The sequence below is a fragment of the Yersinia intermedia genome (genome assembly GCF_900635455.1).
Lineage (GTDB): Bacteria > Pseudomonadota > Gammaproteobacteria > Enterobacterales > Enterobacteriaceae > Yersinia > Yersinia intermedia.
Map to the genome: position 1 here is coordinate 1 of NZ_LR134116.1, position 57671 is coordinate 57671.

Below are 57671 nucleotides of genomic sequence, written 5' to 3' on the forward strand. Positions count from 1 at the left end.
AGATGAATAAAACAGAAGGCTACCCTGATGGGTAGCCTTTTTGTATTTATAGTTCTGGTTGACCCGTTTTGAGCCATCTACAAATAACTCAACGATCTGATTTGGTTGATTAATGTCTAATTGCGCTATTACAGTATCCATCGGCTCGTCACTTGCCAAAGCGATAACGTATTCATCGATCAAATCAGCGAAAGGCTTACCTACCGCCGCCCTATAAAGAGCAATTTTGCTGATTTTTTCATGCTTAAAACCCTCAACTAAAATCAAATCGATAGTTGATGTATCTAATCGGCTAGCCAGATAATGAAGATCCAACGGTGGTTGCTCAGGTGTTTCCGTCATTAATGCCCAGCGGCAATCACTAGCAACCAATGTTTGATGGGCTCCAGCTTTACGCAATTCATAGCTGTCTTTGCCCGGCGTATCAATTTCCATATTGTGATGAGTATGTTTGATTAAACCGACTCGGATTTGGCGCTGTTGGAGTAAGGGATCAGGTGTTTTAGTAAGGTTGTTTTTCCTGTACCACTGTATGCGGCTATACCGAGTAATGGGGGGATATTTCGATTCATAATGGGCCTCTTTTACCTTGTTCCCATAACTCGCAATCTGCAGGAGTATTTAGGTTGCTGAATTGATGGGGTTGCCCATTGAATACCACTCTTTTTGCATTGATACTCGCCATAAATATCATTAACTTACGCTCCCCTTTTGCCAGATATGCTTCTAGGTCGGTTTAAGGACTAACATGCATTAAAGCTAATGTTGGATGCTCACGCTCACTATCACTGACATAAGCTGCAAGAACCTGCCCTTTTGATTGCCAGAGCTGGGAAACCAGATTTAAGTGGCAGCATAGGAACGTCGCAGGGTGCAAATACAACCCATTCGGTAGCTGAATGACTTAGCCCTGCATGCATGCCAGCCAGTGGGCCCTCACAAAAGCCGGTAATGATATCGTTGATAACGGGAATGCCACTTTTCTTGGTAGAAAGCTTGGTTGCGATTAGCATTAATCAATAAATCCTCAACCTGGGGCCTTAATCTGTCAATCACATGTTGGTACAGTGGCTTTCCATTAAGGGAAATTAATCCTTTATCGTTTCCGCCCATTCTGGACGAACGGCCTCCTGCAAGAATAACGCCTGTAATATTAGGCCGCATTTCTATCACTCCACTGTATTAAACTGACTCTGGGATTGTATCTTCAAATAGGTGAACAGGTCAGGATTTACTTTTATTGACAATAGGCTCTCTTTCCCTATGTGAATATCCCTGCTACTTTGTCAGCATATTTTTGAATAGGATAACTTCGCTATGAAAATGTCATCGTGTTAATGAACTGATTGAGCTTTTTACACCCAGCCTGGCAGCAAGAACCTGATTTAAATCTGGTGCAGTTTTTACAAAAATTGTCCGAGGAAGCCGGTTTTACAGGTAATTTTGCAGATTTTGACTGACGATGTTCTTATTTATCATCTGAAAATGCGCGGTTCGGCATCAACGGAAGTGATTCCAGGTCTGAAAAAGGATTATGAAGAGGATTTTTAAAACAGCACTATTGCGAGCCCGTGGCATCATTAAAGATTAGTCACACTCCTGTCTGCGTAGGTGGGGGCTTTAATGATACTATTTCTTATTCTCAGCGCGCCGCTGCCACTAATACAGACTGAATGTTGTTATGAACAACTCTGCTTTTAATTTTCAGACTTTGTCTCCAGACCTGATTATGGACGCCCTTGAGGCTGTCGGGTTGCGGGTGGATTCAGGGTTAACTGCGCTTAATAGTTATGAGAACCGCGTCTACCAGTTTATGGATGAAGATCGTAAACGGTATGTGGTGAAATTTTATCGTCCCGAGCGTTGGAGCCGTGAGCAAATTACTGAGGAACACCGTTTTTCGCTTGATTTGGCAGAATCGGAGATCCCGGTTATCGCCCCATTGCAGTTAAACGGCGAAACTTTGCATACTTATGGTGGTTTTTTCTTTGCTGTGTTCCCAAGTGTCGGTGGGCGGCAGTATGAAATAGACAACCTTGACCAACTGGAATGGGTTGGGCGTTTTCTCGGCAGAATTCATCAGGTGGGTAGCGATGGGCTTTTTGTTGCTAGACCAACGATGGGTATTGAAGAGTATCTCACCGAGCCGCGTCAGTTACTGGCCCAGCACTGTGTTAGTGCCAGCCAAACAGAAAGACAAGTTTCTGGCTGCAACCGACTTGTTGATCGCCACTATTAAGCAATACTGGCATACCGATTGGCAGCCATTACGACTACACGGTGATTGCCATCCTGGAAATATTTTGTGGCGTGATGGGCCAATGTTTGTCGATTTGGATGATGCCAGAAATGGTCCGGCGGTTCAGGACTTGTGGATGTTATTACACGGCGAGCGCAGAGAGCAATTAATCCAGTTGGATATACTGCTGGAAGCTTATGGTGAGTTTGCTGATTTTGATCAGCGTGAACTCGCATTAATTGAACCTTTACGCGCGATGCGGATGGTTTATTACCTTGCATGGGTAGCCAGGCGTTGGCAGGACCCTGCATTTCCGAAAAGTTTTCCGTGGATGGCGGAGTCTGATTTTTGGTTACAGCAGACTGCATCATTTACAGAGCAGGTTAAGCTGTTGCAGGTACCCCCTTTGCAGCTGATGCCAATGTACTAAAGCTAAGATAATGGAGATTGTTATAGTATGAAAAAAGTATGGTTAGCTCTCGTTGGCATGGTGATGGCATTCAGTGCATCTGCCGCACAGTTTACGGATGGAACCCAGTACCAGACGTTAAATAGACCAGTAACGGGTGAGCCTCAGGTCTTAGAGTTTTTCTCTTTCTATTGCCCGCACTGCTATCAGTTTGAAGAGGTTTACCATGTTCCTCAGGCAGTAAAAAAAGCCTTGCCAGAAGGGACTAAAATGACCCGTTACCATGTTGATTTCCTTGGGGCCATTAGGTAAGCAACTAACTCAGGCATGGGCTGTTGCCATGGCATTGGGTGTTGAAGAAAAAATAACACCACTGATGTTTGAAGGTGTACAGAAAACACAAACTGTTCAAACTCCTGATGATATCCGTAATGTCTTCATTAAAGCGGGTGTGAGTGGCGAAGATTATGACGCAGCATTAAACAGCTTTGTCGTTAAATCACTGGTTGCTCAACAACAAAAAGCGGCTGAAGATTTACAATTACGTGGTGTGCCAGCGATGTTTGTTAATGGCAAATATATGATTAAGAACGATGGCATGGATACCAGTTCAATGGATATCTATGTTAAACAGTATGCGGATGTCGTTAAGTTCCTACTGACCCAAAAGTAATTTTGTAAAAGGAGGAGCTGGTTTTTGTCAGCTCCTCTTTCACTTATCAATACCCAGATTGTGCTCAGTACTTCAATTCTGTATCTACCTCTGACGTGGAAATCATCATGTTTACTAATGTGACGATAATACGACTAAATACTGATTTTATATTTTTCGCAGCATTATTTTAGATGGATTCATCTATTTCAGTGATGGATAAATGCCGATATTAGCGATGTTAAAAGATAAAATGAGGCGATGATGAGTAATAAAATAGATAGTGCGATAAATTATCCATAAGTGAAATTTATTTACCTTAAGTCTGTAACTGAATAAGTAATATCCACAATTTAGATAAAGGAAAAATGACAGTGAAATTAAAAAACAATCAATGTAACTGAATGATTATTCTGGTTTTAAATATTACCCCTAGGAAATAAGCCACATAGTTATAATCTGCACATGTTTTTACTCACAAAGTTATCCACAGATTAGATCATCAGGATCATTGAGTGAAAATGCTCTCTTTCGCACAAGAATGGACGCTAAAATTCGTCTCTTGTCGTCAGCTATGGCATTCTTAGTGTTAGACCTTGCTGAATAAAGATGAAGAAACCTTATGGCCCAGATTGCAGAAAACCCATTGATCCTCGTTGACGGTTCCTCTTACCTCTATCGCGCTTACCATGCGTTCCCACCACTGACCAACGGCAGTGGCGAACCAACGGGTGCGATGTACGGCGTGTTGAACATGTTGCGCAGTCTGTTGCTGCAATATCGTCCTAGCCATGTCGCGGTAGTATTCGATGCTAAAGGTAAAACATTCCGTGATGAGCTTTTCGCTGAATATAAATCCCACCGCCCCACCCATGCCTGATGATTTGCGGGCTCAAATTGAGCCATTGCACCAAATGGTGAAAGCTATGGGGCTGCCTTTATTGGTTGTTTCTGGTGTGGAGGCCGACGATGTTATTGGTACTTTAGCGCAAGAAGCTGAGAAAGCAGATCATGCCGTATTAATCAGTACTGGTGATAAGGATATGGCGCAATTAGTTACGCCAAATATCACTTTAATCAATACAATGAATAACGCTATTTTGGGACCGCAGGAAGTATGCGAAAAATACGGCGTTCCTCCTGAATTGATTATTGATTTTCTGGCTCTAATGGGGGACTCCTCAGACAATATTCCAGGTGTTCCTGGTGTTGGTGAAAAGACCGCACAAGCTTTATTACAAGGTTTGGGTGGGCTGGATGCGCTGTTCAGTAATTTGGATAAAATATCCACACTGACATTCCGTGGTGCTAAAACCATGTCCGCCAAGTTAGAGCAGAATAAAGATGTTGCTTACCTCTCCTATAAATTAGCCACCATAAAAACAGACGTTGAATTAGATGTGACCTGTGATGAGCTAAAAGTTTCGGCCCCTGATGATGATCAATTACATCAGTTATTCAGCCGTTATGAATTTAAGCGTTGGTTGGTTGATGTAGAAGCAGGCAAATGGCTAGATGGTAAAAAAGATCGGCCAACGGCACAAACAAGTAATAGAGCTTTTGCGGTAGCAGAGCCAGTTGAGGCAGTTGAAGTCACCGCAGTATTGTCACAAGAGAACTATCAGACCATTTTGGATGAGAAATCTTTAGCTGACTGGATTGAGCGCCTTAAAAAAGCAGAAGTTTTCGCTTTTGATACTGAAACTGACGGTCTGGATACGCTTAGCAGCAATTTAATCGGTATATCTTTCGCCGTTGCACCGGGTGAGGCCGCTTATTTGCCCTTGGCGCATGATTATCTGGATTCTCCTGCCCAGCTCGACCGGGATTGGGTATTGGCCACGCTAAAACCACTACTGGAAGACGATAAAGCCCTTAAAGTTGGCCAGAATCTCAAGTTTGACCAAAGCATGCTGGCACGTTATGGCATTGAGCTGCGCGGTATCGCTTTCGATACCATGCTAGAATCTTACGTTTTAGACAGTGTTGCTGGTCGCCACGATATGGATAGTCTGGCAGAGCGTTATCTCAACCATAAAACTATTACTTTTGAAGAGATTGCCGGCAAGGGTAAAAACCAACTGACCTTTAATCAAATTGCGTTGGAACAAGCTGGGCCTTATGCCGCAGAAGATGCCGACGTTACGCTACAGTTGCATTTGGTGCTGTGGCCAAAACTGCAACAAAGTGAAGGGCTAAAGCGGGTATTCCAGGAAATTGAGATGCCGTTATTGCCGATTCTGTCCCGTATAGAGCGTACAGGTGTCTTGATTGACCAGAATATCTTGGCCGCACATTCAAAAGAGCTGACTATCCGCCTCGATGAGTTGGAAAAACAGGCCCACGAATTGGCTGAAGAACCGTTCAACCTGGCATCGCCTAAACAGCTTCAGGCCATTTTGTATGAAAAACAAAAACTGCCCATTTTGAAGAAAACCCCTGGTGGTGCCGCTTCAACCAATGAAGAAGTGTTGGCTGAGCTAGCGTTAGATTACCCTCTGCCGAAGGTGATCCTAGAGTATCGTGGTCTGGCTAAGCTAAAAAGTACTTATACCGATAAGCTGCCGCTGATGATTAACCCAGTTTCAGGCCGCGTCCATACGTCTTATCATCAGGCGGTGACAGCGACAGGGCGTTTGTCCTCACGGGATCCTAACCTACAAAACATTCCAGTGAGGAATGAAGAAGGCCGTCGTATACGGCAGGCTTTTATTGCGCCCAAAGGTTATCGCATCATGGCGGCTGACTACTCACAGATTGAGCTGCGTATTATGGCGCACTTGTCGCAGGATAAAGGGCTATTAGCTGCGTTTGCTGCTGGAAAGGATATCCACCGTGCGACAGCAGCGGAAGTCTTTGGTACGCCACTGGAAAAGGTCACAACTGAACAACGCCGAAGTGCCAAGGCAATTAACTTTGGGCTTATTTATGGGATGAGTGCTTTTGGTCTGGCGCGGCAGCTAAGTATTCCTCGTGGGGAAGCACAGCGCTATATGGACCTCTATTTTGAGCGCTATCCCGGCGTGTTGGAATACATGGAGCGCACACGTAAGCAAGCTGCTGATCAAGGTTATGTTACCACTCTGGATGGTCGTCGCCTCTATTTGCCAGATATTCATTCACGTAATGCAACTCGCCGTAAGGCTGCTGAACGTGAAGCGATCAATGCGCCAATGCAAGGTACCGCCGCTGATATTATCAAACGGGCAATGATTGCCGTTGATGCCTGGTTACAGCAGGAACCAGAACCATTGGTACGGGTAATCATGCAGGTACACGATGAATTGGTGTTTGAAGTGCATGAAAGTGTATTGGAAAGCGCTGAACAAAAAATTCGTGAACTGATGGAGCAGAGTATGCAACTGGCGGTGCCATTGAAGGTGGATGTCGGTGTTGGTGATAACTGGGATCAGGCTCACTAGCTTTGTGGGTAAGTGGCGATAAATAAAGCATTTTATGTAATTAAGCTACATTTATCCGCTGTTATACGGAGAAGATGTGCGCTGAATCGTGCCAATTTGTGTAACTATACAACAAAAAATTCTTTTGCCCTGCGAAAAAATGATGTAGAGTTACAGACGTAGGGTACAGAGGTAAGATGTTCTATCTTTCAGACCTTTTACTTCACGTAATCGGATTTGGCTGTATATTAGCCGCCCCAGTTATTTATGACTGGGGCGTTTTTTATTGGGATTTATGGGGGCTTTTCGCGAACCAATAGGGGAAACAGCAGACCGCCGCAGTGAAAATACGGTTTGATGATTTTTATTCAAGGGGGAGTAATATTGCCGGGTATTAATTTAGGGCGATATCAATATCACCCTTGGGGATAACAGCCCTTGCGGGCTGCTTGTTAGCACTTACTCACCTTCATCGTCATAATCATCAATCATAACTTCTGGTGGGATCTCGCTAAACCAGGTATCCAGTTTTTCCCGCAGTTTTTCGACGCCAATCTTTTTCAAAGAAGAGAATGCTTCAACCTGAATATCACCCATAAATGGAATAATCGCTTCTCGCACCATGTTCAGTTGGGCCTTGCGGGCACCAGAAGCTAGCTTATCCGCTTTGGTCAGCAATAAAAGAACCGGTGTACCAACGGCAACGGCCCAGGTGATCATCTGCTGATCTAAATCTTTCAATGGATGGCGAATATCCATCAACACAACTAATCCTTTCAGGCAGTTACGCTTCTGCAAGTATTCACCCAGCGCACGTTGCCACTTGAGTTTCATCTCTTCCGGGACTTCCGCATAACCATAGCCCGGTAAGTCAACCAGGCGAATGCCGTCAACAACTTCAAACAGGTTAATTAGTTGAGTACGGCCGGGGGTTTTACTGGTTCTGGCCAGACTTTTCTGGTTAGTTAATGTATTGAGTGCACTTGATTTACCGGCATTTGAGCGGCCAGCAAATGCCACCTCAATACCTTCATCACGTGGCAGATGGCGGATATCCGGAGCGCTGATGACGAAGTGAGTCATGTGATAGTTATAGTTTCTGATAGTCAAAATTTGTCGTCTCCGTGAGAGATAGCTTACATGCAGCGATTATAACTGCATCAGGCAAAAAAAAGGGGGTTTATCTTTTATACCCTCCAAGTAACAGGGTTCAGGTATACTGGCAGACGCGCTGGTTGAGTTGCCTTGAGGGCCGCAGATATGGCAAGGATGGCGCATTGCAGGAGGGAGATACCCGGTTGTTATGTCAGTGCAGGGAGTGTGCTGTCAGGATATCCTTCTGCAGAAGATGCGAAAAAGGGCGACAGGTTAATCTGCCGCCTTTTTTCTTTCTCTTCTTTCTGCTAGATTCCGGCCCAATCCTATACTAAATCCGATCCCATACTTATTTACCCATTTAAGAGCACAGGTTATGAAGCAGCCAAACAAAGCACCACGCGCGAATATTGCGGCCCCGAAAGGCACCGCCACGCCTAAGCGTATTAGAAAGACCCGTGTAGAGCTTGATATTGAAGCCCGCGAGCGTAAACGTCAGAAGAAACACAGTGGTAATCGCTCAGGGGCGAGAACTAACGTAGAAGGCAGCAACAAGAAGGGCCAGTCTGAGACTCAAGAGAAAGATCCACGCATCGGCAGCAAAGTACCTGTGCCTCTGGTGGTTGAGAGCAAGGTTAAAGCTAAGCCAACCACTAAGCCGGTGGCTAAAGTTGCAGCTAAGCCACGTCTGACGCCGGAAGAAGAGCTGTCTAAGCTGGAAAACGACGAGCGTCTGGATGCATTGCTGGATCGTCTGGATAATGATGAAGTATTGAGCAAAGAAGATCAGGCTTATGTTGATCTGACGTTGGATCGTATTGATGCCCTAATGGAACAATTGGGTATTGAATTGGGCGACGACGAAGATGACGAAGCGCCAGAAGAAAAGCAGGAAGACATTCTGCAATTACTGAAACGTGGTAATCCAAAAGATACATTTTAAACCATGAATTGGGTGATCCCGATAATAGCCCTATTACTTACATGTTATCTATTGTGGTTATTGGGTAAACTATGGCGACTGTCGCAACGGAGAAAGCGGTTGCGCAGTGCTACTGCGGCCAGACAACGAAAACATCTGCCCTCTAACCGGCCTGGTAGGCGTAAATATCGGAAGGAATGAACATGTCTGAGCAGGCTATAGTTTGGGATCTGTCCCTGATTCAAAAATATAATTATTCAGGGCCGCGTTATACGTCGTACCCCACGGCACTTGAGTTCAGTGAAGATTATAATGAATCTGCTTTTCAGCAGGCAGTGAAGCGTTACCCACAACGGCCTTTGTCGCTGTATGTGCATATCCCGTTTTGCCATAAACTTTGTTATTTCTGCGGCTGTAATAAGCTGGTAACGCGGCAACAGCATAAGGCTGATGAGTATCTGGCGGTCTTGGAAAAAGAGATCTGCCAACGTGCGACGTTCTTTGCCGGGCGTCAGGTTAGCCAGATGCACTGGGGGGGCGGTACACCTACTTATCTGAATAAAAAACAGATTACCCACCTGATGAATCTGCTGCGTGATAACTTCGATTTCCTGCCCGGTGCTGAGCAGTCAATAGAAGTAGACCCACGAGAAATTGAGCTGGATGTGCTTGATCACCTGCGTGCTGAGGGGTTTAACCGCCTGAGCATGGGAGTCCAGGATTTTAATAAAGAGGTTCAACGGCTGGTTAATCGTGAGCAGGATGAAGATTTTATCTTTGCCCTGATCGCCCGCGCTAAAGCCCTTGGCTTTAACTCAACTAATATTGATTTGATTTATGGTTTGCCAAAACAGACCCCGGAGAGTTTTGCTTTTACCCTCAAACGGGTAGCCGAACTGAATCCTGATCGCCTGAGCGTTTTCAATTACGCACATTTACCGAGTCTGTTTGCCGCTCAACGTAAAATTAAAGATGCCGATCTGCCGAGCGCCGAACAGCGGCTGGATATTTTGCAGCACACCATCAGTTTCTTAACTGAGTCCGGCTATCAATTTATTGGTATGGATCATTTTGCCCGGCCAGATGATGAGTTAGCCATTGCGCAGCGCGAAGGTAAATTACACCGTAATTTTCAAGGCTATACCACCCAAGGCGACAGTGATTTACTCGGTTTGGGGGTTTCTGCTATCAGCATGTTGGGCGACAGCTATGCGCAGAACGAAAAAGATTTGAAGACTTACTATGCCTGCGTGGAACAGCGTGGCAATGCGCTGTGGCGTGGTTTGGCGATGACTGAAGATGATTGCTTGCGCCGCGATGTGATTAAAACGCTGATTTGTAATTTCCAAATCAGTTATCAGCCGATTGAGCAGCAGTATGGTATTCGTTTTGCTGATTATTTTGCCGAAGATTTTGAGCTATTAGCACCTTTCGAGCAAGATGGGCTGGTGGAGCGTGATGACAAAGGCATTCGGGTAACTCCGCGCGGGCGCTTACTCATTCGCAATATTTGTATGTGTTTCGATATCTATTTACGGAAACAGGCGCGTAAGCAGCAGTTTTCACGCGTGATCTGATGATGTCCCCCCCCAATGGTCAACATGACTTTGAGGGGGCGTCTTCGTAGGGATTAGTCTCTTTCGTTCAACTACTCCATTCCCAGCTCTTTTAACTTGCGCGTTAAAGTATTGCGGCCCCAGCCCAGCAAACGTGCTGCTTCCTGCTTATGACCTTGAGTATGGCGTAATGCTGTGGTTAACAGCGTGCGTTCCATTTCCGGCTGTGCCTCAGATAACAGGTCCTGATGACCGGAACGTAAAGCGCGTTCAGCCCATTGTGCCAGTAAGGTTGCCCAGTTGTCTGGCGTCCGCTGACCTGAAGCATCTGGCGTACTGGTTTCAAACAGTTCAGAAGGTAAATCCTGAGTCAGTACTTCCTGCCCGGCAGCCATCACCGTCAGCCAGCGACAGGTGTTTTCCAGTTGGCGCACGTTACCTTGCCAAGGCAAACGGGTCAGTGCCACTTCAGTCTCAGGGTGCAGATTTTTAGCTTCCACACCTAATTCTTTAGCCGCCACTTGCAAGAAGTAACGAGCCAAACGCGGAATGTCTTCACGGCGTTCACGCAGCGGCGGCAGATGTACCCGAATCACATTCAGGCGATGGAATAAATCCTCACGGAATTTACCTTCCTGAACGCGCAGCTCCAGATTTTGGTGAGTGGCAGCGATAATACGCACATCTACTTTGACCGGTGCGTAACCCCCGACGCGATAAAACTGACCATCAGCCAGCACACGCAGCAGGCGGGTTTGTACATCCAATGGCATATCACCGATTTCATCTAAAAACAGTGTGCCGCCATCGGCTTGTTCAAAACGGCCCTGGCGCACTTGATTCGCGCCAGTAAAGGCGCCTTTCTCGTGGCCGAATAATTCAGACTCAATTAAGTCTTTCGGGATCGCCGCCATATTCAGCGCGATAAAGGGCGCTTTAGCCCGAGGGCTATGGCGATGTAACGCATGGGCCACCAACTCTTTACCGGTACCAGACTCACCATTAATCAGCACACTAATAGAGGAGCGAGATAAGCGGCCGATGATACGGAAAACGTCTTGCATCGCCGGTGCTTCGCCAATGATATCAGCGGTTGGTCCGCTGGCGGGTTGGCTGCGTGCCGGTTGCTGCTGCTCCTGATAATGGCTGATAGCCCGATCAACCAGCGCAACGGCTTCGTCAATATCAAAAGGTTTAGGCAGGTAATCAAAAGCCCCTTGCTGATAGGCACTAACCGCAGCATCCAAATCGGAATGTGCTGTCATTATGATGACCGGGAGCATCGGGTGGCGCTGCTTAATCTGTTTCAGCAGGGCTAATCCGTCCATGCCTGGCATGCGAATATCCGATAACAACACATCCGGGGTTTGTGTCGCGAGTGCATCCAACACCTGGTTACCGGTATCGAAGGTTGCACAGTTCAGGCCCGCTCCAGTCAGTGCACGTTCAAGCACCCAGCGGATGGAGCTATCGTCATCGACGATCCAGACTATCCCTCGTTGCATAGAAACCTCACTGGCGAATAGGCAGGTAAACCGAGAATTCGGTATGTCCCGGCCAACTGTTGAATTCAATTTTACCCGAATGTTGATCGATAAGATTACGGGCGATAGACAAACCAAGGCCAGTCCCCCCCTCGCGACCACTCACCATCGGGTAAAACACGGTATCTTGTAATTGCGTTGGAACGCCTGGGCCGTCATCTTCAATATCAATGCGAGCGCTCAAACGATAGCGCACACCATGCAGTGTTATCTGAAAAGCAGTACGGGTGCGCAGCGTAATGGTGCCGCCAGCGCCCCCCAAAGCCTGTAATGCATTGCGAGTGATATTCAGCAGCACTTGTTCAATTTGGTCTGGATCATGGGCCAGTTCAGGTAAACTTGGGTCATAGTCACGGACTAATGTCACATTATCTGGTTTTTCTAGTGAGACTAACTGACAAACCCGTTCAGCAACCTGATGGATACTTTGTGTGACGTGTTGACCGGGGCGTTGTGGCCCTAATAAACGATCAACCAGATTACGCAAGCGGTCTGCCTGCTCAATGATCACTTTGGTATATTCCAATAATGCCGGATCAGGTAACGCTTTAGACAATAATTGTGCCGCACCACGTAAGCCACCCAACGGGTTCTTAATCTCATGAGCTAGCCCACGCACCAGATCACGGGCTGCGACTTGCTGTGCATGCTGTAATTGCTCTTGGCTTAACCGACGCTGATTATCCATCGGTGCCATTTCCAGCAATATAAAACCTTCCGGCAGTGACTGTGCTGTCAGCGATAAAATATGCGCACGGCCATCAACCACTACGGTCACTTCGTTATCGGTAAAACCTTGACCAGCAATCAGACTTTCCCGCATCAAGTCGATATTAAGCGAGAAATAGCCTAATAAATCGGGCAGCGGTGTACCAAAAAGTTTACGGGAGCTTTGCGCCAGAAGTTGCTGCGCAGCGGGATTGGCATAATGGATAGCCAAATCATCATCTAATAGCAGAATACTATTAATGAGAGAATTAAGGATCTGCCCAGCATCGGGCAGCGTGCCTGTTGCCATTACGCAGACTCCTGCACACTTTTGGTGCATCTATATTTGTGAATACATCCTAATCGGTTCAGTCACGACTGAGCCAGAGGAATTATGACGAAAACGAAAAGTGGAGAAAAAAGCCCATCCGGAGATGGGCCAAAAGTTTCCACGGCAACAACCCTTCATCTTTCAAGTTGTAGGTGTGTTGGCTGCTCTCACTCACCCGAATCACTTAACTGGTGTAAGCTCATCGGGATTCTCTCGCTTGCCGCCTTCCTACACCTTGAAATCTATTGGGTAAACTAAAACTAAAACTAAACGCTGTAATACAGTTCGAACTCAACTGGGTGCGGAGTCATACGAACGCGGTCCATCTCTTCTTTACGCAGTTCGATGTAAGCATCGATAGCGTCGTCAGTGAACACGCCACCACGGGTCAGGAACTCGCGGTCTTCGTTCAGTGCAGCCATTGCTTCGTCCAGTGAACCTGCAACTTTTGGAATTTCTGCTTCTTCTTCCGGTGGCAAGTCATACAGGTTTTTGTCCATCGCATCACCAGGGTGAATTTTGTTGATGATGCCATCAAGGCCAGCCATCAGCAGTGCTGCGAAGCACAGGTATGGGTTAGCGGCTGGATCCGGGAAGCGTGCTTCAATACGACGCGCTTTCGGGCTGGCAACCACTGGGATACGGATAGACGCTGAACGGTTACGAGCGGAGTATGCCAACATGACCGGTGCTTCGTAGCCTGGGACCAAACGCTTGTAAGAGTTAGTCGTTGGGTTAGCCAAGGCGTTAATTGCTTTTGCGTGCTTGATGATACCGCCGATATAGAACAGCGCCATTTCAGACAGACCAGCATATTTGTCACCCGCGAACAGGTTATTCCCGTTCTTGGACAAAGACATATGGCAGTGCATGCCTGAACCGTTATCACCAAACATAGGTTTTGGCATAAAGGTCGCAGTTTTGCCGAATGCGTGTGCCACGTTGTGCACTACATATTTATAGATCTGAATTTCATCGGCTTTCTTGGTCATGGTATTGAAGCGGGTAGCCACTTCATTCTGACCAGCGGTAGCCACTTCATGGTGATGCGCTTCTACCACCAGGCCCATTTCTTCCATGGTCAGACACATGGTAGAACGCAGATCCTGTGAAGAATCGACTGGAGGAACTGGGAAGTAACCGCCTTTCACTGCTGGACGGTGGCCTTTGTTACCGCCTTCGTATTTAGTGCTGGAGTTCCATGCGCCTTCGATGTCATCAATAGACACATGAGAACCACGGATGCTGCTGCCGAAACGAACATCGTCAAACAGGAAGAATTCTGGTTCTGGCCCGAACAGCACGGTATCTGCGATACCTGAAGATTTTAGGAACTCTTCTGCGCGTTTTGAGATTGAACGTGGGTCGCGATCATAACCTTGCAGGGTGCCTGGCTCAAGGATGTCACAACGGATAATCAGTGTGGAATCTTCGAAGAACGGATCCATAACAGCGGTGCTGGCGTCTGGCATCAGTACCATGTCGGATTCATTAATGCCTTTCCAGCCACCAATCGAGGAGCCATCAAACATTTTGCCTTCTTCGAAGAAGTCAGCGTTGACCTGATGAGCCGGAATAGTGATGTGTTGTTCTTTCCCTTTGGTATCGGTGAAGCGCAAATCAACAAATTTCACTTCGTGCTCATTCAGCATCGTCAAAACATGTTCAGCGGACATACTTATATCTCCTGGATTTGTCATAGTCGTCGTGGAACGATTACCGTTTTATCCCCTTCGAACTTGAAGTTGCAGGGTTGTTAGCTGCATTCACTCACCTAAATCACTTACCTAAGTAAGCTCATTGGGATTCATTCATTTGCTGCCTACCTGCAACACCAATTTCTTTGGGTATATATAATAGTGTTCAGTTATTCATGCTAAACTGCGTCATAAAATCTATTGCGAAATCTATGCCAACTTTCCAAACGCCCCGTTTATGCCATATCATAGGGGTCTGCTGATATTCAGTATGCACCAGGATAGTTATATTGCACTATTTTGGTGCTTCATTTGCGCCGTTGGGCACTGTATTGGTGCAAAAGTGGGCCGAGAGGCTATTTTTGCACCGTGAAAGGGATCACAAACTAACTGCCGTTAGGTTGTTTATAAGAGAAGTTTGTGATCTTGTTTAGTCCCTCGCTTAATACGTGTACAATAGCGCGCTATTTCTAAATGCCTGAGGCAAAAAAGCTGTGATCGAGAATCTGCGTAACATCGCCATTATTGCGCACGTTGACCATGGGAAAACTACCCTGGTTGATAAGTTGCTACAACAATCTGGTACGTTCGGTGAACGTGCTGAAGCAACTGAACGTGTAATGGACTCCAACGATTTGGAGAAAGAGCGTGGGATAACCATCCTCGCGAAAAATACCGCCATTAACTGGAAAGACTACCGCATCAACATCGTGGATACCCCAGGACACGCCGATTTCGGCGGTGAGGTTGAGCGTGTAATGTCTATGGTTGACTCTGTGCTGCTGGTCGTCGACGCAATGGATGGCCCGATGCCGCAGACCCGTTTCGTGACTAAAAAAGCCTTTGCTCATGGTCTGAAACCAATCGTGGTTATCAACAAAGTTGACCGTCCGGGCGCGCGTCCTGATTGGGTTGTAGATCAGGTGTTTGACCTGTTTGTAAACCTGGATGCTACCGACGAACAACTGGACTTCCCTATCATTTACGCATCTGCATTGATGGGTATTGCTGGCGAAGACCACAATGATATGTCGGCAGATATGACCCCGCTGTATCAAGCAATCATCGACCATGTGCCTGCGCCAGACGTAGACAGCACCGGTCCATTGCAGATGCAAATCTCTCAGTTAGACTACAACAACTACGTAGGTGTTATCGGCATTGGCCGTATCAAACGTGGTGTTGTTAAGCCTAACCAACAAGTGACTGTTATCGATAGCGAAGGTAAGACCCGCAACGGTAAAATCGCTAAAGTACTGGGCCATATGGGTCTGGAACGTATCGAAGCGAGTATGGCTGAAGCTGGCGATATCGTTGCTATCACCGGTCTGGGCGAGTTGAACATCTCTGACACTATCTGTGACGTGAATGCTGTTGAAGCTTTACCAGCACTGTCTGTAGATGAACCAACCGTTACCATGTATTTCTGCGTTAACACCTCTCCGTTCTGTGGTAAAGAAGGCAAGTACGTGACTTCACGTCAGATCCTTGACCGCCTGAACAAAGAGTTGATCCATAACGTAGCATTGCGTGTTGAAGAAACTGAAGATGCTGATGCATTCCGCGTATCTGGCCGTGGTGAGCTTCACCTGTCGGTTCTGATCGAAAACATGCGTCGCGAAGGTTTCGAACTGGCTGTTTCTCGTCCTAAAGTTATCAACCGTGTTATCGACGGCCGTAATCAAGAACCATTTGAAAGCGTAACTCTGGATATCGAAGAACAGCACCAGGGCGCAGTTATGCAAGCCATGGGTGAGCGTAAAGGTGACGTGAAGGACATGGTTCCAGACGGCAAAGGTCGTATTCGTCTGGATTATATGATCCCAAGCCGTGGCTTGATTGGCTTCCGTACTGAATTCATGACTATGACTTCTGGTACTGGTCTGCTGTACTCCACATTCAGTCACTACGATGATGTGCGTCCAGGCGAGATTGGCCAACGTCAAAACGGCGTACTGATCTCTAATGGTCAGGGTAAAGCTGTAGCATTCGCACTGTACAAACTGCAAGACCGCGGCAAGCTGTTCATTGGTCACGCGACTGAAGTGTATGAAGGCCAGATCATCGGTATTCACTCACGTTCTAACGACCTGACTGTAAACTGCCTGACCGGTAAGCAACTGACCAACATGCGTGCATCCGGTACTGACGAAGCAACCACTCTGGTTCCTTTCTTGAAGAAAACTCTTGAACAGGCTCTGGAATTCATCGATGACGATGAATTGGTAGAAGTTACCCCGCAATCAATTCGTATCCGTAAGCGTCACCTGACGGAAAACGATCGTAAGCGTGCAGGTCGTGGTCCTAAAGAAGGTTAATTCTTCTTGGTACTGCTGATACTTAGGGCGCTAGCTGCGCCCTGAGTTCTATTCTCCGCACCCTTGAAGTTGCAACTCCACGGTTTTTGAGGATACATCCTATTTTTTTGCCATTGTTATAAAAATATTATTTTTCCTGACTGGCCCCTCCTTTTTCTTCCTCTCCCTGTTCAGTTTTCTCTTTTCCCGTTACAGTAAAACTCACCATCTAATTGGGAGAGCGCTATGCTGTATATCTTTGATCTAGGGAATGTGATTGTTGATATCGACTTCAAACGCGTATTGGGTGTTTGGAGCAAATTAAGCAGTGTCCCGCTGGCGACATTGAGCGAGCGATTTACTATGGGCGAGGTCTTCCAGCAGCATGAGCGCGGTGAAGTTAGCGACGAGGAATTTGCTCATCAGCTCAGTGATGAAATGGGGCTGTCTCTGAGCTTTGAACAGTTTGCCGAAGGCTGGCAGGCGGTATTTGTCGCTTTGCGCCCGGAAGTGATCACTATTATGCAAAAACTGCGTGAGGAAGGGCACCGGGTGGTGGTGCTATCCAATACTAACCGGCTGCATTGTAATCACTGGCCACAACACTACCCTGAAGTTGCCGCTGCCGCTGACCATATGTATCTGTCCCAGGATTTGGGCATGCGCAAACCGGAAGCGAGAATTTATCAGCATGTTCTGAATGCGGAAAATATCCCGGCGGATCAGGCGGTGTTCTTTGATGATGTTGAAGCAAATATTGTTGCCGCCAGAATTGTGGGTATCACTGCAATTCATGTCACCGACCGAAAGGTTATCCCTGCTTATTTTTCCTGATAATTTCTTACTCCATATCCAATAGATTTCAAGATGCAGGAAGGCGGCAAAAGAGAGACCCGATGAGCTTACTGAAGTAAGTGATTCGGGTAACACATCTGCAACTTGAAAGAGAACGGGTATAATCATTAATGGGTTAGCTTTAGGGCTAACGCTGGCCCAAAATCGTGCCTAACCGTGTTGACTGAGAGACGAACATGGCGAGTTTCCTATCTAGACACTTAAAACCCTGTGTCACTTTTGGGCATATGCTGTATGCCCGAATTGATAAAGACGGTTTAACGATGCTCGCTGGGCATTTGGCCTATGTATCATTATTGTCTCTGGTGCCATTGGTTACGGTGATTTTTGCACTGTTTGCAGCTTTCCCCATGTTTGCCGATATCAGCATAAAATTGAAAGCCTTCATCTTCGCCAATTTTATGCCCGCTACTGGCGACATCATCCAAAATTATCTTGAGCAGTTTGTCGCCAATTCAAATCGTATGACTGTCGTGGGTACCTGTGGTTTGATTGTCACTGCGTTACTGCTGATTTACTCAGTAGATAGCGTGCTTAACATTATCTGGCGCAGTAAAACCCAGCGTTCGCTGGTGTTTTCTTTTGCGGTGTATTGGATGGTACTGACGCTGGGGCCGATATTGGTGGGGGCCAGCATGGTGATCAGTTCATATTTGCTCTCGCTGCAATGGTTGGCAAACGCCCAGGTAGACAGCATGATTGATGAGGCGTTAAGGCTATTTCCGCTCTTGATTTCCTGGGTTTCTTTTTGGTTATTGTACAGTGTGGTACCCACGGTGCGGGTGCCTGCCAGGGATGCACTCATTGGTGCGCTGGTGGCCGCATTACTCTTCGAATTGGGTAAGAAAGGATTCACGATGTATATCACGCTGTTTCCGTCTTATCAGTTGATTTACGGGGTGCTGGCGGTTATCCCCATCTTATTCCTTTGGGTTTACTGGAGTTGGTGCATTGTGTTGCTGGGGGCAGAAATTACCGTAACCTTGGGTGAGTATCGGGAGCAGCGGCATAAGGCGAGCGTTAAGGAAAATCAGAGTCAGGAGATGTAAGGCATTATGATTGCGTTGATTCAACGGGCGCTTAGCGCCAGTGTCGTGGTAGATGGGCGCGTAGTCGGGGAGATTGGCCCTGGATTATTGATATTACTGGGCGTTGAACAAGACGACACCGAGCAAAAAGCGCAGCGCCTATGTGAAAAGGTTCTGGGGTACCGGATTTTTGGCGATGAGAACGACAAAATGAATCTCAACGTCCAGCAGGCGGGTGGCAGCGTGCTCGTTGTCTCGCAATTTACGCTAGTGGCAGATACGCAAAAAGGCATGAGACCAAGTTTTTCCCGTGGCGCAGTTCCAGCAGAAGCTGACCGACTGTATCAGTATTTTGTTGCTCAGTGCCGTGAGCGTGGTGTAAAAACGGAAACGGGATTATTTGCCGCAGACATGAAAGTTAGCTTGGTGAATGATGGCCCGGTAACGTTTTGGTTGCAGGTCTAGAGGCAGAATAGCGCCTCAAGACTGAGGGTTAATTTATTGATAATTCTAAAGAGAGAATGCTCCTATGTATCACTTGCGTGTGCCCACAACAGAACAAGAACTCAAAGATTATTATCAATTCCGTTGGGAAATGTTACGCAAGCCGTTGCACCAACCAGTTGGCTCTGAAAAAGATGCCTATGACGCGATGGCCCATCACCAAATGGTGGTGGACGAACAGGGCAAACCTGTTGCTATTGGCCGTTTGTATATCAATGCTGATAATGAGGCTGCTATTCGTTTTCTGGCAGTTGACCCCACCGTCCGTGATAAAGGATTAGGGACGCTCGTCGCCATGACATTAGAGTCGGTGGCGCGCCAGGAGGGTGTGAAACGGGTGGTATGTAGTGCGCGTGAAGATGCAGTGGATTTCTTCGCCAAGCTGGGGTTTGTCAGTCAGGGCGAGATTACTGCACCACAAACGACACCCGTGCGCCACTTCCTCATGATCAAGCCGGTTGTGACGATGGACGATATTCTGCATCGCCCTGATTGGTGCGGTCAGTTGCAGCAAGCCTGGTATGACCATATTCCGCTCAGTGAAAAAATGGGGGTGCGCATCAGCCAATACACTGGCCAGCGTTTTGTCACCACGATGCCTGAGGCGGGTAATCAGAATCCTCATCATACTTTGTTCGCCGGCAGCCTTTTCTCTTTAGCGACTCTGACTGGCTGGGGGTTGATATGGCTATTACTGCGTGAGCGCCATTTGGGTGGCACTATCATTCTCGCTGATGCCCATATTCGCTACAGTGCCCCGGTTACCGGGCGGCCCCGCGCGGTGGCTGAACTAAGCTCACTGAGTGGCGATCTGGATAGATTGGCCCGTGGCCGCCGTGCCAGAGTGCAGTTAGACGTGAATTTATTCGGTGATCAAGATGCTGGTGCTGTTTTCTCGGGAACTTACATGGTGCTACCTGTTGCCCCCGAAGAGGATGCGGTAAATTAATATCGGCCTCGACACTCGTTCAACTGACAAGTAGATGAGCGAGTGTACGTTTATAACTTTCTCTTATCCTACCCCTTGCTATCTATATACTTCTTTTCCTGTGACCCCTCGCACTAATTTATCGATTTCTTTGCTGTGATATGTGCAATATTCAATAGATAACTTACAGTTATACATTCATGTTTCTGATTGATCATTCTTTGGCGGCGAATTAAACCGTGATTTTTTCAGTGTTAATCCCTGATTAATGTACTAAATATGTTTGATATTATTAAATAAAATCACATATAGATACTTGTCTTATTTCTTTTTTGAATCACAGCAATCACCTCCAGATGGTTCGATTTTGATTCTCCATCCTTGGTGTCAAGGAGGGAATTATGACGGTATGCAATGAGAAAACATCAATTAATGTAATAGGTTCATCTGCAGCATTTAAGCAACTTTTACGTTTAGTCGACCGGGTTGCTCCCTCACAACAAACTTTACTGATTTGTGGCCCAACAGGGTGTGGAAAAGAAGTTATTGCCCAACTGATACATCAACGTAGCAAAAATCCCTCTGCGCCATTTATTGATCTTAACTGTGGCGCAATCCCTGAACATTTGGTTGAAGCTGAGCTATTTGGCCATGTTAAAGGCGCATTTACGGGCGCTTCTGGCGATCGGCGAGGCCATTTAGAAATGGTCGGTAATGGCACGCTATTTTTAGATGAAATAGGTGAAATGCCTTTGTCAGTGCAGCCTAAGTTATTGCGTGCGTTGGAAACTCGCACTTTTCGTCCTATCGGGAGCAGTGATCTTCGCCATTTTAAAGGGCGAGTGGTGGCCGCGACCCATCGAAATTTACTTGCTCAGGTAAAAAGTGGTGTCTTTAGGGAAGATCTTTATTACCGTTTAGGTGTTATTACACTGGATATTCCTGCTCTCAGCCAGCGTAGGGAAGATATCCCCGCATTAATTGACTATTTTTCAGCGTTGCAAACTCATCCGTTAGTCTTCAATTCTCAGGCAATGTCTTACTTACAGCAGTATCCCTGGCCGGGTAATGTCCGGGAATTGCGCAATCTGGTAGACCGGTTAGCGGCATTATCTGATAGCCATTTAATTACTCGCGAGGTGTTGGATACATTTATGCCAAGCTCGCAACTTGAGGTGAAAGTCTCATCTGATTTGCTTGCTGATGCCATGTTGGCATTGCCTGGGCTAGATAAGCTCGTGGCGGTGGAACAATTACTGATAGATCGAGCATTACAGCGTACCAGTGGTAATAAAACGGCTGCGGCGCAACTATTAGGGATTAGTCGTAAATCGGTTGAACGGCGCATTCACGGTCGGATGGATAAACGGCCAATAGCATTAAAACATTTGCAGGAAGGTATGCGGCTAATGCATTGCTCCGCCTACCATGACGCCATTGTTGATTTACAAAAAGGGTTACAACTACTGGTGGGAATCGCCTTGGATGACGAGGTTCGACAGCTTCATTACAACCTCTATCGCCAACTCAGTACTAGCTATCAAATACTTTATGGTTGGTTAAGTCATGATGCCCTTAAATATCATAATGATGCCATCTCTCTAGGTAAGAAGGCTGGTGATGAGTCTGAGCTGGCGGGATTACTCTTCTGGCGTTGGTCGGCACAATTGATGAGCCTTGATTTACCTCATGTTCGCACGCTGGCCCAAGAATTACTGCAACGGGGCCTGACTGAAAAAAACGCGTCAATATGGAGTGAAGCGCATGTCGCACTTGCCAGTGCCCTATTCTGGTTGGGGGATAATCAAGAGGTTTTAACCTGTTTAGCGCGCAGTAAGTTACTGACGGCCCCTTGCCAGTATGCCAATCAACAAGGATTGGATTTGGTTGGTATGGCGTTGACGCTGAAAGGGTTGGCTTTATTTCAGCAAGGGGAGTTTAAAAAGTCCAAAGAGATAGCCAAAAAACTGGCGTCACGAGCTATGGGTGAAGATATTATTGCTTTTCATCGGGTTATCTCCCTACGGGGAGCGGCATGGCTTGCTTGCTTGTTCGAGGACAGTGACAGTTTAGGCCGCTTAACCCATGAATTAGCAAGTCAGGCACAGCAATATGGATTTACTTTTTATCAAGGGCTGGCGAAGGTACTCAAGGGATGTTATTTGCTGACGCAGCATGACTATGTTCAGGCTAAACAGTATATGACCGAGGGGGGTGACAGCCATCTGTTTTGCCAAGAGGGGAAACTTTTTCACTCCTTCCAGGCATGGAAACGTGGCGAGTTATTGCTGCAATCTGGTGAGGCGCAACAGTGTGATGTGCTGATGTCACAGGCACTAGACTTAGCATTTAAGCATCAAGAGCGTGCCTATCTAAGTGAATTAATGGAAGTGAAAGCTCGCGCCAGATTGGCATTGAATGACATTGTTGGTGCTGAGCAGGGCTTTCGCTGCGCCATCACGACTGCGCAAACATTGGGCATCGTTCCGGCACAAATTATTGCTACCAGTGAACTGGCTCGGCTATTAAATCAATCGCAGCGAAAAGCCGAAGCTGTTGCCTTGTTGTCTTCCATTCTGAAAAACATCGACTCCCAGCTTGCTCCACCCTTTGTAAACCGGGCAATTCAGTTACTGGCTGAACTGGATAAAGCGGAATGAGACGGTATTCAGAAGCATGGACGATTTCGACCAATCACCGTCTTCCACTTGGACAGTATCGTCCATTTCTGGTGGTCATAAACGTTTTATATTGAAATTAATCATTAAAAATCAATTGATTAGTTAGTTGGCACGTGGGTTGCAATTTGTACTACGGGTAGAGCGAATATCGGATGTACTACCTAATGATGTCTCCCTCTTATTTATAAGGAACACACTATGAGTACTCTATATACAATTAACTTAATCAATAACAGCCCGACAGCGCAGGATTTCTTTTTCTTCCAAAAACCGGCGATCTATACCGGTGGCGCTAAAGTTTACTCCAACAGTATTTATCAGGAAGTTCTATCACCTTTTGCAAGTTCGGGTTCTGTTCTTACCTTTGAATGCTTAATGCAATTTTATGCTGGTGCTCAATCTCAACTGCCAAACTTGTTGGTGGGTCAAGATTCGGGATATATCACGTCAAGCCAGCCTGTCGATTTGACCTCTGCTAGCGCTGGGGTGCAAACGGCAAATACCACGGTAATGTCGGTTGATCCTTCTCTCGGATTGTCCCCTGCGACGTATACCGAAGGAGTAGAAGCCGGTGCCTATCGTATTATTACTCCTGCATTTAACCCAGTCACCGATGTGTTTAACGCTGGGCTGGCGGTGCAAAGTACCAGTGGTAGCGTCGTACTGTCGAGTTTCATCAATGCTGAACCAAGCAAAAATATCGATTGCCAACCAGTACTGAGTTTTTATGTCCAAACGGGTACCTATCAGGCCGGTACGGTCATTAACTTCTCTACGTCTTCGGTTGGATCCGCAGTATGTGATACCACCCAAGGCGTGACGGCATTCAATGTTATCTATAACCCTCAGGGCACCTGGACGGTTAGCGCTGCTTGATAAGTCGTGTACGGCCTGCTTGATCAACAGCGCCGTACCTGTATACCCCCATATATTTTTTTCTAAGGAGGCTATATGCCTAATCTAACTACCAGTATTCCGCTAAATCTATTATTGGGCCGACGTCCAAATCCTATTGCTCAACTGACGCAACCACCGTTCAGTAATGAGTGTGGTGCTTATGCATTAACTGCCGCATTGGCTGCATTTGCACTGTGGCCGGAAAATACCATTATCGCTTATGGCGAAAATAATAATGTCATTGTGCAGGACGATGATTTTGTTAGCGCTAAGGATAAAATCTATGGTTTAACGGGGATACTCAACCCCGATGGTGGGGATAACGTTGCTGGTGGCGGATATAATTCACCCGCTGCAATGGCGGCGGTGGCGATGGATTTCGCACACACAGTGTCGGTGAATATTACTGCTGCTGGTTTATATGCCTTGGGTGCGTTGTATCCAGACGAACAGGCTGCATGTGTGGCGGTTGTCGGAGCAGCAAATGTGCATACGGATGGTGTTTATGTCGATCCGGTTGATGGGCAAGTACAATTGATTTGTGTGTTTTCTGGCCCACAAGCACTTCACATATTAGCTCGTGGTTCTGACGGACGTTATTACGATCCCGCAACTGGAGTTCGTAATAACGATTGGGGTAATCCAACGGCGGAACAGTTTGAAGCATTCAGTGGTTATGAATTTGCTGGCTTATGGTTAGTTATTAGTTAATGAATGAATAATCTGAAATAGTAAACCGATAAACGGCGCTATCTGGTTGTTTATCGGTTTTCTTTAATATCTTATTTTTATCACAATGTTATAAACCTCCTTTCTTAATTCTTGCTAGAATTTAAATTCTCCCTCTTGGGTTACCTATAGATTATTCGCAACTAAAGTAATAACTTTTAAACCTATTTGTTTTAAAAGAAGAGTAATTAATGCACTGGACTATTAAGCGAAATGATTATTTAATGACTTAATCGCTGGTCGTTTTGTTTTTTAATTAATCCAATGATTTATCTTTTAATTAAAATAAGTAGCTAATTATAAAATGATTTATTTATATCCGAGGTGATAAAGCATAATAACTATGCTTTAGATTTATAGGAGTGATTTAAAATGAATAAAGATTGGCATAAGCAAGATATTTTAGCAGCAATAAGGAAAGAAAAAGGTTCTCTTGCCGCATTATCAAGAGAAAGCGGACTTTCTCCAAGTACATTAGCCAATGCGCTGACACGCCCGTGGCCGAAGGGTGAAGTGATTATTGCCGACGCTATCGGTGTTTCCCCTCGAGAGATATGGCCAAGCAGATTTATTGATTATCGGGGGCGTGTAATTATTCGAAGAGTAAGGAAAACGCAAATTTAAGAGGATGGTTAAAATGGATAAAACACTACTAAACTCGCTTAAAATGTTAATGCCATTTTGGGAAAATAGTTCAGAAGCTTGGGGGGTTAAGGATAACAAATCAGTGTTTATTTATGCAAATGATAGGTTTGGTAAATTATTAGGCTTACCTGATAAATTTAATGTAGAAGGGCGATTAGATGGCGAACTTCCTGCACCAACAGCAGAGTTTCAGACTGAATTTCAGGAACATGACCGTCAGGCAATATTATCGAAAGAACGTGCGACAACGATTGAAATCCATGCATTTGAGCGACGTTCCTATTTTCAACCTTACTTTTGTGATAAGTATCCATTAATAGATAAAAACGGCATTTCACAGGGGCTTATTTTTCATGCAAGGCCAGTAGAAGATATAATATTAACGCATTTAAATAAAATAAAAGTCCCCACCTCACTTATCTTTACCCCGCCATCAGAGTCATTTACCAAAAGAGAGTGGGAGGTGTTATTTTATATTTTACATGCTTTTTCAAGCCCTGACATTGCTAAAAAGCTTAATTTATCAACCAGATCAGTCTGCAATATAATTCAAAATATCTATAGAAAGGCCGGTGTGACCAGTAAAAAACAGGTTATAGAATATTGTTATGAGAAGAAAATTAATAACTATGTACCACAAAGTTTCTTTGAATACTCAGGTTCTTTTCCGCTTGCGGGGAAAGGTAACGTAAATTTAATGGGAAAGTAATGATGGATAAGACATTACTAAACTCGCTTGAGGTACTAATCCGGTTCTGGGAACACAGTTCTGAACCGTGGGGGGTTAAAGATAATCAATCAAGATTTATTTATGCAAATAACAGATTCAATAAATTATTAGCTTTACCGGATAATTACTGTGTAGAGGGGCGGTCTGATGGCGAACTTCCCACTCCAATATCAGATTTTGAGGTTGAGTTTCAAGAGCATGACCGTAAGGTAGAGCTATTGCAGGATCGTATAACCGCGGTTGAAATACATGAGTGGGATGGCCTTTCCTATTTTAAGCCTAATTTCTGTGACAAATATCCGTTAATAGATAGCGATGGGATATCGCAAGGTGTTATTTTCCATGTAAGACCTGTGCATGATATGTTGTTAACAAATTTAGGTAAAATAAAAGTCCCCACCTCACTTATCTTTACCCCGCCATCAGAATTATTTACTAAAAGAGAATGGGAGGTGTTGTTTTATATTTTACATGCTTTCTCAAGTAAAGAGATTGCTAAAAAAATCCATTTATCCCCCAGATCAGTCTGCAATATAACTCAAAATATCTATCGAAAGGCCGGTGTGACCAGTAAAAAACAGGTTATAGAATATTGTTATGAAAATAAGATAAATAATTATGTTCCGCAGAGCTTCTTTGAATGCTCAGGTTCCTTCCCACTGGCTGGGTAAGGAAAACTAAATATAATGGGAGGATTGAAATGGAAAAAAACTAAAGCAATCGCTTGAGGTATTAATCCGGTTCTGGGAACACAGTTCTGAACCTTGGGGGGTTAAAGATAATCAATCTATATATATATATGGAAATCCGCGATTACATAAATTGTTAGCCTTACCCGCTAATTTTAGTATGGATGGAAGATTAGATGGTGAGATTCCGTCACCAATATCAGATTTTCAGGCTGAATTTCAGCAGCATGATCGTCAGGTAGAATTATCACAGGACCGCGTAGCATCAGTTGATATTCAGCTATATGATGGCAGTTCATATTTCACACCTTATTTTAGTGACAAATACCCACTAATAGATGAACATGGCATATCCCAAGGTGTTATTTGTCATGGGCGGCCCGTACAAGATATAATGTTGACGCGTTTAAATAAAATAAAAGTCCCTACCTCACTTATCTTTACCCCACCATCAGAATTATTTACTAAAAGAGAATGGGAGGTGCTATTTTATATTTTACATGCCTTTTCAAGCGCTGAGATTGCTAAAAAAATCCATTTATCCCCCAGATCAGTCTGCAATATAACTCAAAATATCTATAGAAAAGTCGGTGTGACCAGTAAAAAACAGGTTGTTGAGTATTGTTATGAAAATAAGATAAATAATTATGTTCCGCAGAGCTTCTTTGAATACTCGGGTTCCTTCCCACTGATATAGGACAATCTTTTGCGCCGATCACATACAACACTTAATGTAATCGGCGGTTATCGTTTAATGGCAACCGGATAGGGCAACGTAAGCCGCCCCTATTGCCCCGCTATGCCATGCAACTCACCCTGCTGCATTGTTTGGTTCACTTGTTGTCCATTGCTGTCAGTGGCTTGTAGAGAGCCACTAACCGTAGGTTTCAATAGTGTATCTGCGGCCAGACTGCCTTTTATTTGCAATTTTAGATTGCCCAGGCCATGCAACGGTAATGCTGGCCAGCCCCAGTTTTGCAAAATATCCAGATTGACCGAGCGGCCGGTCAGCGCCAGTGATAAGGCTCGAGCAGGCGTTTGGCCAATACTGGCAGTGGCTTCCAATAAGCCTTCTTTGGTGAACGCGCTTAAATCACTAAATGTAATTTGTTGTTCATTGGCATTTAAGGCCAGTGACGGGCGGCGAACATCATTTTTATTAAATGTCGCATTACCTGCATTCAACATTAATGAGCCAGACCATACACCCCACTGATGGTTTTTTGCCAACAGTAAGTTAGTGCCAGCGGCGTCCAGCGATGTAATCTGGAAGGGGAAGTCAGGGTTGATGTCAATCAACAAGTTACGATTAGCACTAAGCTTGCCGACATACACCTCAGACAACCAGTTTGGCAATGTTTGTTGCCATTGTTGCTTCCAATCGGCAGGCAAAGTATAAACCAGCGCGACCAGTGTCAGTTCATCCAGTTGTAGGCGATGAGTATTGCGCGCCCAATTTCCCTGAGTTCTTAATAGACCATCCTGCCAGCGGGTTGAGAACTGATTAATTGTGACGCCAGCCGGAGATAAAGCGAATGTTGCTATTGGGTCAATCAGATGAATATTACCCTTGATAATATCACCGGCATTGAAGGACAGTTCGCCATCCTCAGTTTGCCAATCGCCTTGTTTAAACGTGATATTTTTTAGCGTCAAATCTAAGTCATTAAATGCCCAGTTTTTCCCTTCTACCCGCGCATCAATTAAATCAAAGCGTTTTAGCGTAATAGGCGGGAGTTGTAAGAACGTATCCCAGACATCATTTACGGATGCTAGCGTTTGCAGGCGGATATTGCTGAGCCGCAGGCGATCGACCAGCCAACTGCCATCAGCCGCTTGGCTGGCGTTACCTGTCAATTCACCTTGCGCTATATCTGCGCCAAAGTTGGTTAGGGTCAGGGCATTTTTCTGTATCGAGCCTTGCAGATACAGTTGTTGAGCAGTAATACCATTAATGGTTAAAGAGCCGGCACTAAACTGAAATTGAGCATTTTCGCCAAGGCTATTACCGGGTTGTGGCAGCCAAGGCACCAAACCTCCAGTCACTTGCTGACCCGCAATCTTCCATTGGGCTGCTGAATTTTTCGGCTCAAGAGTGGTATCGAGGGCCATATTAGTTAACTGCAAAGTATCCGCCTGTAATGGCAGCGGTGATTGGCTGTTACTGAGGATTAAGCGGCCATTTTGCAGATTAAGGCTGAGAAAATGACGCGGTTCGGTCAATTGCCGCCAACTCAGGCCAAATAGCGCTTGTTGAGCAGCAAGAAACGGGGGCTGATTGGCACGCCCCAGCGTAACATCGCTGAAACTGACTTGCCCCGGTTGGGACCATGAGTGGTCTATTTTTCCCAAAGAGAGGCGATATTCACTGTTATCACTAACCCAACGGCTTAACCAACCGGCAGCCCAACTGGTCTGGAGCAATACGTAGCACAGCACTATGGACAGCACCAGTAGCAGTAATACCGTTAGTAGTACTTTCCTGAGAAATTTCATCTGGTCTTTCCACGCCTGTCGGTGATACGGAACCCTGTTTATGCCGCAATTTGTCCATTAGCTCAATAGACAATCAGTTATCCGTTGATAAAAAATGGCCGGGATCGTTTACGACCGGCCATTTCATTGACGTGTTAACGCAAAGATTATTTTTCTTGTGGGAAGAGCAAGTTAAGTACAATGGCAGTAATACCACCGGCAGCAATCCCGGAAGAAAGCAGCGTTTTGATCCAATCTGGCGCAAATTGCAGAATCAGGGGCTGTTGTGCAACACCCATACCAACTGCCAATGACAGAGCCATAATCATAATAGCGCGGCGATTGAGTGTTTCACGAGAGACGATGCGCACGCCGGAAGCGGCAATGGTACCGAACATCACCAGCGTAGCGCCCCCCAGAACGGGCTCAGGAATATGTTGCACGAAACCCGCAACCGCTGGGAACAGACCCAGCACAATCAGCATCAGTGCGACAACGAAACCGACATAACGACTGGCAACACCGGTTAACTGGATCACACCATTGTTCTGGCCGAAGCAGGAGTTAGGGAAGGTGTTGAATACGGCTGACAGCATGGAGTTCAAACCATTCGCCAGCACACCACCTTTTAGGCGCTTCATGTACAAGGGGCCATGAACCGGTTGCTCAGAGACATCCGAGGTCGCGGTGATATCACCGATGGTTTCCAGTGAGGTGACCATGAAGATTAACATCAGTGGCACCAGCAGATTCCAGTCAAAAGAGAGACCATAATAGAGCGGTGTTGGAATGGTGATCAGTGCGGTATCTACCACCGGGCGGCTCTCTGGCAACATACCCAGCGACCAGGCCAGCAAGTAGCCCACGGCCATTGCAATGACCAACGAGGCCACACGCAAATACGGGTTACGCTGGCGGTTGAGGAGAATAATCACGACTAATACGGCACCTGCTAATAACAGGTTTTTCGGTGCACCAAAGGTATGGTCACTCATTGCACCATAACCGCCACCAATAGATGTCAGCCCAACCTGAATCAATGACAGGCCGATGATCATCACCACGATACCGGATACCAATGGGGTAATAATGCGGCGCGCCAGATGCAGGAAGCGGGAAAGTATAATTTCGGTGCAGGACGCCACCATCAGCGTACCGAACAGTGCCGCCATCATAGTTGGGATATCTGCGCCGCCGTTTTTCAGTGCCAGACCCCCCATAATTAATGGTGAAACAAAGTTAAAACTGGTGCCCTGAATCGATAATAGGCCCGAGCCAATCGGCCCCCAGGTTTTAATTTGCAGCAACGACGCCAAGCCGGATGCAAACAGCGACATGCTAATAATGCGTTGGGTATCTTCCGCGGGTAGCCCCAGAGCCTGACAAATCAATAGGCCAGGGGTTATCACTGCGACAAACATCGCCAATAAATGCTGGCAAGCGGCGAACAATGTTTGGGCGAGTGGAGGGCGGTCTTCTAAACGGTAAATCAATTCGCTGGGGCGAGTGGTTGCTTGCTGTGGAGTATCAAGCTCGGCGGATTGCGTAGACATGGAGTGGCATTCCCGGATCGGCAAAGAGGGCATTTTAATGATCCGCCTCACAAAAGCAATCGGTTGCGCTGCGTTTTTTAAAAATAATTCTATCTGGTACTCACTCGCATTTTTCTATTACTAAACTTGTAATTGGCGGCGTTTTTTTTTCTAATCCCTTCCTTAACTGTTTTGGCGTTTTTAAGGAACTGTCTAACGTCATATTTTTAATCGATATTTTAATCGCATGGAGTACCAAGATGTTTCATCTCGATACCTATGGCACGCTAGTCGCGGCCTGTTTGGTTTTATTATTAGGCCGAAAACTCGTACAAACTGTCCCATTCCTGAAAAAATATACTATTCCTGAACCGGTAGCTGGGGGTTTGTTGGTTGCCTTCTTGATGTTACTAATGCAAAAGACTCTCGGTTGGGAAATCAGTTTTGATATGTCGCTCAAAGATCCCTTGATGCTGGCATTCTTTGCAACTATTGGTTTGAATGCCAATCTGGCTAGCTTACGTTCCGGTGGCAAGGCCTTGAGCGTATTTGTGTTTGTGGTTGTCGGCTTGCTGTTAATGCAGAACGCGATTGGTATTGCGCTTGCTAAATTGATGGGGCTAGACCCGTTGATGGGGCTATTAGCTGGCTCAATTACCTTATCGGGTGGGCATGGTACTGGCGCTGCTTGGAGTAAACTCTTTTCTGAGCGCTATGGCTTTGAAAATGCGACAGAAGTTGCTATGGCTTGTGCAACATTTGGTTTGGTACTGGGTGGTTTGATTGGTGGCCCGGTAGCTCGCTACCTGGTGAAACACTCTGCTACACCCGATGGTACGCCGGAGGACAGCGAAGTCCCTTCCGCATTTGAAAAGCCTTCGGCGGGGCGCATGATAACCTCGCTGGTGTTAGTTGAAACTATCGCCATGATCGCTATCTGCCTGATGGCCGGCAATGTGATTGCGGGTTGGTTGCTAGGTTCGATGTTTGAGCTGCCAATCTTTGTTTGCGTATTATTTGTCGGAGTTATCCTTAGCAACACATTGTCGGCAATCGGCTTCTATAAAGTCTTTGATCGCGCGGTATCAGTGTTGGGTAACGTTAGTCTGTCACTGTTTTTGGCGATGGCGCTGATGAGCCTAAAACTCTGGGAGCTGGCTTCACTGGCATTACCGATGTTGGTGATTTTGTCCGTTCAGGCACTGGCGATGGCGTTGTACGCTATCTTTGTTACTTATCGTGTCATGGGCAAAAACTATGATGCCGCGGTATTGGCGGCGGGGCATTGTGGTTTCGGCCTTGGCGCGACACCGACTGCGATTGCTAATATGCAAGCCATTACTGACCGGTTTGGTCCGTCTCATTTGGCGTTCTTAGTGGTACCAATGGTTGGCGCATTCTTTATTGATATCGCTAATGCGATCGTGATTAAGCTGTATCTTTTACTACCAATATTCCCAGCGGTGGTAGGGTAACTGCACTTAGGGGTGGGTTTACCTGCCCCTTATTTATTAAGCGTTAGTGTAACGTGTTCGCTCTGGTAACCAGCGTTCGATCAAGGCGCGTGCATGCTCTGGGTATTGCTGATGCAGATGGCGAGCTACTCGTTGAACTTCGGGAATCATTGCTTGATCACGCAGTAAATCGGCCACTTTAAACTCCGCGCTTCCGGTTTGCCGCGTTCCCAACAACTCGCCAGGACCACGGATTTCCAAATCCCGCTGTGCAATCACAAAGCCATCGTTGCTATCACGCAACACTTGTAAACGCATTTGGGCGGTTTTACTCAACGGTGTTTTATAGAGTAATACGCAATGAGAGGCGACAGCACCACGGCCAACACGCCCTCGTAACTGATGTAATTGCGCTAACCCCAAGCGTTCTGGGTTATCGATTATCATCAGGCTGGCGTTAGGCACATCCACCCCAACCTCGATCACCGTGGTGGCGACCAAGAGTTGCAACTCACCCTGTTTAAAGGCCAGCATAACGGCCTGTTTCTCCGGCCCTTTCATGCGCCCATGAACTAAGCCGACTTTAATTTCCGGCAACGCAATTTTCAGTTCTTCACACGTTACCTCGGCGGCCTGCGCTTCCAGTACTTCAGATTCCTCAATCAGTGTGCAGACCCAATAAGCTTGCCGCCCCTCTTCCAGACAGGCATTTTTAACTCGTTGGATAACATCACTGCGGCGGGTATCAGGGATTGCTACTGTGGTCACTGGCGTTCTGCCTGGCGGAAGCTCGTCAATTACCGAGGTATCAAGATCAGCATAGGCAGTCATGGCTAGCGTTCTTGGAATTGGGGTTGCGGTCATAATTAACTGATGCGGATGGAAGCCTTGTTCCTCGCCCTTTTCCCATAAAGCGAGCCGTTGATGAACACCAAAACGATGTTGTTCATCAATAATAACCAGCGCCAGTCCAGAGAACTGCACCTGTTCTTGAAACATCGCGTGGGTGCCAACAACCATCGCAACCTGACCGCTGGCAACCGCTTCTTGCTGCGCTATACGCGCTTTACCTTTTTGCTTGCCAGCCAGCCAGCCCACTTGCAGCCCTAAGGGTTCGAGCCATTGGCGAAAAGTGGTGGCATGCTGTTCTGCCAGTAACTCGGTGGGTGCCATTAAGGCAACCTGCTTGCCGTGAGCAATGGCACGCAGTGCGGCCAGTGCTGCAACCAATGTTTTCCCGGAGCCAACATCCCCTTGAATCAATCGCATCATTGGGAAGTTATGGGCCATATCTTGCTCGATCTCCGCCACTACTCGTTGTTGCGCGTGAGTGGGGGTGAAAGGTAGGGCGGCCAGAAAACGTTGTTTGAGTTGCTGCTCTGCCAAGAGCGGTAATGCCCGATAACTCTGCGCACCCGCTCGGACAGCCAGCATACTGAGGTTATGAGCGAGCAGTTCTTCCATGATTAATCGCCGCTGTGCAGGGTGCTTGCCCTGCTCTAAATCTGCCAATTGAATATCTGCTGGTGGGCGATGCAGAGTATGAATAGCTTCTGGCAAGCTAATGAGTGAGCGGCTTAACTCAATCGGCAATAATTCGGCAATAACACAGGTATCCAGCATCGCCAGTGCTTGATCGATAAGTTTGCGCAATGTCGCCTGACGAATCCCTTCGGTGGTGGGATAAACCGGTGTCAGTGATGCTTGCAATTCAACGCCAATATTCTCGCCATGCACCCGATATTCAGGATGAATGATCTCCGGCCCAGTATTACCCCGTTTGGCTTCGCCGTAGGCGATAACATGCTTCCCCGGAGACAGACTGTTTTTCATTGCAGCGTTGAAGTTAAAGAAACGCAGAGTGAGAACACCGCTACCGTCGCTGATTTGGCAGGTCATCATGCGGCGGCGGCCAAAGGTAATATCTGAACGCAGAACCTCACCCTCAACGGTAACGGAGAGGCCAGGCATTAAATCGCCGATGCGATATAGCCTTGTACGATCTTCATAACGCAATGGGAGGTGAAGCAGTAGGTCTTGGATGGTTTCCAGCCCCATTTTAGCCAGTTTCCCAGCCTGACTTGCGCCAACACCGGAAAGTGTACTGAGGGGTACGGCATCCAGCAGGCGGCCTTTCATTTAAGACTCCGTGGATTGCATAGCAGACCACCATTGCGCATCGGCAATGACCTGACCCTGCTCATCAATATGCGGTTGAGGCAGTCCTTTGCGTTTGGCGACTTGTGCCAATACGGGGTAGCCCCCCTCAAACAGCAACCTTTGTTGCTCATCTTCGGGCAATACACTTTTTGCTCGCTGATACATACCCGCATTTTGCCGCTGTCGTTGGGCTTCATATAAAATCAACGCAGAGGCGACAGAAACATTGAGTGATTGCACCATACCGATCATCGGAATAATGATGTCTTGGTCCGCGAGTGCTAACGCTTCCTCAGTGATACCGGTCTTCTCCTGCCCCATCAAAATACAGGTTGGGCGCGTATAGTCTATTTCGCGAAAATCAACAGCATTATCAGATAAATGAGTCGCCAGAATTTGCATATTCTGTGATTTTAGATGAGCAATGGCATCACTAATATGAGTGTGTGTTTTGACTTGCACCCAACTGTTGCTTCCGGCTGCGGAGGACAACCTTGTATACATCTGAGTCGTTGGCCAAATTGCATGTACTTGATGAATACCGACGGCATCAGCAGTACGAATGATAGCGGATACATTATGAGGTTTATGTACTTGCTCCAGGCAAACCGTTAAATCGGGCTGCCTGGTCGCAAGCATTTCACAAATCCGCGCATAGCGTTGAGGATTCATAGGCGTTAATTACGGTTACGGCTGACTTTAACCACATCTGGCATGATACGAATCTTGCGCATAATGTTAGCCAGATGGACTCGGTCACGGGTAGTCAGGCGAATAAATGCACTGTATACCCGGCCATCTTTCTCTTCAGTATTCAGGCTCTGAATATTAGATTCGGCTGCATTGATTGCTGCGGTGAGATTTGCCAAAGCGCCTTGCTGATTGAACATATCGACTTTAATTTCAGCAATGAACTCTTGTTCAGTCTCTTGATCCCACTCAACCGCCATAAATTTCTCAGGCTCTTTCTGGTAGCCCCGGATATTCCGGCAAGATTCATGATGGATAACCAAACCTTTACCTGGGCTGATATGAGCGATAATCGGGTCACCAGGAATAGGACGGCAGCACTTGGCAAAGGTAATAAGGACACCATCGGCACCTTTGATTGCCAGATTACGGGTTCCAGAAGTCGCCAGTGTTGATAGGTCACCCAGTAGGTTTTTCGCCACCACCACGCTCATCGCGTTACCCAAGCCAATCTCTGCTAACAAATCATCTAGCGTCGCCAGTTTCATACGGTCCAGTTCATGTTTGATATTCTCTTCAGAAATATCAGACAGTTTTCGACCATTCCCTAACGCATGATTCAGTAACCGGCGGCCAAGGCTCACCGATTCATCACGCTTCAGATTTTTCAGCAACTGGCGAATTTTGGCTCGCGCTTTCGAGCTGACAACAAAGTTCAGCCAGGCAGCATTTGGCCGAGCGCCCGGAGCAGTAATTATCTCAACGGTCTGGCCACTGCTCAGTGACTGAGAAAGTGGGTAGGGTTGGCGGTCAACACGCGCACCTACACAAGCATGACCAATATCGGTATGCACAGCATAGGCAAAATCGACAGGTGTTGCACCGGCAGGTAATTCAACAATACGCCCTTCCGGGGTGAAAACGTAAATCTCATCAGGGAACAAATCAGATTTCACGCTTTCAATAAATTCAAATGAGCTACCCGCACTTTGCTGTAATTCCAGCAAGCTTTGCATCCAGCGCTGAGCGCGAATTTGTGCGGTGGTGCCAGTTTCACCCTGCTCTTTATAAGCCCAGTGTGCAGCAACCCCCATTTCGGCCATTTGATCCATATCTTCAGTACGGATCTGTACCTCAACCGGAACCCCATGAGGGCCGATTAATGAGGTATGTAACGATTGATAGCCGTTAGCCTTAGGGATAGCGATATAGTCTTTCACTCTACCGGGCCGTGGTTTGTACAGGCTATGAGCCTGACCCAACACGCGGTAGCAAGTATCGACTTCTTTGACGATAACCCGAAAAGCATAGATATCCATGATGGAGTGAAAGCGCTGCTCTTTCAGATTCATTTTGCAATAAATAGAATAGAGATGCTTTTCACGACCACTGACCCGGCAAGGAATACCTGCCTCAGTCAGACGCCCTTCAATCTCCGCCAAGATTTTCTGAATCATCTCTTTGCGGTTACCACGCGCGGCTTTCACCACTTCTTTAATTACGCGATAGCGATTAGGGTAGAGCGCTTCAAAACCCAGCTCTTCCAGCTCGGTTTTTAAATGATGGATACCCAGCCTATGTGCAAGTGGGCTATATATTTCAAGGGTTTCACGTGCAATGCGGCGACGTTTATCTGGCCGTAAGGAACCCAGCGTCCGCATATTGTGTGTACGGTCAGCCAGTTTGATCAAGATAACGCGGATATCCTGCACCATCGCCATGATCATTTTGCGGAAATTTTCCGCCTGGGCTTCTTTCTTGTCACGGAAATTCAGTTTATCGAGTTTAGAAACTCCCTCGACCAGCTCAGCTACGCTTTTCCCGAACAACTGCTCCATATCTTGATATGTGGCAGGAGTATCTTCAATGACGTCATGTAACAACGCCGCCATTAAGGTTTCGTAATCGAGCCGCATCTCCGCGAGAATACAGGCCACGGCAACAGGATGAGTGATATAAGGCTCACCACTGGAGCGTGTCTGACCCTCGTGAGCATCACGTGCAACAAGATATGCCTGTTTGAGGCGCTTAATCTGCTCCTCTGGCAGGTAACGTTGAATCAGCAGATTCAGGCTTTCAAACAGGTACAAGGCAGACTCGCTGTCTAATTAACGACGACCTTCAGCAATTGCGGTTACCGCTTGGATCTCTGCGGCTTCCTGCTCTTGCTGTTCTTGGCGTTCACGAACATCGAGGATCTGATTAGTAATCAGGCCTTCTTCGATCTCGCGCAGCGCAATCACAGTAACTTTATCGTTTTCTTCTGGAACCAGTGCGTCTTTACCGCCGGACTGGATTTGACGTGCCCGACGAGCAGCGACCAACACCAGGTCAAAACGGTTACCAATTTTCTCTACAGCGTCTTGAACAGTTACGCGTGCCATAATTCTGCTACTCCACAGGTGACGAAATGACGGGGCATGATACTGAAACTCGGTTCAGTCTGCCAATAATTTGGTGATTAAAGCGTCATGCCGCTGTTTCTGGCGGCCTAAACGCAGTCTTTCTGCGCGAATAATGGTTTTCAGATCAGATAAAGCCAGATTGAAATCATCATTTACGATTAAATAATCATATTCTGCGTAATGGGTCATCTCGGCGACAGCTTGCGCCATTCGCTTTGCGATAACCTCTTCGCTATCTTGCCCACGGCCCCGCAAGCGGCGATCCAGTTCTTCTTTGGATGGAGGCAAAATAAAAATACTGCGCGCGGTTGGCATTTTGGCACGAATTTGCTGCGCACCTTGCCAGTCGATATCTAAAAATACATCGACGCCGGTTGCTAGAACCTGCTCAATAGCCAGACGTGAGGTGCCATAGTAATTTTCAAAGACTTTGGCATGCTCAAGAAAAGCATCGTCATCAATCATCTGGCAAAACTCTTCTTTAGAAATGAAGAAGTAATGTTCACCGTGATTCTCACCCGGACGTATTGCACGCGTGGTATGCGAAATAGAAACCTGCGTGTCGTACAGCGGTTGTGTTTTTAACAAAGCCTGAATCAGGCTTGATTTCCCTGCCCCACTGGGCGCGGAAACAATGTATAGCGTGCCTTGGACCATGATGACGTTTCAGTTGATTAGGTTGATATACCCTTCTTTCTTGACGTTACAGCGGTGTTAGCGGCCCTCTCTCACCAGAATCACTGACTTTAGTCAGCACATCAGGATTTGCTCGCTTGCTACCTATCCGCAACGCCAATTACTTTGGGTGTATATAGAAAGCAGAAGTGTGAATCTCCGCACAGTATACACGGCTGCTACGCGTGATGCAGCGTTACAACACATTTCACCCGAATGTTTCGACTATAAACAGTTCGATTTTCTGATTTTGCGGCGAAGATTGCGTAATTTCAGCTTGTTGCAGCAAGCTGATAAGTATTGTTCGGTAACGCCCGCATTTATTTTTTTTGGTTCTCGACGAATAAGGTATTTCAGGTTTTACTGCCCGCCACCAAGGAAGGGTGCTGATGAATATGCGGAATTTAAAAATCGTCATACTGTTGATAGCCAGTTTTACACATTGGGCCGCCGGAGCGGGAGCTGCCTGCCCTGAATGGCCGCCAGAAAGAATGTCTGCTGAAATTAATACTCTCAAACAACAACTGGATAAGTGGAGTGTGGCATACCATCAGCAAGGTATTAGTCTGATTGCAGATGATGTTTACGATCAATTACAGGAGAAATTAGCTCTATGGCAGTCATGCCATCGGTTGCCGGATAATCACGGAAACACGCTAATTCCTGGTAATGGGACGTTTCGTCATCCGGTTGCCCATACCGGACTAAAAAAGCTTAAAAATGAAGCTGCATTAGCGAATTGGATGGTGGGGCGGAAAAGTCTCTGGGTTCAGCCAAAAGTGGATGGCGTTGCAGTAACACTGGTGTATCAGGATGGAAAACTAATACAACTGCTCAGTCGAGGAAATGGTTTGAAAGGCCAGAACTGGACTGACAAAGCGCCATTTATTACTGCTATTCCTCAATATATTGCTACCGCTCCTCCTTGGTTAACGCTGCAAGGGGAACTATTCCTGCAAATGGGCGACCACTTACAAGCGTCGTCTGGCGGTGTCAATGCCAGAGCGGCGGTTGCGGGTGCACTTATGCGCAAGTCTCCAGCGGCATTACTGCCTCAATTGGGCATTTTTATATGGGCATGGCCTGATGGGCCAAGCAGCATGGTGGAGAAAGGGGAACTATTGCAGGCGATGGGCTTCCCCTTGACTGCTAAATACAGCAAACCAATAGCATCAAGCCGCGATGTTGCACACTTTCGTCATCACTGGTTTCACACCGCGCTGCCTTTTGTAACTGATGGCGTGGTTATCCGACAGGCAGCGGAACCTGCTGGGCGCAACTGGCAGGCCGTTCCAGGATACTGGGCCGTGGCGTGGAAATACCCCGCACAACAGCAAATTACCGAAATTAAAGATATACATTTTACGATAGGCCGCACCGGTAGAGTGACCGTTGTTTTACTGGTTTCACCAGTAAAAATTGATGATAAATGGATTCGGCGAGTGAATGTAGGTTCAGTCTCTCGTTGGCGGCAATGGGATATTACATCTGGCGATCAAATTATTATCGCATTGGCTGGGCATGGCATTCCACGGCTAGAGAGTGTTGTTTGGCGGGTAAGCCAACGGCAGGAATTCACCCCACCGGCGGGAGACCAATTCCATCAATTGAGTTGTTTTCGCCTTATATCTCCTGAGTGTGAACCACAACTTCTCTCTCGTTTGATATGGCTCAGTGGCCCCAAAGGGCTAGATATACAAAGTATCAGTAGTGGCTATTGGCGAGACCTGATCCATCATGGGCTTATCAATGATTTGGTGGGGTGGCTATCCCTTACTAGAGACCAAATAGCGGGTGTTCCTGGTATAGGGACAGCACGTGCTGAAAATATTTATCAGCAATTTCAAAGCACAAGGCAAAAACCCTTTTCCCAATGGCTACAGGCATTGGGGTTTGCGCAGGGTATAGTTGTCAATTCTCCGTGGCGGCTACTACAACAACGCAGTATTGCAGAGTGGGGCTTAATACCGGGTATAGGGCCGGTTCGGGCAAAACAAATTACGCGTTTTTTACACCACCCAGAGGTACAAGCTATGGCTGATTTCCTATCGCACCAGAACATTGCAGGGTTTCAGCACGAGGAGTAAATCCGTACAGACCCTGGCTTAATGCTCTGAATGTTCATATTTGAAGATTGGCAGCCCCAGCCGGAATCGTAATGCTAGCAGCCGCGCACTTAACCCTGTGACGAGTGTAATGATAACAACCCAATTATGTGACAGTTGCGTGTATTGCAAAGCAATGTAGATCCAAGCGGCAGCAAATGAGATACCAGCATAGATTTCTTTCTGGAATACCAATGGGATACAGTTACAGAACATATCGCGCAGGACGCCGCCAAAAACGCCGGTAATGACGGCCGCAATAGCGGCAATGATCGTACTGTGGCCCATATCAAGAGCGATTTGTGCACCAATAATAGAGAAAACGATCAGTCCAATCGCATCAAGCACCAAAAACAAATGGCGCAAATGCTTCATTAGCGGGGCCATCCAAGTTGTGACGATTGCAGCAACGGCGACAATAACAATGTATTCAGGGTGTTTAACCCAACCAAGCGGATAATGGCCCAGCAGCATATCTCGGACTGAACCACCACCAATTGCCGTTGCAGATGCAATAATAATGACACCAAACATATCCATTTGGCGGCGGCCCGCAGCCAGTGCCCCGGTCATAGCTTCGGCTGTAATACCAATAATATAAAGAACACTGAGTAGCATAATGAGTCAAATTTCTTAAGGGCAGTAAAGGCCGCAGAGTAGTGACTATGGCTGGCTGTCGCGACTGAGATTTTCTAAGTCATGTGTTTAAGATTACTTTAACTAATCAATTTATAAATTATTTAGCTAATAAATATAGATAAAAAAAGAAAATGTTAATAATAATCCATTAGTAATTATAGGGTAAAAATAGCAGATTAAAGCCCTGTAAGAGCATGCCTGTGCGCTTGTATGATCTTCTTGCCTGATTGCAGAGTCATGCTGCGGGTGGTAGTTTTTATCTTTTATTTCAGTGAGATTTGTTCATGGACAATCGTGTTAATCCGTCGCGTTATCGTGGGGCATTGTTTGCCGGTATGGTTGCTATCGGGGTATTACTGAGCGGTTGTGTTGACAGTGCTGGTCATGCAAACACCGCTGTGGTGAAAGTGGTACCTCCGGCCTGTATTAAAGGTGAGCCGATGACACAAACCACACTCTATTTCGGTTTGAATCGGCCTCATGGCCCCGCTATTTCTATCGCTGAATGGCAGTCTTTTGTCGATAATGATGTGACCAGCCGCTTCAATGAAGGTTTGACCGTAATTGATGCCAAAGGGCAATGGTTAGGAAATAATGGGCAAGTTGCCAAAGAAAGCAGTAAGGCGTTGGTCCTCATTCATAAAGATGGCAAAGAAGGTGCCATCGAAGCTGTGCGTTCCCGCTATAAACAGCAGTTTGCACAAGAATCTGTTATGCGGGTTGATACTACTGTGTGCGTAGATTTCTAACGTTAATTTCAAGCCTTTTATCTTCAATTTACAAGAGATAAAAGGCTGATAGCCCTATTGTTGGTTTAGAGTAAAAGCTTACCTTATTACAAAATAAGCCCTGCAACGGCGGCAGAAAGTAAACTGACCAAGGTTGAACCATAGACCAGTTTTAATCCGAATCGTGAAACGACATTCCCTTGTCGCTCATTTAGCCCTTTGATGGCACCAGCAACAATACCAATTGAGGCAAAGTTAGCAAAAGATACTAAAAAGACAGAAAGGATGCCCAAGCCACGTGGAGACATTTCGGCTGCTACTTTCTTTAACTCAATCATGGCAACGAACTCGTTTGCCACCAGTTTGGTCGCCATAATACTCCCTGCTTGCAACGCATCCTGAGTAGGAATGCCGATCAGTAGCGCGAGCGGATAAAATAGATATCCCAGTACTTCTTGGAAACTGATGTTGAATAAGCTACTAAATAAAGCATTAATAGCAGAAATTATGGCAATAAAGCCAATTAACATCGCAGCTATAATCATTGCAATTTTAAAACCAGCCAGAATATATTCACCCAGCATCTCAAAAAAACTTTGGTCTTCATGAAGTTTGTTTAGCTTTAATTCGGGTTCGTCAGCCATTGGGTAAGGATTAATAATAGAGAGGACAATAAAAGTACTAAACATATTCAATATTAACGCAGTTACTACAAACTTTGGCTCAAGCATGGTCATATAAGCACTTACAATCGACATGGATACTGTTGACATCGCCGTTGCTGCCATGGTGTACATTCTACGTGGTGATATATCAGCAATAATTCCTTTGTAAGCAATAAAGTTCTCTGATTGCCCCAAAATCAATGTGCTCACGGCATTGAAAGACTCCAGTTTCCCCATGCCATTTACTTTGGATAACAACGTGCCCACAACCCGTATGATGAGTGGCAATATACGAAAATGCTGTAAAATGCCAATCAGCGCGGAAACGAAAATGATCGGGCAAAGAACGTTCATGAATATAAATGCTAAGCCTTGTTCGTTCATACCGCCAAAAACAAAACTGGTACCGACTGCGGCGAATTTCATCAGAGTTTCAAATAATCCGGCAAAATACTTTATTGCACCCAGACCACTTTCTGAGTGTAAAAAGAAATAAGCCAGTGCAATTTCTAAAACCAATAACTGAAAAATATAGCGCAGCCTAATATTTTTTCGGTCACGACTGACTAACAAAGCCAGTATTGCAATAGTCATTAACGCTAAAAGAAAGTGCAGAATTTGCAGCATAAAAGAATCCGTCAGGCATAAAGATCAGACAGTATTTTATCCGTAACAGCAGGTTTTTTTCATCTGAAATTCTATCTTCTTGGCAATGTATATTCTATTGAATGCCTTAACTCAGTCCTAAACATGCGTATTGTTAAAATTTTTACTGGTTTTCTCATCATTTATCCATTGGGTGACTCACTATTTATCTGCCAGCTTAAGTTGCCATCACTGCGGCAAGCTTAGCGTGTCCTCAATGAGGATTCGGCAGAAATAGCATTATCTGTGTTTAACTAACTCATTGGATGGAATATGAATATGATTAATCTTCCTAGCTGCCGCCCTTTTTCTGAGGCTGGGCACTTATCCCAAATATCGGCGTATTACGAAGAAGAGCGTAATACGATGTGGATGTTGCTGCATGCCCACCCGCGCCCTTGTTTTAATCTGGAGTTAATTGAAAATATTATGACACTTGCACAAGCCGCTAAAGAATCAAAATTACCTTTTGATTTTTGGGTGACGGGTTCGGTGGTACCCAATATGTTTAATGTAGGGGGGGACTTGAACTTTTTCGCGCATATGATTAAAAACCGCAAACGAGAAGCGTTAATGGCCTATGCGCGTGCATGTGTAGACTGTGTTCATGCGGCTTCCCGTGGCTTTGATATTGGTGCCATATCTATTGCGATGATTGAAGGGAGTGCATTAGGTGGGGGGTTTGAGGCAGCATTAGCCCATCATTTTGTTCTGGCACAAACTACAGCCAGAATGGGGTTCCCAGAAATTGCATTTAATCTATTTCCTGGCATGGGAGGCTACTCACTTGTTGCCAGAAAAGCAGGGATGAGAGTCGCAGAACAACTGATTTGGACAGGTGAATCTCATGCTGCGGAATGGTATGAGAGCCGTGGTCTTGTTGATAAGTTATTTCAGCCGGGAGATGCTTATCTTGCGACTCGTACCTTTATAGATACGATCAGGCCAAAGTTAAATGGTATGAGAGCGATGATTAGGGTTCGGCAACGTGTTTTGCAATTAACGCGTTCAGAACTGATGGATATCACGGAGGATTGGGTTGATTCTGCATTTTCTATTGAGCCGAAAGATATAGCCTATATCGAACGGTTGGTTACATTACAAGACCGGCATACTTCGGCAATGCCAAAAGCAATATAGCGTTATACACCTAATCCAGTGGAAGGTGAGGGTGTTGTGTTACCAGCCAATGCTCCAGTTCATCTGCGGGCATTGGTTTGGCGTAAAGAAACCCTTGTTTTTCATCAATGCCAATAGAATCCAGGAATTCCTCTTCCCCTTTAGTTTCCACACCTTCGGCAATTACCCGCATTTTAAGTGCCTCAGCGACAACGATAATGGCTTTAACCAGAGATTGTGAAATCGGATTATTATCAATATCACGTACAAAACTTTGATCCAATTTAATGGCATCAATAGGGATACGAGCCAATTGAGAAAGCGAAGAATAGCCAGTGCCGAAGTCATCCAAATGAACCTGAGCACCCAAGTGACGTAATTGTTTCATGATATTGATGGCCGAATCTTCATCATCGATTAAGCAACTTTCGGTTAATTCAACATCAACCAAACTGGATTCTAATTCGCTGGCTTCAAGAGACTCAATAAAACTGGTTACGATAGCCTCATCAATTAATTGCCGGGCTGATACATTTACCGCCACTCGTAGGTTTATTCCACGTTTCTTCCAATCTACTGCTTGTTGCATCGAAGTTTGCAATACCCATTTGCCCAATGGCCCGATCAACCCGGATTCTTCGGCATAGGAGATAAACTCAAGTGGGGCGATTAAACCGCGCTCGGGTGATAACCATCGGACTAATGCTTCGACACTATGAACTTTACCCGTTTTGGCGGATATCTTGGGTTGGTAAAAAACTTGTAATTGATGTTGTTCTAAACCTTTACGTAAATTGGTATCTAGCCAGACGTATTCAGATACTTTCTTATTCATCTTTTGTGAAAAAATCGAATAGGTCTGTTTTCCATGTTCTTTTGCGGTGTACATGGCAGTGTCTGCGCTACGGATAATATTTTCTAGTGTATCTCCGTGTTCAGGGCACAGTGCTATCCCGATAGAACACCCGGTATATACTTCGATCAATCCTACCCGGAAGGGTAACTTCATGCGGTTGAGAATGCGCTGTGCAGTTGCCTCCAGTAAGTTCATTGAGGCATTCTCCACCAGAACAATAAATTCATCACCGCCTAACCGGGCAAGCATTTCACTTTCACCCAAACAACTTAAAATGGCCAGCGAGACATCTTTGAGTAAGCGATCACCAAACATATGGCCGTAATGGTCGTTAACTTTTTTAAAATTATCGAGATCGAGGTAAATAATGCCGACTGAGGTCTCACCACGAGTTAGGATTGCACTATTAATACGTTCGTGAATAGCGTGGCGATTAGGCAGGCCAGTAATCATGTCGGTATTAGCCAAAATTCGCAAACGCTCTTGTGCACGCCTTTCTTTAGTAATATCAGTACCAGAACAGATAAGGTAACGCTCATTTTTGCCACTACCACTGTGAACAAACTTATTGCGGAATAAAAAGAGGCGTTTCCCTTTTACAGTATTAACCCAACGTTCAACTTCGTAAGATGCACCGCGCAGGAAGAAGCCCTCAATATTTTTGCGCGACGAGGCTCCCTCTTTGGCTGTCATAAACAAGTCGTAAACATTTTTACCAATAACGTCTTGTTCTTTTTTACCGGTATATTCTTCGCTGAGGTGATTGAATCGCTGTACGTAACCATCTTTATCAAGAATCACAATAACAGAGTTAGCTTCAGAAACGACTTGTTCTGCAAAGGAAAGCCCCATCACTAAATCGCGTGCTACCGACTCAGTATCAGCGTACGCGGAGGCGGTTCCACCCCATTCTTTGTCATTAACTTTACGGCCCACCAGATGTAAATGAAGTGGATTACCGTAAATTTCTATTTCAATATCTAAACTGGCAGTAATACCCGTTAAACCCCGAATTTTCATTGTTTGAACGGAATTAAGGGGAATGGCAATATTTGTGGTTCCCTTGATGGCGGATAACTCTAAAGCCTGACTATCAAAAGCCAGTCGCCAAAAAGGGCTATGGGTACCAAAATAGGTCTCTAGGATCGATGTGTTTTGGTCTTGGAACATACGCGATCCCCTAAAAGTGTATATGTGTCTTTTACTTACCTTAGCCAGAAAGGTTAAGCAACGCTATCCCTGACTCACCCTGTTATGATTGCAATTCTGACCCTTATAAAACACCCCGGCCTAAACTGACCAACCAATAAAGTATATGTGTAATTTCTTCAGGCCTGATATTAGATAGTAGCCATAAACATATTAAATGCTCTTTCTGCTTTCACATTGTGGCATAGGAAGAAAGTTAAATATTGGGAAATGCTCTATATTTTAAATGGTTACAGTAAATTATGTGAGATCTTATCATTGATAAAATAATGAAGAAGAGTTGCTTGTTCACCGAGGGCTGTATGGTTTTTGGTGGGTTAACGTCATTACAACTGCAAAGTGGTAAGCAATTAGAGTATTTCATTCTCAGATGGAATGATAATACCCTAATCATAGTTATGATTTATCTGCGATCTTTTTCAGGTATTCATTGTTTTTAAATGCGATCATGATCATCTCAAAACAGATTCGAGTCGCAAGAGCACCGCCAAGGATGCTAAGAAATCCGCCGATGACACTGGTATTTATCATTACGAATACGCCGGAAATAATGATAAATACCAGTAAAAGCCAATATAAACCGGTAAGAATCTTGGGTGTCAGCAGAGCATCGAAAAAAAGTACATTCTTAAGCATTACTAAATCCTTCTTATTTGAGCGTTAAAATTCCCGTAGGGATTATGCATTAGCTTTAAACTTCATACCATACACAAACCCTTACAAATATTTTGGAGTTATAACAATCAGATGATTCTCGTTATTACTGCTCAAATCGGGTACTTTTTTACTCAAAGTTCAGTATCATGCCAACACCGACCTCTTCAATATTGACTGCGTTGGCTAGGGCTATTTTGGCTTTAAGATCAGTGCAATGGCAGGGATAAATTGCTTGAGCATTGAGTTGTTTAAAATAATCAGATGTTCTGGATAGAATATCACTGCTGGCATTTAATAGATGAAACCCACCAATGACTGCGCGGACACGTTTATCGTTGGTAACTTTAATCGCATAATCGATAATATTGCAGATGCCGGAGTGAGAGCAGCCCGTGATAATGACGATACCTTCAGGGCTGGTATAAACTATTGCACTGTCATCGGTAACAAAATCTTCAACTTTATGCCCGCAACAATCGACAGTTTTACCAACAGGCTCTAGCCCTTCAAAATCGTTGTTACGCGCAATCTCCCCTAAAAAGAGTAAATTATCGGTAAGGTAATATACTCCAGGCTGTTCGACCCGTTCGAAAAGCGTCGGATAACCATCTGCCGGTAAATTAGCGCCTATAGATTTATCTTCATAGTATTTCGGCAGAAAGGCATTGGGATGAGCAACAATCTTTATTTTCTTGGCATCTTGATGGTTTACCCGATCAAGATACTGTGCAAGGTGGTTTAGCCCCCAGCTATGGTCGTTATGCCCATGAGAAAGGACAATACTGTCTATCTCAGTCAGGTTAATGCCTAAAATAGCCGCATTACTCAGAAAAACATCGGAGTAACCGGTATCAAAAAGAAATGATTTTCCGTCAATTCGTAAGTGATAGCAGACACCTGGTTCGGCGGTAAGGTACTTATCTATCAAGGTATTATTATCAACTAATACGGTTAACTGCATTTTCCCTTCCTTTTGCTATTTTATCCCCTGATTTTTCACCAATGCCAATACCTTTGTTTTTTCTTCTGGTGATAACGCCATAAACGCTAACATCATGTCTGCTAATACATCGTCGGCGGTATAGAAGTACGCTAGCGGTATTTGCAACACATCTGCGAGTTGTTGGGCAACCTCCATGCTAGCTTCATGTACACCTTTCTCGTAACGATTTATACGTGTACTTGCTTCAAATTCATCAATCCCGGCAGCAATACCAAGCTTTTTTGGGATAGCCATTTAGCAAGTCGCACCAGCTTAAGTCGTTGACAAAAAACACTATGGTAATCAGATTCTATTTTCATGACTACGATATTCGTAGTTATGGCTTGAATTGGATACTACGTATAACGTAATTATAGAAATGGCAGCAGATTAAATAGAAAATAGCCCGCGTTAACGGGCTTTAAAGACATTTTTTCGAGGTGCTGAAATGTGGTGATAATTCACTCGGTGCAATCGGTTTTTTAAGTGGATTAATTTAGATAAGATATTGTTATTATGTGTTTTTATTTGAAAACGTCATTGTGTATCTAAAGTTCGCGTGTTAAGTAATGGGACTTATTTTTTGCTCAGCTTCTTAGTGGCCGATTCCAGTTGTTTGATGCTTTTTTCTGGCGTAGGAAGATTTTCCGGCATAGTCCCACCTAATTCTTCGATTGTTTGTCGAACCTTTTGGCCCACATTAAAATGAGTCTGATTTGCTTGCTGTTTTGATTTTACCTGATCTCTACGGAGTTTCTCTTCCGCCTGTGTTGCTCTAAATAGGTTAGCTGCAAGTTCTGTAGAACCCATATGGTCGAGAATTTTTTGACTCTTTTTAAGGCCCTTGCGTTGGTGGATAGATTTTTGATCTAACCCACCATATAAGCCTTGATAACCATGATTTTGGAAGACTGCGAAATCCAACGTTGTTTCGACCCCTGCCTGTTGTGCTGTCTCCACCAGATGTTTGTTATGTTCTTTCAATTCATTACGCAGAAATAGCCGTTTTTCGTTCTCGCGTAGTTTTTTGAAGATTTCATCATCTGCAAGTTCTTGCCGCCTAGTTTGGATAGCAAAGTATGTTTGCCCGGAAGCAATCACCGGCTTGCTTGGATCACCATTTTGTACAACGAGATAGCATGCATACCTAGATAAATGGACATCATCTAACTCGCGTTGTGCTCCAGAGCCTAGAATTACCTTCTTGGTGGATTCAACGAAATGGTCTGATACATTTTGATCACTAGCTTCACAGGCTTGCGCGGCCTTAGATAAAACATTCTGGAAGTTCCTCCAATCCCTGTAATCCAGTAAAGGCGCTAAATCCCTTGCTGACCAATGCTCGTTATTATCATCACTGTGCAGACGAAGGCTTTCAAACGTTTGATGGTGTTCGTTCATGTTAATCTCCATTTTAACGAGACGATAGGTACTCTGTACTTGTGGGAAATTTTACGCTATCAGCATATGCGCTGAGTCGGTACATTCTCTGTGTACTAACGAAGAAAGGAAACTGTAGATTGGATGAAATTTCATAAGTGCGAGGAGGGAGTAAAGCCCGCGTTAACGGGCTTTAAAGACATTTTTTTGCGATGTACTAAAAGTTACTCGATATTCTGAATCTGCTCGCGCATTTGCTCGATCAGTACTTTCAATTCGATAGCGGAGTTGGTCACGTCGGCATTGATAGACTTTGATGCCAGCGTATTCGACTCGCGGTTAAATTCTTGCATCATAAAATCAAGGCGGCGGCCTACCGCTTCTTTCTTCTTCAGAATATTGTGCGTTTCTTTAACGTGCGCTTCCAGGCGATCTAGCTCTTCGGCAACATCGACACGTTGCGCCATCAGCACCAATTCTTGCTCCAGACGGGTATTTTCCAGTTGGACTTGCGCTTCTTCCAGCTTATTGAGCAAGCGCTCACGTTGCCACTGCAAGATATTTGGCATATGTGCACGGACTTTAATCACTTCCGCGCTAACACCATCAAGGCGCTGTTCGATAAGGGTTTTCAGTGCGGCCCCTTCGGTTTCACGGGACACGATAAAGTCATCCAGCACGATATCCAATGCTTGCATTAGCTCGGTACTGATTGCGTCCAGATCCTGCTCTTCAGCGGCCATGACACCCGGCCAGCGCAGAATATCCACCGGATTTATCTCGCCTTCATCACTTTGCATTTTGACCCAGTTACCGGCTTCAACTAACTGCTTTGCCAGTTTTTCATTAAGGATCAGAGAGCTTTGTGCGTTGGCATCCAGTTCAAAACGCAGGTTACACTCGATTTTGCCGCGCGTTAAGCGGCCACGGATGCGTTCGCGGATAACCGGTTCCAGACTGCGAAATTGTTCAGGTAAGCGAATATAAGTTTCTAAATAGCGTTGGTTAACGGAACGCAGCTCCCAGGCTGCGCTACCCCATTCACCCTTAATATCACGCCGAGCGTAAGCGGTCATGCTGCGGATCATTGTTGCGTACCCGTTTTAAAGAAAAGATGCAGCGATTATAGCCTCCGAGGCGCAGGCAGGATAGGCATTACATCACTAAGGCCGTATAATGCGCGACCAATATCGATTTAAAGCCGGAGAAAGCCCATGCGTCCAGCAGACCGAGCAGCACAACAAGTCCGCCCACTCACACTGACCCGTAATTACACGAAACACGCTGAAGGTTCAGTATTGGTTGAGTTTGGCGATACCAAAGTATTGTGTACCGCCACGGTCGAAGAGGGTGTTCCGCGCTTTCTCAAAGGCCAAGGGCAGGGCTGGATAACGGCTGAATATGGTATGTTGCCGCGTGCTACTCATAGCCGTAATGCCCGTGAAGCCGCGAAAGGTAAACAAGGTGGCCGTACTTTAGAGATTCAACGCCTGATTGCCCGTTCTTTACGTGCTGCGGTTGATTTGAAAAAATTAGGTGAGTTCACTATCACCTTAGACTGCGATGTGTTGCAGGCTGACGGTGGTACCCGCACGGCGTCAATCAGTGGTGCTTGTGTGGCTCTGGCCGATGCACTGAATAAACTGGTCGCTGCGGGTAAATTGAAAGCGAACCCGATGAAAGGTCTGGTTGCTGCGGTTTCTGTTGGTATCGTTAAAGGCGAGGCGCTTTGCGATCTGGAATATGTAGAAGATTCTGCCGCAGAAACGGATATGAATGTAGTGATGATGGAAGATGGCCGGATGATTGAGGTGCAGGGCACCGCAGAAGGCGAACCATTCAGTCATGAAGAACTCTTGGCGTTGCTGGCTCTGGCCCGTGGGGGGATAGAGACTATCTTCCAGGCACAGAAAGCAGTGTTAGCACAATAATTGATTAAGGCGACTTGCTAGTCGCCTTTTTTTTGCCTGCAATTTAGGTATCGAGTCAGTCAATAAAGCAATTAACAAGAACAGTCACAATCTGGAGAGGAGAAGTACCCATGAAAGCCTATCAGCGCGATTTTATCGAGTTTGCGCTTAACAAACAGGTGTTGAAGTTTGGCGAGTTTACCCTGAAGTCTGGGCGGATTAGCCCCTATTTCTTTAATGCCGGATTGTTTAATACCGGGCTGGATCTGGCAAAACTTGGGCGTTTTTACGCCGCTGCCTTAGTGGATTGTGGTGTGGAGTTCGATCTGTTGTTCGGGCCAGCATACAAAGGTATCCCGATTGCGACGACGACAGCTGTTGCATTAGCAGAGCATCACGAGCGCGATGTGCCTTACTGTTTTAACCGTAAAGAAGCGAAAAATCACGGGGAAGGCGGCAGTCTGGTAGGTAGCCCTCTACAAGGCCGAGTCATGCTGGTGGATGATGTAATAACCGCTGGTACTGCTATTCGTGAATCAATGGAGATTATCAACGCACAGGGCGCGACCCTAGCTGGTGTAATGATTTCATTGGACCGTCAGGAACGTGGTCGTGGTGAGATTTCAGCGATTCAGGAAGTTGAACGTGATTACCACTGCAAAGTGATTGCGATTGTTACGTTGAGTGATGTGATCAGTTATCTGGAAGAAAAACCGGAAATGGCTGATCATCTGGCGGCTGTGCGTGAATATCGCAAAAAATACGGTATCTAGTCACTATACGGTTAAGCCAGCAAAAAGGGCCAAATGGCCCTTTTATCGTTTTTTGACTACCCCGGCTGAGGTTTATTGCAACTGTGCCACAATCAGTGGCCAGCGGGCGTCAAACTCTTGTGTTGGCCGATAGCGGAACTCTGAGCGGACAAAGCGCGAAAGCATCCCTTCACAAAATGCCAGCAGTTGAGTTGCTAATAGTGCTTCATCATGTATAAAACCTTGCCCATCACGCAGCTTTTTCTCGCGCAAAACTTGGCGTAATTGCACTTCAATACGTTCAAACAGTTGATTAATCCGCCCTTGCAGACGATCTTGTTCAAACATCAGTGCATGACCGGTCATGATTCGGGTCAGGCCGGGGTTGCGTTCTGCAAACCCTAATACCAACAGCAGGATTAGCCGGAGGCGATTAAACGTCTCTTTTTCATCTTGCAGAATCAAATTAATGCGGGACATCAGACTATCTTCAATAAACTCGATCAGGCTATCGAACATCCGCGTTTTACTGGGGAAATGCCGATAAAGCGCTGCTTCAGAAACCCCCACATTGGCGGCAAGTTTAGCGGTAGTAATGCGTTGGCTGCCGTCACTGGATTCCAGCATCTGCGCTAAAGCCTGCAAGATTTCCTCGCGCCTGTTCCTTTTCGTATTTTGTTTTTCTGCCATGTCCGAGTAGACCCTTGCTAAAAATGACGTAATAACAAAAACCCAAATATCGGCCGCACTGGGTACCAAGCCCCGGCGGCTTATGTGATAGCTTTTTTACGATATTGAGGTCTAGGGTAGGTTATTGGCGCCCAGAATGACCAAAACCACCAGTACCACGTTCACTTTGGTCAAAATCTTCAACCAAATTGAATTCTGCTTGTACTACGGGAACAAACACCATCTGAGCGATACGTTCGCCGGGTTCGATGGTAAATGCCTGTTGACCACGGTTCCATACCGAGACCATCAATTGCCCCTGATAATCGGAATCGATAAGCCCCACCAGATTACCAAGAACCACCCCATGTTTATGCCCTAAACCCGAGCGAGGCAGAATGACGGCGGCCAAAGCACTATCGCCGATGTGTATGGCTAAGCCGGTAGGTAGCAATGTGGTTTGCCCCGGCAGTAAATCAACTGCTTCGTCCAGACAGGCACGTAAATCCAATCCGGCAGAGCCTTCTGTCGCATAGGTTGGTAAAGGAAATTCATTGCCAACACGTGGGTCCAGAATTTTAATGTCGATTTTTTTCATCATAACGGCTGACAATCTCGTCTATTAAACGCTGACTGAGGAGGTGTTTATCGCTGAGCGGTAAACGTTTCTCTCCAGCCAGCCAAAAAAGGTGCAAGGCATTGGTATCACTGTTAAAACCATGCTCTGCGAGCGATACATCATTAGCGCAAATCAGATCCAGCTTCTTCCGCGCCAGTTTTTGTCGCGCGTATTCTTCCACATTCTGGGTTTCGGCAGCAAATCCAACAACAAATGGACGATTTTTAGCCATCGAAGCCACACCGGCAACAATATCCGGGTTTTTCAACAACTTAAGGGTAATTTCATCACCCTGTTTTTTTATTTTCTCATTAGAAACTTGCTCTGCACGGTAATCCGCTACCGCAGCACAAGAAATAAAAATATTCTGCTGGGCTGCAGTGTTCTGCACTGCCTGTTGCATCTCAAGAGCACTGACAACATCAATGCGATTAACACCCGTTGGCGTGGAGAGATTAACCGGGCCTGCAATCAGTGTGACCTTAGCGCCTCTCGCTGCGGCGGCCTGAGCAATCGCAAAGCCCATCTTGCCCGAACTTTGATTACTGATAAAGCGCACCGGATCAAGTGCTTCACGCGTTGGCCCTGCGGTAATCATGACACTCAAATGTTGCAGGTCTTGTTTTACAGAAAAATGACTGTCTGCCAGCGCGACGATTTCCAGTGGGTCCAGCATTCTTCCCGGCCCCACATCACCACAAGCCTGGCTGCCGCTGTCCGGCCCCCACAGCAACATTCCGCGATTAGCGAGCGTCTGCAAGTTTGCCTGAGTGGCCGCAGCACGGTACATCTGTTGATTCATAGCCGGAACAGCCGCAATAGGGGCTGCTGTGGCCAGGCAAACCGTGGTGAGGAGGTCATTTGCCATCCCTGCTGTAACCCTGGCCAGCAAATCAGCCGTAGCCGGGGCCATGATGACCAGATCAGCCCATTTACCCAACTCAATATGGCCCATGGCGGCTTCTGCCGCCGGATCGAGCAAATCATCTGAGACGGGATAACCCGAGACTGCCTGCAACGTGAGTGGCGTAATGAACGCTTTGGCGGCGGTCGTCATCACCACCCGCACCTCTGCGCCCCTGTCGCGCAAGCGGCGTACCAGCTCAGGAGATTTATACGCGGCAATACCCCCGCTAATCCCGAGCACAATATGTTTGCCGGAAAGTCCCGTCATCATGATTGTCCGAATGAAAGCTGTAAGAGGCAATATTTTAGCATAACCGTCGGGCAGATTAGCTATCGGGCTGTCGCTTGATGCCATCAATCATCAAATTTGCGAAGCGTTTCGCATGCACTAAATCATGAGTTCGCCAGGCAGAAAGCCTTCTGTCATGCTGCACGCGCTGTTCAGGGATTACAGGAGCCAAAGGATGGATGAATGGTATGGGCAGATAGCCCCAAGGGAAAAATTACTGAAATATGGTGCTGCTGTACTAACCGATGCCGAGTTACTCGCGATTTTTCTGCGTACCGGTATTCCCGGAATGCACGTAATGCAGATGGCTGAATATCTGATTGAAGAGTTCGGCTCACTTCATGGGCTGATGTCGGCGGATTATCAGACGTTATGTGCTCAAAAAGGGATTGGCTCATCTAAATACAGCCAAATTCAAGCCATTGCAGAACTGGCCTGTCGTTGCTTTTCATCCCACCTGATGCGGGAAAGTGTTCTGCAAAATCCCGAAATTACCCAAAAATTTCTGCAAAATATTCTTTCCCATCGCGAACGAGAGATTTTTTTAGTCATGTTTTTGGATAACCAGCATCGTGTTATTCGCCATGAGGAGATGTTTACTGGTACCATCAGCAGCGTTGAGGTTCATCCGAGAGAAATTGTGCGTGAAGCGCTGAAGGTTAATGCCGCCGCGCTGATTCTGGCGCATAATCACCCCTCGGGTAAGGCTGAACCGAGCCAAGCCGACCGTTTGATTACTACGCAGGTGATAAAAGCCTGCTCATTATTAGATATTCGGGTGCTCGATCATTTAGTGGTTGGCCGGGGTGAATGTGTCTCATTTGCTGAACGCGGATGGCTTTAGAGCAATAATAATTGATCCTTTCGGGATCTTTAGCTGTTCGGGACTTGAGCACTTACGCTTCAGAGCGTATACTACGCCACCTTTGAGAATCTTGGGTTTGGCGTGAAGAGCCTATCTCAGCAGGTTTATAGCCTGGTGACAGGGGTTTCTGACCTGATGACAGTGAGTCTTCTCAGTGAATTTGCTGAGATGGGCTCTAAAGCCTGACGAGGCGGCCAAATCCTATACGAAGCTCGAGCTGATTTGATTTTTGGAGAATAGACATGTCCCGAGTCTGCCAAGTTACTGGCAAGCGCCCGGTGAGCGGTAACAACCGTTCCCACGCAATGAACGCGACCAAACGCCGTTTTCTGCCGAACCTTCACTCTCACCGTTTTTGGGTTGAGGGCGAGAAGCGCTTTGTAACTCTGCGTGTATCTGCTAAAGGTATGCGTGTTATTGATAAGAAGGGTATCGAAACGGTCTTGGCCGAAATTCGCGCCCGCGGTGAGAAGTATTAAGGAACTGAATCATGGCTAAAGGTGTTCGCGAGAAGATCAAGCTGGTTTCTTCTGCTGGTACTGGTCACTTCTATACCACTACGAAGAACAAGCGTACTAAGCCGGAAAAATTGGAATTGAAGAAATTCGATCCAGTTGTCCGTCAACACGTGATCTATAAAGAAGCTAAAATTAAATAATTTTAATTTTGGTGGATTATGAAAACCCGGCTTCGGCCGGGTTTTTTATTATATAAAGTTCAGTGAGATACGTTTAGGGAGGTTACATGCCTGAATTACCAGAAGTTGAGACCAGCCGACGCGGGATCGAACCTTATCTTGTCGGCCAAACCATTCTTTACGCGGTGGTCAGAAATGCCCGTTTGCGTTGGCCGGTGTCCGATGAAATTCTGGCATTGAGCGATCAACCGGTGCTCAGTGTTCAGCGTCGGGCCAAGTATTTATTGATAGAACTGCCAACTGGCTGGATTATCGTCCATCTGGGGATGTCAGGTAGCTTACGGATATTGTCTGACGAAACTGAAGCTGAAAAACACGATCATGTCGATTTGGTTATCAGTAATGGCAAAATATTGCGTTATACCGACCCACGGCGCTTTGGTGCCTGGTTGTGGGCAAAAGACCTTGAAACCAGCAATGTATTAGCGCATTTAGGGCCAGAACCACTGAGCGATGAATTTTCTCCCCAATACCTGTTTGATAAATCACGGAATAAACGCACCGTGATTAAACAGTGGCTGATGGATAACAAAGTGGTGGTTGGCGTTGGCAATATTTATGCCAGTGAATCCTTGTTTGCCGCAGGTCTTTTACCTGACCGTGCTGCTGGTTCATTAACCAACGCTGAAATTGTACTGTTAGTGGCCACAATAAAAGCCGTGTTGCTGCACTCTATTGAACAGGGGGGCACCACATTGCGCGACTTTCTACAGTCAGATGGTAAGCCAGGTTACTTTGCGCAGGAGTTGCAGGTGTACGGGCGGGCGGGCGAGCCATGTCGCCGTTGTGGGCATCTGATTGAAATTGCGAAGCATGGGCAGCGCAGCACGTTTTTTTGCCGCCACTGCCAACATTAATCGTATACCCTCGTATTTGACGCCGCAGGGTTGTGGGCTACGTTCGCTTACCGCTAGCCTGCAACTCCAATGGCTTCGGCGATATAGGGTTGCATAAATAAAAGGGTCAGGCCAGTTTAGTCATCAGCGCTGCGGTGACGGGGGCAGGAAGGAACGGTGTGATATCGCCGCCATGGCGTGCCACTTCCTTCACCAACGAGGAAGAGATAAACGACCATTTCTCTGATGGCATCAGGAAGACACTTTCCAGTTTGGGCATCAGGTGGCGGTTCATATTGGCCAGTTGCCATTCATACTCAAAGTCTGACACTGAGCGTAAGCCTCGAACCAAAATATTAGCATCGTGTTTTTTGGCAAATTCAGCCATCAGTTCGCTGAATCCTAAAACTTCGACATTCTTCAACGGAGCTGTTACTTCCTTTGCTAATGCGACGCGTTCTTCCAGTGTAAACATCGGTTTTTTGCTGGAACTGTCGGCAATAGCCAGGATGACATGGCTGAACATAGCTGCGGCACGTGCCACTAAGTCCAAATGCCCATTGGTTATGGGGTCAAATGTCCCCGGATAGATGGCTTTGGTGGTCATGAGTTCTCGCTTTTCTGATATTGGTGGCTCAATGCCCACAGAGCCGCATATTTATTAAAGGTATATTGCGCGTTTACTACTGCCAGCAATAGCCCTTGTTTACCATCGAGGAAACCTGCACGTAATAACCATGTCTTACAGAAAGCCCCAAGAGTATGGCTGAGAATAGAGAAGTAGCTACAACTCTTACCTTGCTGATGGCGTTGAGTCGCCCACGCTTCGGCATAACTCAGTTGTTTACGTTGAAAAGCAAAGAAATCACGACAAGTCAGATGCAATAAATCACCGCTCAACGGGATAACTTTTGCTGAGCCGCTATTAAGCGATTCATGTACTAAATTATCGTTATATTGGAATTGATGATGCGGATATAACCGGGTGACTCGATCTGGATACCAGCCACTGTGGCGCATAAAACGACCTAAAAATAGATTCCGCCGGGCGCAGCTATAAACCGCGCCTTCCTCCGGTGTAATAAGTACCGCTTCAATAGCGGTTTTAAGCTCAGGAGTCACCCGTTCATCGGCATCCAGCATCAGAATATAATCGCCACTGGCATACTGTTGGGCTAATTGCCGCTGTTTGCCATAACCCGGCCATTGCGCATT

48 protein-coding genes and 7 pseudogenes (1 of these 55 running past the window's edge) are annotated in these 57671 nt (G+C 46.1%); 29 read left to right on the forward strand and 26 right to left on the reverse strand.

What is annotated here, in order from left to right; translation table 11 throughout:
- Positions 1-46: 46 nt before the first annotated feature.
- Positions 47-572, reverse strand: a pseudogene (gene mobB, locus EL015_RS21825) (molybdopterin-guanine dinucleotide biosynthesis protein MobB).
- A pseudogene (gene mobA, locus EL015_RS00010) lies at positions 569-1164 on the reverse strand (molybdenum cofactor guanylyltransferase MobA). Before mobA ends, mobB begins: the two co-directional pseudogenes overlap by 4 nt.
- A gap of 178 nt (positions 1165-1342) precedes the next feature.
- On the opposite strand from mobA, the pseudogene EL015_RS00015 reads away from it, so the two are divergent.
- From EL015_RS00015 to spfP, 5 pseudogenes are all read left to right on the forward strand, one after another.
- A pseudogene (locus EL015_RS00015) lies at positions 1343-1591 on the forward strand (YihD family protein).
- Between the two features lie 90 nt (positions 1592-1681).
- Positions 1682-2669, forward strand: a pseudogene (locus tag EL015_RS00020) (serine/threonine protein kinase).
- 27 nt (positions 2670-2696) lie between these two features.
- A pseudogene (gene dsbA, locus EL015_RS00025) lies at positions 2697-3321 on the forward strand (thiol:disulfide interchange protein DsbA).
- A 601-nt stretch (positions 3322-3922) separates the two neighbouring features.
- Positions 3923-6722 (forward strand): annotated as a pseudogene (polA, locus tag EL015_RS00030) (DNA polymerase I).
- A 176-nt stretch (positions 6723-6898) separates the two neighbouring features.
- A pseudogene (gene spfP / locus EL015_RS22200) lies at positions 6899-6943 on the forward strand (small protein SpfP); the annotation flags it as partial.
- A 217-nt stretch (positions 6944-7160) separates the two neighbouring features.
- Here the strand turns inward: spfP and yihA are convergent.
- The gene (gene yihA / locus EL015_RS00035) at positions 7161-7811 is read right to left on the reverse strand and encodes a ribosome biogenesis GTP-binding protein YihA/YsxC (protein WP_032907610.1); all 651 of its coding nucleotides are present in this window, start codon (positions 7809-7811) and stop codon (positions 7161-7163) included.
- A 361-nt stretch (positions 7812-8172) separates the two neighbouring features.
- On the opposite strand from yihA, the gene yihI reads away from it, so the two are divergent.
- Complete coding sequence (yihI, locus tag EL015_RS00040; RefSeq protein ID WP_005191191.1) at positions 8173-8739, forward strand: Der GTPase-activating protein YihI; 567 nt, start codon at positions 8173-8175, stop codon at positions 8737-8739.
- A 182-nt stretch (positions 8740-8921) separates the two neighbouring features.
- Positions 8922-10295: an oxygen-independent coproporphyrinogen III oxidase gene (gene hemN, locus EL015_RS00050; RefSeq protein WP_032907609.1), complete on the forward strand. Its 1374-nt coding sequence runs from the start codon at positions 8922-8924 to the stop codon at positions 10293-10295.
- 71 nt (positions 10296-10366) lie between these two features.
- Here hemN and glnG read toward each other — a convergent pair whose 3' ends face one another.
- The 3 genes from glnG to glnA all read right to left on the reverse strand — a co-directional run bounded on the left by glnG (position 10367) and on the right by glnA (position 14533).
- Positions 10367-11779 (reverse strand): nitrogen regulation protein NR(I), encoded by a 1413-nt coding sequence (glnG, locus tag EL015_RS00055; protein ID WP_005191185.1) that lies wholly within the window; start codon positions 11777-11779, stop codon positions 10367-10369.
- A gap of 7 nt (positions 11780-11786) precedes the next feature.
- A complete protein-coding gene (gene glnL / locus EL015_RS00060) occupies positions 11787-12836 on the reverse strand; it encodes a nitrogen regulation protein NR(II) (RefSeq protein WP_005191181.1) in 1050 nt (349 codons plus the stop codon).
- A 287-nt stretch (positions 12837-13123) separates the two neighbouring features.
- Positions 13124-14533, reverse strand: coding sequence for a glutamate--ammonia ligase (gene glnA, locus EL015_RS00065; RefSeq protein ID WP_005191178.1), 1410 nt, complete (start codon positions 14531-14533; stop codon positions 13124-13126).
- Positions 14534-15048: 515 nt separating this feature from the next.
- Between glnA and typA the strand changes: the two genes are divergently transcribed.
- From typA to EL015_RS00125, 12 genes are all read left to right on the forward strand, one after another.
- Positions 15049-16872 (forward strand): ribosome-dependent GTPase TypA, encoded by a 1824-nt coding sequence (gene typA / locus EL015_RS00070; RefSeq protein ID WP_005191174.1) that lies wholly within the window; start codon positions 15049-15051, stop codon positions 16870-16872.
- Between the two features lie 225 nt (positions 16873-17097).
- On the forward strand, positions 17098-17685 hold the full coding sequence (yihX, locus tag EL015_RS00075) for a glucose-1-phosphatase (protein ID WP_005191171.1): 588 nt from the start codon (positions 17098-17100) through the stop codon (positions 17683-17685).
- Between the two features lie 197 nt (positions 17686-17882).
- Positions 17883-18755: a virulence factor BrkB family protein gene (locus EL015_RS00080; protein WP_032907606.1), complete on the forward strand. Its 873-nt coding sequence runs from the start codon at positions 17883-17885 to the stop codon at positions 18753-18755.
- A gap of 6 nt (positions 18756-18761) precedes the next feature.
- Positions 18762-19199 (forward strand): D-aminoacyl-tRNA deacylase, encoded by a 438-nt coding sequence (gene dtd, locus EL015_RS00085; RefSeq protein WP_005191165.1) that lies wholly within the window; start codon positions 18762-18764, stop codon positions 19197-19199.
- 64 nt (positions 19200-19263) lie between these two features.
- The gene (gene fabY / locus EL015_RS00090) at positions 19264-20187 is read left to right on the forward strand and encodes a fatty acid biosynthesis protein FabY (RefSeq protein ID WP_005191162.1); all 924 of its coding nucleotides are present in this window, start codon (positions 19264-19266) and stop codon (positions 20185-20187) included.
- Positions 20188-20567: 380 nt separating this feature from the next.
- Positions 20568-22826, forward strand: a complete 2259-nt coding sequence (locus tag EL015_RS00095; protein WP_005191160.1) for a sigma-54 interaction domain-containing protein — start codon at positions 20568-20570, stop codon at positions 22824-22826.
- Positions 22827-23045: 219 nt separating this feature from the next.
- A complete protein-coding gene (locus EL015_RS00100; RefSeq protein ID WP_005191157.1) occupies positions 23046-23723 on the forward strand; it encodes a hypothetical protein in 678 nt (225 codons plus the stop codon).
- 75 nt (positions 23724-23798) lie between these two features.
- Positions 23799-24455, forward strand: coding sequence for a T3SS effector IpaJ family cysteine protease (locus tag EL015_RS00105; RefSeq protein WP_005191155.1), 657 nt, complete (start codon positions 23799-23801; stop codon positions 24453-24455).
- Positions 24456-24845: 390 nt separating this feature from the next.
- A complete protein-coding gene (locus EL015_RS00110; protein ID WP_005191151.1) occupies positions 24846-25097 on the forward strand; it encodes a helix-turn-helix domain-containing protein in 252 nt (83 codons plus the stop codon).
- A 13-nt stretch (positions 25098-25110) separates the two neighbouring features.
- Positions 25111-25827 carry a helix-turn-helix transcriptional regulator gene (locus tag EL015_RS00115; protein ID WP_050413777.1) on the forward strand — a complete coding sequence of 239 codons (717 nt, stop codon included), beginning with the start codon at positions 25111-25113 and terminating at the stop codon, positions 25825-25827.
- Between the two features lie 2 nt (positions 25828-25829).
- On the forward strand, positions 25830-26519 hold the full coding sequence (locus EL015_RS00120; protein ID WP_032907615.1) for a helix-turn-helix transcriptional regulator: 690 nt from the start codon (positions 25830-25832) through the stop codon (positions 26517-26519).
- A gap of 64 nt (positions 26520-26583) precedes the next feature.
- On the forward strand, positions 26584-27234 hold the full coding sequence (locus EL015_RS00125; RefSeq protein ID WP_050413776.1) for a helix-turn-helix transcriptional regulator: 651 nt from the start codon (positions 26584-26586) through the stop codon (positions 27232-27234).
- Positions 27235-27323: 89 nt separating this feature from the next.
- On the opposite strand, the gene EL015_RS00130 is transcribed toward EL015_RS00125, so the two are convergent.
- Together EL015_RS00130 and EL015_RS00135 are read right to left on the reverse strand one after the other, a co-directional pair.
- Positions 27324-29033 (reverse strand): AsmA family protein, encoded by a 1710-nt coding sequence (locus tag EL015_RS00130; RefSeq protein ID WP_005191144.1) that lies wholly within the window; start codon positions 29031-29033, stop codon positions 27324-27326.
- A 146-nt stretch (positions 29034-29179) separates the two neighbouring features.
- Complete coding sequence (locus EL015_RS00135; protein WP_005191141.1) at positions 29180-30565, reverse strand: uracil-xanthine permease family protein; 1386 nt, start codon at positions 30563-30565, stop codon at positions 29180-29182.
- Between the two features lie 239 nt (positions 30566-30804).
- On the opposite strand from EL015_RS00135, the gene gltS reads away from it, so the two are divergent.
- A complete protein-coding gene (gene gltS / locus EL015_RS00140; protein WP_005191130.1) occupies positions 30805-32019 on the forward strand; it encodes a sodium/glutamate symporter in 1215 nt (404 codons plus the stop codon).
- Between the two features lie 36 nt (positions 32020-32055).
- On the opposite strand, the gene recG is transcribed toward gltS, so the two are convergent.
- Genes recG through gmk form a run of 5 tightly spaced genes read right to left on the reverse strand, consistent with a single transcriptional unit; the run spans position 32056 to position 37910 of the window.
- Positions 32056-34137 (reverse strand): ATP-dependent DNA helicase RecG, encoded by a 2082-nt coding sequence (recG, locus tag EL015_RS00145; protein WP_005191129.1) that lies wholly within the window; start codon positions 34135-34137, stop codon positions 32056-32058.
- Positions 34138-34830, reverse strand: coding sequence for a tRNA (guanosine(18)-2'-O)-methyltransferase TrmH (trmH, locus tag EL015_RS00150; protein ID WP_005191127.1), 693 nt, complete (start codon positions 34828-34830; stop codon positions 34138-34140).
- A gap of 5 nt (positions 34831-34835) precedes the next feature.
- Positions 34836-36938, reverse strand: coding sequence for a bifunctional GTP diphosphokinase/guanosine-3',5'-bis pyrophosphate 3'-pyrophosphohydrolase (spoT, locus tag EL015_RS00155; RefSeq protein ID WP_005191125.1), 2103 nt, complete (start codon positions 36936-36938; stop codon positions 34836-34838).
- Between the two features lie 18 nt (positions 36939-36956).
- A complete protein-coding gene (gene rpoZ, locus EL015_RS00160) occupies positions 36957-37232 on the reverse strand; it encodes a DNA-directed RNA polymerase subunit omega (RefSeq protein WP_004392061.1) in 276 nt (91 codons plus the stop codon).
- 54 nt (positions 37233-37286) lie between these two features.
- Positions 37287-37910, reverse strand: coding sequence for a guanylate kinase (gmk, locus tag EL015_RS00165; protein ID WP_005191120.1), 624 nt, complete (start codon positions 37908-37910; stop codon positions 37287-37289).
- A 407-nt stretch (positions 37911-38317) separates the two neighbouring features.
- Between gmk and ligB the strand changes: the two genes are divergently transcribed.
- Complete coding sequence (gene ligB, locus EL015_RS00170; protein ID WP_032907603.1) at positions 38318-40015, forward strand: NAD-dependent DNA ligase LigB; 1698 nt, start codon at positions 38318-38320, stop codon at positions 40013-40015.
- An 18-nt stretch (positions 40016-40033) separates the two neighbouring features.
- On the opposite strand, the gene EL015_RS00175 is transcribed toward ligB, so the two are convergent.
- The gene (locus EL015_RS00175) at positions 40034-40651 is read right to left on the reverse strand and encodes a trimeric intracellular cation channel family protein (protein WP_005191115.1); all 618 of its coding nucleotides are present in this window, start codon (positions 40649-40651) and stop codon (positions 40034-40036) included.
- A gap of 305 nt (positions 40652-40956) precedes the next feature.
- Here EL015_RS00175 and EL015_RS00180 point away from each other — a divergent pair, with 305 nt between their 5' ends.
- Positions 40957-41421: a DUF3574 domain-containing protein gene (locus tag EL015_RS00180; RefSeq protein WP_005191112.1), complete on the forward strand. Its 465-nt coding sequence runs from the start codon at positions 40957-40959 to the stop codon at positions 41419-41421.
- Between the two features lie 86 nt (positions 41422-41507).
- On the opposite strand, the gene EL015_RS00185 is transcribed toward EL015_RS00180, so the two are convergent.
- Entirely contained in the window at positions 41508-42692 is a 1185-nt protein-coding gene (locus tag EL015_RS00185; RefSeq protein WP_005191109.1) for a NupC/NupG family nucleoside CNT transporter, read from the reverse strand.
- 291 nt (positions 42693-42983) lie between these two features.
- Here EL015_RS00185 and EL015_RS00190 point away from each other — a divergent pair, with 291 nt between their 5' ends.
- A complete protein-coding gene (locus tag EL015_RS00190; RefSeq protein WP_032907602.1) occupies positions 42984-43850 on the forward strand; it encodes a crotonase/enoyl-CoA hydratase family protein in 867 nt (288 codons plus the stop codon).
- Positions 43851-43860: 10 nt separating this feature from the next.
- Here EL015_RS00190 and pdeR read toward each other — a convergent pair whose 3' ends face one another.
- The 6 genes from pdeR to EL015_RS00220 form a co-directional block, all read right to left on the reverse strand.
- A complete protein-coding gene (pdeR, locus tag EL015_RS00195; protein WP_005191103.1) occupies positions 43861-45855 on the reverse strand; it encodes a cyclic di-GMP phosphodiesterase in 1995 nt (664 codons plus the stop codon).
- A gap of 435 nt (positions 45856-46290) precedes the next feature.
- Positions 46291-46530 carry a DUF4282 domain-containing protein gene (locus EL015_RS00200; RefSeq protein ID WP_005191100.1) on the reverse strand — a complete coding sequence of 80 codons (240 nt, stop codon included), beginning with the start codon at positions 46528-46530 and terminating at the stop codon, positions 46291-46293.
- A gap of 148 nt (positions 46531-46678) precedes the next feature.
- Complete coding sequence (locus tag EL015_RS00205; protein WP_005191097.1) at positions 46679-47512, reverse strand: MBL fold metallo-hydrolase; 834 nt, start codon at positions 47510-47512, stop codon at positions 46679-46681.
- A 15-nt stretch (positions 47513-47527) separates the two neighbouring features.
- The gene (locus EL015_RS00210; RefSeq protein ID WP_005191094.1) at positions 47528-47788 is read right to left on the reverse strand and encodes a helix-turn-helix domain-containing protein; all 261 of its coding nucleotides are present in this window, start codon (positions 47786-47788) and stop codon (positions 47528-47530) included.
- Positions 47789-48109: 321 nt separating this feature from the next.
- A complete protein-coding gene (dinD, locus tag EL015_RS00215) occupies positions 48110-48934 on the reverse strand; it encodes a DNA damage-inducible protein D (protein ID WP_032907599.1) in 825 nt (274 codons plus the stop codon).
- 203 nt (positions 48935-49137) lie between these two features.
- Positions 49138-50001 carry a YicC/YloC family endoribonuclease gene (locus EL015_RS00220; RefSeq protein ID WP_005191086.1) on the reverse strand — a complete coding sequence of 288 codons (864 nt, stop codon included), beginning with the start codon at positions 49999-50001 and terminating at the stop codon, positions 49138-49140.
- Between the two features lie 126 nt (positions 50002-50127).
- Here EL015_RS00220 and rph point away from each other — a divergent pair, with 126 nt between their 5' ends.
- Together rph and pyrE are read left to right on the forward strand one after the other, a co-directional pair.
- Positions 50128-50844 (forward strand): ribonuclease PH, encoded by a 717-nt coding sequence (rph, locus tag EL015_RS00225; RefSeq protein ID WP_005191083.1) that lies wholly within the window; start codon positions 50128-50130, stop codon positions 50842-50844.
- Positions 50845-50954: 110 nt separating this feature from the next.
- The gene (pyrE, locus tag EL015_RS00230; protein ID WP_005191079.1) at positions 50955-51596 is read left to right on the forward strand and encodes an orotate phosphoribosyltransferase; all 642 of its coding nucleotides are present in this window, start codon (positions 50955-50957) and stop codon (positions 51594-51596) included.
- A gap of 72 nt (positions 51597-51668) precedes the next feature.
- Here pyrE and slmA read toward each other — a convergent pair whose 3' ends face one another.
- The 3 genes from slmA to coaBC form a co-directional block, all read right to left on the reverse strand.
- Positions 51669-52265 carry a nucleoid occlusion factor SlmA gene (gene slmA, locus EL015_RS00235; protein ID WP_005191076.1) on the reverse strand — a complete coding sequence of 199 codons (597 nt, stop codon included), beginning with the start codon at positions 52263-52265 and terminating at the stop codon, positions 51669-51671.
- 121 nt (positions 52266-52386) lie between these two features.
- Positions 52387-52845, reverse strand: coding sequence for a dUTP diphosphatase (gene dut / locus EL015_RS00240; RefSeq protein WP_042568893.1), 459 nt, complete (start codon positions 52843-52845; stop codon positions 52387-52389).
- Positions 52823-54040: a bifunctional phosphopantothenoylcysteine decarboxylase/phosphopantothenate--cysteine ligase CoaBC gene (gene coaBC, locus EL015_RS00245; protein ID WP_005190654.1), complete on the reverse strand. Its 1218-nt coding sequence runs from the start codon at positions 54038-54040 to the stop codon at positions 52823-52825. Before coaBC ends, dut begins: the two co-directional genes overlap by 23 nt.
- 193 nt (positions 54041-54233) lie before the next feature.
- Between coaBC and radC the strand changes: the two genes are divergently transcribed.
- The 4 genes from radC (at position 54234) to mutM (ending at position 56477) form a co-directional block, all read left to right on the forward strand.
- Positions 54234-54902, forward strand: coding sequence for a RadC family protein (gene radC, locus EL015_RS00250; RefSeq protein ID WP_005190652.1), 669 nt, complete (start codon positions 54234-54236; stop codon positions 54900-54902).
- A gap of 263 nt (positions 54903-55165) precedes the next feature.
- The gene (gene rpmB, locus EL015_RS00260; RefSeq protein ID WP_005164747.1) at positions 55166-55402 is read left to right on the forward strand and encodes a 50S ribosomal protein L28; all 237 of its coding nucleotides are present in this window, start codon (positions 55166-55168) and stop codon (positions 55400-55402) included.
- 11 nt (positions 55403-55413) lie between these two features.
- Complete coding sequence (rpmG, locus tag EL015_RS00265) at positions 55414-55581, forward strand: 50S ribosomal protein L33 (protein ID WP_004392084.1); 168 nt, start codon at positions 55414-55416, stop codon at positions 55579-55581.
- An 86-nt stretch (positions 55582-55667) separates the two neighbouring features.
- Positions 55668-56477, forward strand: coding sequence for a bifunctional DNA-formamidopyrimidine glycosylase/DNA-(apurinic or apyrimidinic site) lyase (gene mutM / locus EL015_RS00270; RefSeq protein ID WP_005190640.1), 810 nt, complete (start codon positions 55668-55670; stop codon positions 56475-56477).
- Positions 56478-56583: 106 nt separating this feature from the next.
- Here the strand turns inward: mutM and coaD are convergent, their stop codons facing one another.
- Together coaD and EL015_RS00280 are read right to left on the reverse strand one after the other, a co-directional pair.
- Positions 56584-57063 carry a pantetheine-phosphate adenylyltransferase gene (gene coaD / locus EL015_RS00275; protein WP_032907540.1) on the reverse strand — a complete coding sequence of 160 codons (480 nt, stop codon included), beginning with the start codon at positions 57061-57063 and terminating at the stop codon, positions 56584-56586.
- Positions 57060-57671, reverse strand: the 3' portion of a protein-coding gene (locus tag EL015_RS00280; protein WP_005190634.1) for a glycosyltransferase family 2 protein. The gene runs 171 nt beyond the window's last position; only the last 612 of its 783 coding nucleotides appear in the window; its start codon lies beyond the right edge, outside the window — the gene reads right to left on this strand; its stop codon occupies positions 57060-57062. Before EL015_RS00280 ends, coaD begins: the two co-directional genes overlap by 4 nt.

Coding starts and splice junctions, on each gene's coding strand:
- yihI (WP_005191191.1), top strand. CDS start 8,173: ATGAAGCAGCCAAACAAAGCACCACGCGCGAATATTGCGGCCCCGAAA.
- hemN (WP_032907609.1), top strand. CDS start 8,922: ATGTCTGAGCAGGCTATAGTTTGGGATCTGTCCCTGATTCAAAAATAT.
- glnG (WP_005191185.1), bottom strand. CDS start 11,779: ATGCAACGAGGGATAGTCTGGATCGTCGATGACGATAGCTCCATCCGC.
- glnL (WP_005191181.1), bottom strand. CDS start 12,836: ATGGCAACAGGCACGCTGCCCGATGCTGGGCAGATCCTTAATTCTCTC.
- glnA (WP_005191178.1), bottom strand. CDS start 14,533: ATGTCCGCTGAACATGTTTTGACGATGCTGAATGAGCACGAAGTGAAA.
- yihX (WP_005191171.1), top strand. CDS start 17,098: ATGCTGTATATCTTTGATCTAGGGAATGTGATTGTTGATATCGACTTC.
- EL015_RS00080 (WP_032907606.1), top strand. CDS start 17,883: ATGGCGAGTTTCCTATCTAGACACTTAAAACCCTGTGTCACTTTTGGG.
- dtd (WP_005191165.1), top strand. CDS start 18,762: ATGATTGCGTTGATTCAACGGGCGCTTAGCGCCAGTGTCGTGGTAGAT.
- fabY (WP_005191162.1), top strand. CDS start 19,264: ATGTATCACTTGCGTGTGCCCACAACAGAACAAGAACTCAAAGATTAT.
- EL015_RS00095 (WP_005191160.1), top strand. CDS start 20,568: ATGACGGTATGCAATGAGAAAACATCAATTAATGTAATAGGTTCATCT.
- EL015_RS00100 (WP_005191157.1), top strand. CDS start 23,046: ATGAGTACTCTATATACAATTAACTTAATCAATAACAGCCCGACAGCG.
- EL015_RS00105 (WP_005191155.1), top strand. CDS start 23,799: ATGCCTAATCTAACTACCAGTATTCCGCTAAATCTATTATTGGGCCGA.
- EL015_RS00110 (WP_005191151.1), top strand. CDS start 24,846: ATGAATAAAGATTGGCATAAGCAAGATATTTTAGCAGCAATAAGGAAA.
- EL015_RS00115 (WP_050413777.1), top strand. CDS start 25,111: ATGGATAAAACACTACTAAACTCGCTTAAAATGTTAATGCCATTTTGG.
- EL015_RS00120 (WP_032907615.1), top strand. CDS start 25,830: ATGGATAAGACATTACTAAACTCGCTTGAGGTACTAATCCGGTTCTGG.
- EL015_RS00130 (WP_005191144.1), bottom strand. CDS start 29,033: ATGAAATTTCTCAGGAAAGTACTACTAACGGTATTACTGCTACTGGTG.
- EL015_RS00135 (WP_005191141.1), bottom strand. CDS start 30,565: ATGTCTACGCAATCCGCCGAGCTTGATACTCCACAGCAAGCAACCACT.
- gltS (WP_005191130.1), top strand. CDS start 30,805: ATGTTTCATCTCGATACCTATGGCACGCTAGTCGCGGCCTGTTTGGTT.
- recG (WP_005191129.1), bottom strand. CDS start 34,137: ATGAAAGGCCGCCTGCTGGATGCCGTACCCCTCAGTACACTTTCCGGT.
- trmH (WP_005191127.1), bottom strand. CDS start 34,830: ATGAATCCTCAACGCTATGCGCGGATTTGTGAAATGCTTGCGACCAGG.
- rpoZ (WP_004392061.1), bottom strand. CDS start 37,232: ATGGCACGCGTAACTGTTCAAGACGCTGTAGAGAAAATTGGTAACCGT.
- gmk (WP_005191120.1), bottom strand. CDS start 37,910: ATGGTCCAAGGCACGCTATACATTGTTTCCGCGCCCAGTGGGGCAGGG.
- ligB (WP_032907603.1), top strand. CDS start 38,318: ATGAATATGCGGAATTTAAAAATCGTCATACTGTTGATAGCCAGTTTT.
- EL015_RS00175 (WP_005191115.1), bottom strand. CDS start 40,651: ATGCTACTCAGTGTTCTTTATATTATTGGTATTACAGCCGAAGCTATG.
- EL015_RS00180 (WP_005191112.1), top strand. CDS start 40,957: ATGGACAATCGTGTTAATCCGTCGCGTTATCGTGGGGCATTGTTTGCC.
- EL015_RS00185 (WP_005191109.1), bottom strand. CDS start 42,692: ATGCTGCAAATTCTGCACTTTCTTTTAGCGTTAATGACTATTGCAATA.
- EL015_RS00190 (WP_032907602.1), top strand. CDS start 42,984: ATGAATATGATTAATCTTCCTAGCTGCCGCCCTTTTTCTGAGGCTGGG.
- pdeR (WP_005191103.1), bottom strand. CDS start 45,855: ATGTTCCAAGACCAAAACACATCGATCCTAGAGACCTATTTTGGTACC.
- EL015_RS00200 (WP_005191100.1), bottom strand. CDS start 46,530: ATGCTTAAGAATGTACTTTTTTTCGATGCTCTGCTGACACCCAAGATT.
- EL015_RS00205 (WP_005191097.1), bottom strand. CDS start 47,512: ATGCAGTTAACCGTATTAGTTGATAATAATACCTTGATAGATAAGTAC.
- EL015_RS00210 (WP_005191094.1), bottom strand. CDS start 47,788: ATGGCTATCCCAAAAAAGCTTGGTATTGCTGCCGGGATTGATGAATTT.
- dinD (WP_032907599.1), bottom strand. CDS start 48,934: ATGAACGAACACCATCAAACGTTTGAAAGCCTTCGTCTGCACAGTGAT.
- EL015_RS00220 (WP_005191086.1), bottom strand. CDS start 50,001: ATGATCCGCAGCATGACCGCTTACGCTCGGCGTGATATTAAGGGTGAA.
- rph (WP_005191083.1), top strand. CDS start 50,128: ATGCGTCCAGCAGACCGAGCAGCACAACAAGTCCGCCCACTCACACTG.
- pyrE (WP_005191079.1), top strand. CDS start 50,955: ATGAAAGCCTATCAGCGCGATTTTATCGAGTTTGCGCTTAACAAACAG.
- slmA (WP_005191076.1), bottom strand. CDS start 52,265: ATGGCAGAAAAACAAAATACGAAAAGGAACAGGCGCGAGGAAATCTTG.
- dut (WP_042568893.1), bottom strand. CDS start 52,845: ATGATGAAAAAAATCGACATTAAAATTCTGGACCCACGTGTTGGCAAT.
- coaBC (WP_005190654.1), bottom strand. CDS start 54,040: ATGATGACGGGACTTTCCGGCAAACATATTGTGCTCGGGATTAGCGGG.
- radC (WP_005190652.1), top strand. CDS start 54,234: ATGGATGAATGGTATGGGCAGATAGCCCCAAGGGAAAAATTACTGAAA.
- rpmB (WP_005164747.1), top strand. CDS start 55,166: ATGTCCCGAGTCTGCCAAGTTACTGGCAAGCGCCCGGTGAGCGGTAAC.
- rpmG (WP_004392084.1), top strand. CDS start 55,414: ATGGCTAAAGGTGTTCGCGAGAAGATCAAGCTGGTTTCTTCTGCTGGT.
- mutM (WP_005190640.1), top strand. CDS start 55,668: ATGCCTGAATTACCAGAAGTTGAGACCAGCCGACGCGGGATCGAACCT.
- coaD (WP_032907540.1), bottom strand. CDS start 57,063: ATGACCACCAAAGCCATCTATCCGGGGACATTTGACCCCATAACCAAT.